The organism is Celeribacter sp., from assembly GCF_048266405.1.
Classification (GTDB): domain Bacteria; phylum Pseudomonadota; class Alphaproteobacteria; order Rhodobacterales; family Rhodobacteraceae; genus Celeribacter.
Genome location: NZ_JBLWZO010000009.1, coordinates 57,041 through 112,133, shown reverse-complemented (window position 1 = coordinate 112,133; position 55,093 = coordinate 57,041). Strand labels below are relative to the sequence as shown.

58 protein-coding genes and 1 tRNA gene (1 of these 59 only partly in view) are annotated in these 55,093 nt (G+C 57.2%); 35 read left to right on the top strand and 24 right to left on the bottom strand.

Annotated features, from left to right (window positions below):
- Positions 1-160, bottom strand: partial view of an amidohydrolase family protein gene (locus ACN0TS_RS14940; protein ID WP_417260168.1) — the 5' portion only. The gene continues 677 nt to the left of window position 1, outside the view; 160 of the gene's 837 nt are visible here — the first part of the coding sequence; it begins with the start codon at positions 158-160; its stop codon lies beyond the left edge, outside the window.
- Positions 161-364: 204 nt separating this feature from the next.
- Between ACN0TS_RS14940 and ACN0TS_RS14935 the strand changes: the two genes are divergently transcribed.
- The 12 genes from ACN0TS_RS14935 to ACN0TS_RS14880 all read left to right on the top strand — a co-directional run bounded on the left by ACN0TS_RS14935 (position 365) and on the right by ACN0TS_RS14880 (position 10,693).
- Positions 365-1,669 carry an ABC transporter substrate-binding protein gene (locus tag ACN0TS_RS14935; RefSeq protein WP_417260167.1) on the top strand — a complete coding sequence of 435 codons (1,305 nt, stop codon included), beginning with the start codon at positions 365-367 and terminating at the stop codon, positions 1,667-1,669.
- Positions 1,670-1,763: 94 nt separating this feature from the next.
- Positions 1,764-2,660, top strand: coding sequence for a carbohydrate ABC transporter permease (locus ACN0TS_RS14930; protein WP_417260166.1), 897 nt, complete (start codon positions 1,764-1,766; stop codon positions 2,658-2,660).
- Positions 2,661-2,663: 3 nt separating this feature from the next.
- Positions 2,664-3,530 (top strand): carbohydrate ABC transporter permease, encoded by an 867-nt coding sequence (locus ACN0TS_RS14925; protein WP_417260165.1) that lies wholly within the window; start codon positions 2,664-2,666, stop codon positions 3,528-3,530.
- A 4-nt stretch (positions 3,531-3,534) separates the two neighbouring features.
- Entirely contained in the window at positions 3,535-4,620 is a 1,086-nt protein-coding gene (locus tag ACN0TS_RS14920) for an ABC transporter ATP-binding protein (protein ID WP_417260164.1), read from the top strand.
- A gap of 3 nt (positions 4,621-4,623) precedes the next feature.
- Complete coding sequence (locus ACN0TS_RS14915; RefSeq protein WP_417260163.1) at positions 4,624-5,736, top strand: mandelate racemase/muconate lactonizing enzyme family protein; 1,113 nt, start codon at positions 4,624-4,626, stop codon at positions 5,734-5,736.
- Between the two features lies 1 nt (position 5,737).
- Positions 5,738-6,067, top strand: coding sequence for an L-rhamnose mutarotase (locus ACN0TS_RS14910; protein WP_417260162.1), 330 nt, complete (start codon positions 5,738-5,740; stop codon positions 6,065-6,067).
- Positions 6,060-7,124: a Gfo/Idh/MocA family protein gene (locus tag ACN0TS_RS14905; protein WP_417260161.1), complete on the top strand. Its 1,065-nt coding sequence runs from the start codon at positions 6,060-6,062 to the stop codon at positions 7,122-7,124. The genes ACN0TS_RS14910 and ACN0TS_RS14905 overlap by 8 nt, the downstream gene beginning before the upstream one ends.
- Positions 7,117-7,563: a MaoC family dehydratase gene (locus ACN0TS_RS14900; protein WP_417260160.1), complete on the top strand. Its 447-nt coding sequence runs from the start codon at positions 7,117-7,119 to the stop codon at positions 7,561-7,563. The genes ACN0TS_RS14905 and ACN0TS_RS14900 overlap by 8 nt, the downstream gene beginning before the upstream one ends.
- On the top strand, positions 7,560-7,874 hold the full coding sequence (locus tag ACN0TS_RS14895; RefSeq protein ID WP_417260159.1) for a UxaA family hydrolase: 315 nt from the start codon (positions 7,560-7,562) through the stop codon (positions 7,872-7,874). Before ACN0TS_RS14900 ends, ACN0TS_RS14895 begins: the two co-directional genes overlap by 4 nt.
- The gene (locus ACN0TS_RS14890) at positions 7,871-9,079 is read left to right on the top strand and encodes a UxaA family hydrolase (RefSeq protein WP_417260158.1); all 1,209 of its coding nucleotides are present in this window, start codon (positions 7,871-7,873) and stop codon (positions 9,077-9,079) included. The genes ACN0TS_RS14895 and ACN0TS_RS14890 overlap by 4 nt, the downstream gene beginning before the upstream one ends.
- Before the next feature lie 10 nt (positions 9,080-9,089).
- Positions 9,090-9,827: an SDR family oxidoreductase gene (locus tag ACN0TS_RS14885; protein ID WP_417260157.1), complete on the top strand. Its 738-nt coding sequence runs from the start codon at positions 9,090-9,092 to the stop codon at positions 9,825-9,827.
- Between the two features lie 26 nt (positions 9,828-9,853).
- Positions 9,854-10,693 carry a fumarylacetoacetate hydrolase family protein gene (locus ACN0TS_RS14880; RefSeq protein ID WP_417260156.1) on the top strand — a complete coding sequence of 280 codons (840 nt, stop codon included), beginning with the start codon at positions 9,854-9,856 and terminating at the stop codon, positions 10,691-10,693.
- A gap of 86 nt (positions 10,694-10,779) precedes the next feature.
- Here ACN0TS_RS14880 and ACN0TS_RS14875 read toward each other — a convergent pair whose 3' ends face one another.
- A complete protein-coding gene (locus ACN0TS_RS14875; protein WP_417260155.1) occupies positions 10,780-11,913 on the bottom strand; it encodes a CaiB/BaiF CoA transferase family protein in 1,134 nt (377 codons plus the stop codon).
- Positions 11,910-13,049 carry a carbohydrate ABC transporter substrate-binding protein gene (locus ACN0TS_RS14870; protein WP_417260154.1) on the bottom strand — a complete coding sequence of 380 codons (1,140 nt, stop codon included), beginning with the start codon at positions 13,047-13,049 and terminating at the stop codon, positions 11,910-11,912. The genes ACN0TS_RS14875 and ACN0TS_RS14870 overlap by 4 nt, the downstream gene beginning before the upstream one ends.
- Before the next feature lie 160 nt (positions 13,050-13,209).
- Between ACN0TS_RS14870 and ACN0TS_RS14865 the strand changes: the two genes are divergently transcribed.
- Entirely contained in the window at positions 13,210-13,998 is a 789-nt protein-coding gene (locus ACN0TS_RS14865; RefSeq protein ID WP_417260153.1) for an IclR family transcriptional regulator, read from the top strand.
- 115 nt (positions 13,999-14,113) lie between these two features.
- Here ACN0TS_RS14865 and ACN0TS_RS14860 read toward each other — a convergent pair.
- Together ACN0TS_RS14860 and ACN0TS_RS14855 are read right to left on the bottom strand one after the other, a co-directional pair.
- Positions 14,114-14,189, bottom strand: a tRNA-Ala gene (locus tag ACN0TS_RS14860).
- A gap of 115 nt (positions 14,190-14,304) precedes the next feature.
- Positions 14,305-14,613 carry a TIGR02300 family protein gene (locus ACN0TS_RS14855; protein ID WP_417260152.1) on the bottom strand — a complete coding sequence of 103 codons (309 nt, stop codon included), beginning with the start codon at positions 14,611-14,613 and terminating at the stop codon, positions 14,305-14,307.
- Between the two features lie 170 nt (positions 14,614-14,783).
- Here ACN0TS_RS14855 and ACN0TS_RS14850 point away from each other — a divergent pair, with 170 nt between their 5' ends.
- Genes ACN0TS_RS14850 through ACN0TS_RS14840 form a run of 3 tightly spaced genes read left to right on the top strand, consistent with a single transcriptional unit; the run spans position 14,784 to position 16,651 of the window.
- Entirely contained in the window at positions 14,784-15,476 is a 693-nt protein-coding gene (locus tag ACN0TS_RS14850; protein WP_417260151.1) for a M48 family metallopeptidase, read from the top strand.
- A gap of 31 nt (positions 15,477-15,507) precedes the next feature.
- On the top strand, positions 15,508-16,161 hold the full coding sequence (locus tag ACN0TS_RS14845) for a GntR family transcriptional regulator (protein WP_417260150.1): 654 nt from the start codon (positions 15,508-15,510) through the stop codon (positions 16,159-16,161).
- Between the two features lie 10 nt (positions 16,162-16,171).
- Positions 16,172-16,651 (top strand): acyl-CoA thioesterase, encoded by a 480-nt coding sequence (locus ACN0TS_RS14840; protein WP_417260149.1) that lies wholly within the window; start codon positions 16,172-16,174, stop codon positions 16,649-16,651.
- Between the two features lie 72 nt (positions 16,652-16,723).
- Here the strand turns inward: ACN0TS_RS14840 and lpdA are convergent, their stop codons facing one another.
- The 8 genes from lpdA to mdh form a co-directional block, all read right to left on the bottom strand.
- A complete protein-coding gene (gene lpdA, locus ACN0TS_RS14835) occupies positions 16,724-18,118 on the bottom strand; it encodes a dihydrolipoyl dehydrogenase (protein WP_417260148.1) in 1,395 nt (464 codons plus the stop codon).
- A 118-nt stretch (positions 18,119-18,236) separates the two neighbouring features.
- Positions 18,237-18,632 carry an MAPEG family protein gene (locus tag ACN0TS_RS14830; RefSeq protein WP_417260147.1) on the bottom strand — a complete coding sequence of 132 codons (396 nt, stop codon included), beginning with the start codon at positions 18,630-18,632 and terminating at the stop codon, positions 18,237-18,239.
- On the bottom strand, positions 18,629-19,351 hold the full coding sequence (locus ACN0TS_RS14825) for a hypothetical protein (protein WP_417260146.1): 723 nt from the start codon (positions 19,349-19,351) through the stop codon (positions 18,629-18,631). The genes ACN0TS_RS14830 and ACN0TS_RS14825 overlap by 4 nt, the downstream gene beginning before the upstream one ends.
- 6 nt (positions 19,352-19,357) lie before the next feature.
- On the bottom strand, positions 19,358-20,851 hold the full coding sequence (gene odhB, locus ACN0TS_RS14820) for a 2-oxoglutarate dehydrogenase complex dihydrolipoyllysine-residue succinyltransferase (RefSeq protein WP_417260145.1): 1,494 nt from the start codon (positions 20,849-20,851) through the stop codon (positions 19,358-19,360).
- 4 nt (positions 20,852-20,855) lie between these two features.
- Entirely contained in the window at positions 20,856-23,816 is a 2,961-nt protein-coding gene (locus tag ACN0TS_RS14815; RefSeq protein ID WP_417260144.1) for a 2-oxoglutarate dehydrogenase E1 component, read from the bottom strand.
- Positions 23,817-23,957: 141 nt separating this feature from the next.
- Complete coding sequence (gene sucD, locus ACN0TS_RS14810; RefSeq protein ID WP_417260143.1) at positions 23,958-24,845, bottom strand: succinate--CoA ligase subunit alpha; 888 nt, start codon at positions 24,843-24,845, stop codon at positions 23,958-23,960.
- Between the two features lie 5 nt (positions 24,846-24,850).
- Positions 24,851-26,044, bottom strand: coding sequence for an ADP-forming succinate--CoA ligase subunit beta (gene sucC / locus ACN0TS_RS14805; RefSeq protein ID WP_417260142.1), 1,194 nt, complete (start codon positions 26,042-26,044; stop codon positions 24,851-24,853).
- A gap of 285 nt (positions 26,045-26,329) precedes the next feature.
- Positions 26,330-27,292 carry a malate dehydrogenase gene (gene mdh / locus ACN0TS_RS14800; protein WP_417260141.1) on the bottom strand — a complete coding sequence of 321 codons (963 nt, stop codon included), beginning with the start codon at positions 27,290-27,292 and terminating at the stop codon, positions 26,330-26,332.
- 176 nt (positions 27,293-27,468) lie between these two features.
- Between mdh and ACN0TS_RS14795 the strand changes: the two genes are divergently transcribed.
- From ACN0TS_RS14795 to ACN0TS_RS14730, 14 genes are all read left to right on the top strand, one after another.
- Positions 27,469-28,221: a sulfite exporter TauE/SafE family protein gene (locus tag ACN0TS_RS14795; RefSeq protein ID WP_417260140.1), complete on the top strand. Its 753-nt coding sequence runs from the start codon at positions 27,469-27,471 to the stop codon at positions 28,219-28,221.
- Between the two features lie 126 nt (positions 28,222-28,347).
- Entirely contained in the window at positions 28,348-29,196 is an 849-nt protein-coding gene (locus ACN0TS_RS14790) for an HpcH/HpaI aldolase/citrate lyase family protein (protein WP_417260139.1), read from the top strand.
- A gap of 27 nt (positions 29,197-29,223) precedes the next feature.
- Positions 29,224-29,778 carry an NnrU family protein gene (locus tag ACN0TS_RS14785; protein WP_417260138.1) on the top strand — a complete coding sequence of 185 codons (555 nt, stop codon included), beginning with the start codon at positions 29,224-29,226 and terminating at the stop codon, positions 29,776-29,778.
- Position 29,779: 1 nt separating this feature from the next.
- Positions 29,780-29,983 carry a DUF1737 domain-containing protein gene (locus tag ACN0TS_RS14780; RefSeq protein WP_417260137.1) on the top strand — a complete coding sequence of 68 codons (204 nt, stop codon included), beginning with the start codon at positions 29,780-29,782 and terminating at the stop codon, positions 29,981-29,983.
- Between the two features lie 69 nt (positions 29,984-30,052).
- Entirely contained in the window at positions 30,053-31,084 is a 1,032-nt protein-coding gene (locus ACN0TS_RS14775; RefSeq protein WP_417260136.1) for a MaoC family dehydratase, read from the top strand.
- Between the two features lie 75 nt (positions 31,085-31,159).
- Positions 31,160-31,570, top strand: a complete 411-nt coding sequence (locus tag ACN0TS_RS14770) for a hypothetical protein (RefSeq protein ID WP_417260135.1) — start codon at positions 31,160-31,162, stop codon at positions 31,568-31,570.
- Positions 31,571-31,847: 277 nt separating this feature from the next.
- The gene (gene sdhC / locus ACN0TS_RS14765; protein ID WP_417260134.1) at positions 31,848-32,237 is read left to right on the top strand and encodes a succinate dehydrogenase, cytochrome b556 subunit; all 390 of its coding nucleotides are present in this window, start codon (positions 31,848-31,850) and stop codon (positions 32,235-32,237) included.
- Positions 32,238-32,247: 10 nt separating this feature from the next.
- The gene (gene sdhD / locus ACN0TS_RS14760; protein ID WP_417260133.1) at positions 32,248-32,619 is read left to right on the top strand and encodes a succinate dehydrogenase, hydrophobic membrane anchor protein; all 372 of its coding nucleotides are present in this window, start codon (positions 32,248-32,250) and stop codon (positions 32,617-32,619) included.
- 12 nt (positions 32,620-32,631) lie between these two features.
- The gene (gene sdhA / locus ACN0TS_RS14755) at positions 32,632-34,440 is read left to right on the top strand and encodes a succinate dehydrogenase flavoprotein subunit (RefSeq protein ID WP_417260132.1); all 1,809 of its coding nucleotides are present in this window, start codon (positions 32,632-32,634) and stop codon (positions 34,438-34,440) included.
- On the top strand, positions 34,440-35,063 hold the full coding sequence (locus ACN0TS_RS14750; protein ID WP_417260131.1) for a hypothetical protein: 624 nt from the start codon (positions 34,440-34,442) through the stop codon (positions 35,061-35,063). Before sdhA ends, ACN0TS_RS14750 begins: the two co-directional genes overlap by 1 nt.
- Positions 35,064-35,065: 2 nt before the next feature.
- Positions 35,066-35,404, top strand: coding sequence for a succinate dehydrogenase (locus tag ACN0TS_RS14745; RefSeq protein ID WP_417260130.1), 339 nt, complete (start codon positions 35,066-35,068; stop codon positions 35,402-35,404).
- A gap of 123 nt (positions 35,405-35,527) precedes the next feature.
- Entirely contained in the window at positions 35,528-36,307 is a 780-nt protein-coding gene (locus ACN0TS_RS14740; RefSeq protein WP_417260129.1) for a succinate dehydrogenase iron-sulfur subunit, read from the top strand.
- Positions 36,308-36,375: 68 nt separating this feature from the next.
- On the top strand, positions 36,376-37,374 hold the full coding sequence (locus ACN0TS_RS14735) for a glycosyltransferase family 32 protein (protein ID WP_417260128.1): 999 nt from the start codon (positions 36,376-36,378) through the stop codon (positions 37,372-37,374).
- 153 nt (positions 37,375-37,527) lie between these two features.
- Positions 37,528-37,689 (top strand): hypothetical protein, encoded by a 162-nt coding sequence (locus ACN0TS_RS14730; RefSeq protein ID WP_417260127.1) that lies wholly within the window; start codon positions 37,528-37,530, stop codon positions 37,687-37,689.
- 66 nt (positions 37,690-37,755) lie between these two features.
- Here the strand turns inward: ACN0TS_RS14730 and ACN0TS_RS14725 are convergent, their stop codons facing one another.
- The gene (locus tag ACN0TS_RS14725; RefSeq protein WP_417260126.1) at positions 37,756-38,751 is read right to left on the bottom strand and encodes an aldo/keto reductase; all 996 of its coding nucleotides are present in this window, start codon (positions 38,749-38,751) and stop codon (positions 37,756-37,758) included.
- On the bottom strand, positions 38,751-39,458 hold the full coding sequence (gene deoD, locus ACN0TS_RS14720; protein ID WP_417249599.1) for a purine-nucleoside phosphorylase: 708 nt from the start codon (positions 39,456-39,458) through the stop codon (positions 38,751-38,753). The genes ACN0TS_RS14725 and deoD overlap by 1 nt, the downstream gene beginning before the upstream one ends.
- A 57-nt stretch (positions 39,459-39,515) precedes the next feature.
- Here deoD and ACN0TS_RS14715 point away from each other — a divergent pair, with 57 nt between their 5' ends.
- Positions 39,516-40,052 (top strand): DUF4329 domain-containing protein, encoded by a 537-nt coding sequence (locus ACN0TS_RS14715; RefSeq protein WP_417260125.1) that lies wholly within the window; start codon positions 39,516-39,518, stop codon positions 40,050-40,052.
- 71 nt (positions 40,053-40,123) lie between these two features.
- Here the strand turns inward: ACN0TS_RS14715 and ACN0TS_RS14710 are convergent, their stop codons facing one another.
- Positions 40,124-42,178, bottom strand: coding sequence for a methylmalonyl-CoA mutase family protein (locus tag ACN0TS_RS14710; protein WP_417260124.1), 2,055 nt, complete (start codon positions 42,176-42,178; stop codon positions 40,124-40,126).
- Between the two features lie 343 nt (positions 42,179-42,521).
- Here ACN0TS_RS14710 and ccrA point away from each other — a divergent pair, with 343 nt between their 5' ends.
- The 4 genes from ccrA to ACN0TS_RS14690 all read left to right on the top strand — a co-directional run bounded on the left by ccrA (position 42,522) and on the right by ACN0TS_RS14690 (position 47,323).
- On the top strand, positions 42,522-43,796 hold the full coding sequence (gene ccrA / locus ACN0TS_RS14705; RefSeq protein WP_417260123.1) for a crotonyl-CoA carboxylase/reductase: 1,275 nt from the start codon (positions 42,522-42,524) through the stop codon (positions 43,794-43,796).
- Positions 43,797-44,240: 444 nt separating this feature from the next.
- Positions 44,241-44,954, top strand: coding sequence for a helix-turn-helix transcriptional regulator (locus tag ACN0TS_RS14700; protein WP_417260122.1), 714 nt, complete (start codon positions 44,241-44,243; stop codon positions 44,952-44,954).
- Positions 44,955-45,090: 136 nt separating this feature from the next.
- Complete coding sequence (locus ACN0TS_RS14695) at positions 45,091-45,729, top strand: acyl-homoserine-lactone synthase (protein WP_417260121.1); 639 nt, start codon at positions 45,091-45,093, stop codon at positions 45,727-45,729.
- Between the two features lie 52 nt (positions 45,730-45,781).
- Positions 45,782-47,323: an ATP-dependent DNA helicase gene (locus ACN0TS_RS14690; RefSeq protein ID WP_417260120.1), complete on the top strand. Its 1,542-nt coding sequence runs from the start codon at positions 45,782-45,784 to the stop codon at positions 47,321-47,323.
- A gap of 9 nt (positions 47,324-47,332) precedes the next feature.
- On the opposite strand, the gene ACN0TS_RS14685 is transcribed toward ACN0TS_RS14690, so the two are convergent.
- From ACN0TS_RS14685 to ACN0TS_RS14650, 8 genes are all read right to left on the bottom strand, one after another.
- Positions 47,333-48,082 (bottom strand): TIGR02186 family protein, encoded by a 750-nt coding sequence (locus tag ACN0TS_RS14685; RefSeq protein ID WP_417260119.1) that lies wholly within the window; start codon positions 48,080-48,082, stop codon positions 47,333-47,335.
- 1 nt (position 48,083) lies between these two features.
- Positions 48,084-48,992 carry a sulfite exporter TauE/SafE family protein gene (locus ACN0TS_RS14680; RefSeq protein WP_417260118.1) on the bottom strand — a complete coding sequence of 303 codons (909 nt, stop codon included), beginning with the start codon at positions 48,990-48,992 and terminating at the stop codon, positions 48,084-48,086.
- Positions 48,993-49,118: 126 nt separating this feature from the next.
- Positions 49,119-50,081 (bottom strand): ABC transporter permease, encoded by a 963-nt coding sequence (locus ACN0TS_RS14675; RefSeq protein ID WP_417260117.1) that lies wholly within the window; start codon positions 50,079-50,081, stop codon positions 49,119-49,121.
- A gap of 1 nt (position 50,082) precedes the next feature.
- Positions 50,083-51,183 carry an ABC transporter permease gene (locus ACN0TS_RS14670; protein WP_417260116.1) on the bottom strand — a complete coding sequence of 367 codons (1,101 nt, stop codon included), beginning with the start codon at positions 51,181-51,183 and terminating at the stop codon, positions 50,083-50,085.
- Complete coding sequence (locus tag ACN0TS_RS14665; RefSeq protein WP_417260115.1) at positions 51,183-52,766, bottom strand: ABC transporter ATP-binding protein; 1,584 nt, start codon at positions 52,764-52,766, stop codon at positions 51,183-51,185. The genes ACN0TS_RS14670 and ACN0TS_RS14665 overlap by 1 nt, the downstream gene beginning before the upstream one ends.
- 13 nt (positions 52,767-52,779) lie before the next feature.
- Complete coding sequence (locus tag ACN0TS_RS14660; RefSeq protein WP_417260114.1) at positions 52,780-53,772, bottom strand: BMP family lipoprotein; 993 nt, start codon at positions 53,770-53,772, stop codon at positions 52,780-52,782.
- Positions 53,773-53,967: 195 nt separating this feature from the next.
- Positions 53,968-54,402, bottom strand: coding sequence for a GNAT family N-acetyltransferase (locus ACN0TS_RS14655; protein WP_417260113.1), 435 nt, complete (start codon positions 54,400-54,402; stop codon positions 53,968-53,970).
- A 15-nt stretch (positions 54,403-54,417) separates the two neighbouring features.
- Positions 54,418-54,981, bottom strand: a complete 564-nt coding sequence (locus tag ACN0TS_RS14650; RefSeq protein ID WP_417260112.1) for a NifU family protein — start codon at positions 54,979-54,981, stop codon at positions 54,418-54,420.
- Positions 54,982-55,093: the final 112 nt, after the last annotated feature.

Here is a 55,093-nt window from a genome sequence, read left to right as displayed (position 1 = left end):
CATCCACTTCCATATGTAATGCGCCCGTTATCCCGAGGCGTTTGGCCGCTTCGGCGTAAGTCTCATAAGGCCAATCGGCATTCAGGGCAGGTGCCTGTTCCAGCCACGGGTAGGATAGGCGGGTGCGATCTACGAGGTGGAGGTGGGTGTCGATAAGCATGGGGTGCTCCTTGTCCGAATGGCGTCTTTGCGGTGCAGGTTAACTGAATTCTTTTCCGAGATCACCTTGACACAATTTCAGAGTCAAGTTTAGATATGAAATAGGCTTCCGAATATAAAATTCACCAAATGGGAGGGTGAATGGATTTGGGAGATGAGAACGGGTCGTCAAAAAAGACGGCTCAGCATAACCGGGAGGACTAAAATGAAATCTTTTGTAGGTGGCGTATCGGCTGCTGCACTTATGCTCGGCGTCGCCGTTTCGGCGCAGGCGGGCGAATTTGACGGCGTCACGATTGAAGCCAAGCTGATCGGTGGTCAGCAATATGAAGCACTTTATGCGCGCATTCCCGAGTGGGAAGCGGCGACCGGTGCCACCGTAAAAATCATCTCGAAAAAGAATCACTTCGAGCTGGATAAGGAATTTAAATCCGACATCGCTGCGGGTACGACCAACTGGTGCGTTGGGTCCAACCACTCGTCCTTCGCTTCGCAATACCCCGTTCTTTATACGGATCTCACAGGGTTGATCCCTGCGGAGACTGTGGCTGAATTCGTTCAGGCCAATATTTCTGCGGCGACGCTAGACGGCAAGCTCGTCATGTTGCCACGTGCGCAATTCGACGTCTCTGCGCTCTATTACCAGAAAGATCTCTATGAGGATGCGGACAAAGCGGCCGCGTTTGAGGCGGAGTACGGTTATGCACTTGCTGTGCCGGAAACGTGGGAACAGTTGAAAGATCAGGCGATTTTCTTTGCTGATCCCCCCAATTTCTATGGCACGCAATATGCGGGTAAAGATGAGGCCATTGTGGGTCGCTATTATGAGATGATCGTTGCGGACGGCGGCAAGCTGTTCAACGATGACTTCTCTCCCGCGTTCAACTCGGACGCTGGCAAAGAGGCGCTCCAATGGTTCGTTGATCTGTACGAAGCGAGCGCTGTTCCTGCGGGCACCACGAACTACCTGTGGGACGATTTGGGTAACGGTTTTGCATCTGGCACCATCGCGCTCAACCTTGATTGGCCAGGCTGGGCGGGGTTCTTTAACGATCCTGAGGCGTCCAAAGTTGCAGGCAACGTCGGTGTTGCTCCAGCGCCCAAAGGCTCGGCTGGCGTGCGCACAGGGTGGTCTGGCTTCCACGGCTTCTCTGTCACTGAGGATTGCGCCCATAAAGAAGCGGCTGCATCGCTTGTCGACTTCCTGACCAACGAAGACAGTCAGAAGCTCGAAAGCGCCGCAGGCCCGCTGCCGTCACGCACAGCTGTTTGGGACTATATCTCTGAGCAGGCTGCTGATGATCCGTATCGTTCGGAAGTTCTTGCGGCATTCAAAGAGACCGCAGCAACAGCCTTTGCCGTGCCGCCAACCTCGCTGTGGATTGAAGCGACCAACCTCATCTATCCAGAGCTGCAAGCGGCTATTCTTGGCGACAAGACTGTGGACGAGGCTTTGGCTGATGCCGAAGAGGCCGTCGATGATCTGATGCGCGAAGAAGGTGTTTACTAAGCCTTTCGCACTTCTTGGTGGCGCGGCGGATCATCTCCGCGCCACCTCTTACTGACATGGCATGTCGCATCATGCCAATCCTCGGGATGTTCCAATGAAGCGTAAAAAACTACCCCCGTGGTTGGTCCTTTTGATGCCAGCCATCATCATTCTATCAGCCGTTGTCTTGATCCCTTTGGTGCTGTCGCTCTATTCGAGTTTCACGGCATATAAGTTGACGAGGCCCGAAACTCTCTATCGGTGGATCGGCACGTTTAACTACGAAAAGGCCATCGGAGACGCGAAGTTCTGGGCGGCATTCGGTCGTACTGTGTTGCTTTTGACTATCGCGCTGAACCTCGAAATGCTGTTGGGTCTCGGCCTTGCGCTTATGGTCTCAAAGGTCACGCGGGGACAGCGGATGCTGCGCACCGCCATGATGTTTCCGATGATGTTCTCCCCTATCCTTGTAGGGTTCCAATTCAAATTCATCTTCAACGATAACGTCGGTCTGGTGAACAATGCGCTGCAATCCCTAGGCTTGACCGAACGGGCTATTCCATGGCTTGTTGACGGAAAGTTGGCGATGTTCTCAATCATCTTTGCCGAGGTCTGGACCGCGACATCGGTCTTTGCGATCCTCATTCTCGCGGGGCTGTTTGCCATTCCACAAGACCCGCTTGAGGCTGCAAAGGTTGACGGGTGTACGCCGTTCCAAACTTTCAAATACGTCACTTTGCCGTTCTTGATGCCATTCATCTATATCGCAATGGCGATCCGGTCACTCGACGTGGCGCGCGCGTATGACATTGTGCAGATCATGACCAACGGCGGTCCTGCGCGACGTACAGAACTCATTTGGACCTTAATAGGGCGAACGGGATATGTGGACGCGAAAATGGGCTACGCCAATGCGATGGGTTATATCTCCATTTTCCTCGCGATTTTCTTCACCGTCTACTTTTTCAAGAAACTGACGTCGGCGCGAGCCGAACTTGGGATGGGGGTGTAAATCATGGCGAGCAACGTGACCCACCGTAATCGCAAGCGCATGCTCAAGGCGCTTCACTTCTTTGGACTGTTTATGGCGATGATGGTGCTGTGTGTGCCTGGCCTATGGATCGTGCTGAACTCGTTCCGCCCGACGGTCGAAATCATGGCTAAACCGCCGGTCTGGATTCCCAATGACCTCAACCTTGACCACTACCGTGCGATGTTCGGCGGTGCGGGTGAAGGTGGGGTGCCTGTGCTGACCTACTTCCGTAACTCGCTCATTATCTCCGTGACCTCGACGGTGATCGCGCTTCTTGTTGGGATGAGCGGTGGCTATGCCTTTGCGCGCTTCAAGTTCAAATTTAAAGGCGCCATTTTTGTCGGTCTGATGGTAACGCGTGCTGTTCCGGGTGTGGCCTTGTCGCTGCCGCTGTTTATCATTTTTGCCCGCGTTGGCATAATAGATACGCACTTTGGCATGATCCTTGCCTATGTCGCGATGAACGTACCGTTCACAATCTGGCTGATTGACGGCTTCTTTCGCCAGGTGCCGCCTGAATTGGCCGAAGCCGCCGAGATTGATGGTTGTACGCGGTGGCAGGCCTTCTGGCGCGTCGAGTTCCCCGTGGCCAAATCGGGCATCGCATCGGCGGGTATTTTTGCCTTTTTGACCTCATGGAACGAATACGCACTGGCCTCACAGCTCACGCGGTCCACGACGTCGAAAACCATGCCCGTCGGCCTTTTGGATTTCACATCCGAATTTACACTTAATTGGGGCGGCATGTGTGCGCTTGCGGTTTTGATGATCATTCCTGCGCTCATCCTCACGTTCCTCGTCCAAAAACACCTCATTGCCGGCCTCACTTTTGGCGGCGTGAAAGGATAAAACTATGGCTCAAGTTCATCTGCGTGATGTGGTCAAAAAATACGGCAATCTCGAAGTCGTCCATTCTATCAATCTCGACATTGAAGATAACGAATTCGTTGTTCTGGTCGGCCCGTCTGGTTGCGGGAAATCCACAACGCTGCGCATGATTGCAGGGTTGGAAGACATTTCGGGTGGGGAAATTCTGATCGGGGATCAGGTCGTCAATGATCTGCCGCCGCGCGACCGAAACATCTCGATGGTGTTCCAGAACTATGCGCTCTACCCGCATATGACGGTGCGCGAAAACCTTGGTTTCTCGCTCAAAATCGCCAAGCGACCTCAGGACGAAATTTCAGTGGCGGTCGATGAGGCCGCGGAAATTCTGTCGCTGACGCCCCTGTTGGATCGCAAGCCCGGTGCGCTGTCGGGTGGGCAACGCCAACGGGTCGCTATGGGGCGTGCAATTGTGCGCCATCCGGAGGTCTTTCTCTTTGATGAGCCGCTGTCGAATCTGGATGCCAAGCTGCGCACCCAGATGCGGGTGGAGATCAAAAAGCTGCACCACAAAGTATCTTCTACCATCGTTTATGTGACCCACGATCAGGTCGAGGCCATGACGCTTGCCGACCGTATTGTCATCATGCGCGATGGCTATATTGAACAAATCGGCACGCCTTTGGATGTTTTCGAAAATCCAAGAAACACCTTCGTGGCAACGTTCATTGGTTCGCCGCCTATGAACCTGCTCGACGGTGTAGTGAAGGGCGGGAATGTTGTCCTGACTGACGGCACCGAAGTTCCCGTTCCTCCTCTGTGTTCGGCATCCGAAGGGCAGGCCGTGCAATTTGGTGTGCGTGCAGACAACATTATGCCTGTTGGCCATTCCCTCCCTCCGACGGAGCACATGTGCGAGATCGAAATGACGGTGAACCTTACCGAGCCTCTTGGCACCGAGACCGTTTTGTTTGCAGAGATTGCAGGCAAAGAAGTGCAGGCCAAGATGCTGAACCCGCGTCCTGTCTCTCTTGGCGAACGGATGATGTTCCAGATCACCCTCGACAAATGCCACCTCTTTGACGCCGGAACAGGCGCTGCGCTGAAAGGCTAGACGATGGCGAAAATCACCCATGCGCGCGCCTTTATGGTGGACCTTAAGCCTAAGGTTCTGCGCACAGATGCAATTCAGTCGTTCAAATCCCAAGAGACGATTTTTGTCGAGCTTTGGGATCGTGATGGTGCACGAGGTATGGGATATTCCTATACCATCGGCGACGGCGGTCCGTCGGTTTTGGCGTTGCTAAAGCAAACGCTTCTGCCGCGATTGATGGGGCAGGAAGCTGCTTGCATCGAGGCGATCTGGCGCGACTTGTTGTTTTGTTCGCACGCCACCGCAGTGGGGCCGATCATGTCGCTGGCGCTGGCCGCGATTGACACAGCACTATGGGATATGCGCGGATTGAAATCAGGGTTGCCGTTGCACCAACTGGCGGGAGGGGCGAAGGCGTCGGTGCCCATGTATACGACCGAGGGCGGGTGGTTGCATATCTCGCCAGAGGCGCTTGTGGAGGACGCTCTTGCCGCTCGTGAGCAGGGTTTCAAAGGCTCGAAAGTCAAAATCGGCACTCCGACGGTAGCGGGAGATGAGGCGCGTCTAGGCGCAGTGCGTGACGCGCTTGGTCCCGATTATGAAATTATGACGGACGCCAATCAGTCGATGACGGCTGCGGAGGCTCTGCGCCGTGTGCCGATGATGGAAACACTGAATATCGCGTGGTTCGAAGAGCCTTTGCCCTCGGACGACATTGCGGGACATGCCCGATTGCAAGAGGGATCCCGGGTGCCTGTTGCTGTGGGTGAAAGCCTGTATTCCGCCGGCCAGTTTGCCGACTACATCGCGCAGGGGGCCTGCGGGATCGTTCAGGCTGATGTGGCGCGGGTGGGCGGCATCACACCGTGGCTCAAAATCGCGCATATGGCCGAAGCGCATAACATCGCGATCTGCCCGCATTTCTTGATGGAATTGCACGTCAGTCTGGTGTGCGCGGTTCCCAATGCGCCGTGGTTGGAATTTATCCCTCAGCTTGATGATGTGGCCGCTCCTATGGGGCGCGACGGCGGCATGGCGCTCGCCCCTACACGTGCGGGGATCGGCATTGATTGGGACCATGACAAGCTTACGGCGCTCACCAGTGCGGGCAGCGCATTCGAGATCAAGGAGAGCTGACATGCAACGCCACGGACAGGTGATTGGCATCGGCGCAGAGGCCGTCGCGGAATACAAAAAACTTCATGCGGAGGTCTGGCCTCAGGTGCTCGAGATGATCACCGCCTGCAACATCCGTAACTATTCGATCTTTTTGCGCGAGCCTGAAAACGTGATGTTCGCCTATTTCGAATATGTCGGGACAGACTTCGACGCGGATATGGCGAAAATGGCCGCTGATCCTGTGACGCAGAAATGGTGGGATGTCTGTATGCCGCTCCAACGTCCCTTGGAGACGCGCGCCGAGGGTGAATGGTGGGCCGAGATGGAAGAGGTCTTTCACCATGGCTGACCTCACCACTTTGCGTCAAACCGTCGACATGCCCGATACGCCGATCCCTGTGGTGATCTTCGGCGCGGGGTCGATTGTAACCGATGCACATCTGCCCGCGTATCGCGATCTCGGCGTGCCTATCGCGGGGATTTACGATCCTGATTTGGCAAAGGCCCGCGCAGTGGCCGAGGCGTGGGGCACAACAGCTTTTGCGACCCTTGAGGACGCGGTGGATGTGGGTGGTGTGGTCTATGACCTGGCCGTTCCACCTGCTGCGATTGCCACTCTGCTTGAGGCACTGCCCGATGGCGCGACTGCGATCATTCAAAAACCCCTTGGGTCGGATCTTGCGCAGGCCGATGCGATTATGCGGATCGTGAAGCGCAAAGGGCTACATGCGGCGGTGAATTTCCAATTGCGGTTCGCGCCTATGTCGCTCGCGCTCAAGGATGCGATTGACCAAGGGCTGCTTGGCGATGTGGTCGATTTCGATGCGTGGCTGGCCCTTGATACACCGTGGCACTTATGGGCGTTTCTTGCCGACCTGCCTAGGGTGGAAATCCTGCTGCACTCGATCCACTACCTCGATTTTGTGCGCGACATTCTGGGCAATCCTGTGGGCATTCATGCCAAGACGATGGGGCATCCGTCCTCAACCGTTTCAAATACCCGCACGTCGATGATGCTCGACTACGGTGATGCCGTGCGCTGTGTCTTGTCGATCAACCATAATCACGCGTTCGGGCGTAAATTCCAGGCCTGTGAATTCCGCATCTGCGGGACCAAGGGCGCGGCCTATATGAAGCTCGGCGTGAACCTCGATTACCCCAATGGTGAACCCGATGAGCTTTGGCTCAACACCGACGGAGAATGGCGGCAGGTGTCGCTCGTGGGGGACTGGTTTATCGCTGCTTTTCACGGGCGGTTTGCACAGGTGCAACGGTTCGCGGCGGGGCTTGATCCGCAACTGGAAGGTGCCGCGGATGATGCGTGGCATACGATGGCGCTCGTGGAGGCGGCCTATGAAAGCTCGGAACAACCAATGCACCCAATCAAGGAGGCGCCTGATGCTTGAGCAGGTCAAATACTATGAAGATTACGAGATCGGTGAGGCCCGCGACACAGTCGGGCGCACGATCACAGAGACCGATTTTGTGGTGCATGCGGGTCATTCGGGGGACTTCTTTCCACACCACCTTGATGCGGAGTTTTGCAAAACGCTGCCGTTCGGCCAACGCATTGCGCATGGCACAATGGTGTTCACTATTGGCGTCGGTTTGACCGCGACGATGATCAATCCTGTGGCCTTTTCTTATGGCTATGACCGTCTGCGATTTGTGAAGCCCGTGTTCATTGGTGACACGATCAAAAGCCGCGTTGAGATCACCGCCAAAGAGGTGATGGAAAAACGTCCCGGATATGGTCGCGTGATCGAGCGTTTGACGGTGACAAAGCAAACGGGTGAGACGGCTTTGGTTGCAGATCATATTTACATGGTGGAGATGAAATCGTGACGGGTCCGTTTCTTTTACTCCATGAGAGCGACAATGTTTTGGTGGCACGACAGGCCGCCCCTGAGGGGATGCGCGTGATGCTTGAGACTGCCGAGGTGCAGCTCGCGCGACCAATCCCGTTGGCGCATAAGATTGCACGTCACGAGATCTCGAAGGGGGCGAAAATCCTGAAATACGGTATGCCCATCGGCATCGCCACTCGCGACATCGCAGCGGGCGAGCATGTTCACATCCACAATATCCGTTCGGCCTATACACCGACCCATGCGCTTCAAGACGGCGATGGTCTTAGCGCGGGGGTATCGCAATGACCGCTCCACTCCTTCAAGGCTACCCACGCGCCGATGGGCGTAAAGGTATTCGCAACACGGTGCTTGTGGCCTATCTTGTGGAATGCGCACATTTTGTCGCCTCCAAAGTGGTCGCAGGCTTCCCCGATGATGATGTTCAACTGATCGGATTTCCGGGGTGTTATCCAAACGAATACGCCGCACAGATGATGGAGAAACTGTGCACTCACCCTAATGTCGGCGCAGTGTTGTTTGTGTCTTTGGGCTGTGAAAGTTTCGACAAGGTTCGCGCTTCTGATGCGGTTGCGGCCTCGGGACGGCCAGTCAAAACACTGGTGATCCAAAAGGCGGGCGGCACAGCGTCGACAGTTGCTGCGGCCCGCGACTGGGTGCGCGGTGCTTTGGACGAAGTCGGTCAGATCAAGCGTGTTCCGATGGGTGTCGACGAGTTGGTGATTGGCACAATTTGTGGCGGCTCTGATGGCACCTCTGGCATTTCTGGCAACCCTGCGGCGGGCAAGGCGTTTGACTTGCTTGTGGGTGAGGGCGCTGCCTGTATCTTCGAGGAAACGGGCGAGTTGATCGGCTGCGAGGAGATCATGGCCGAGCGGGCCGTGACGCCTGAATTGGGCCAACAGTTGCGCGAAAGCGTGCATAAGGCAGAGCGCTATTACGCCACGCTTGGCTACGGCTCATTTGCGGCAGGTAACGCAGCAGGCGGGTTGTCGACCATCGAGGAAAAATCACTTGGCGCCTATGTCAAATCAGGTGACAGCCCCATTGCGGGTCTGATCAAGCCGGGTGATGTGCCGCCCACGGGGGGGCTCTATCTGATGGATGTTGTGCCCGATGGTGAGGTGCGGTTCGGCTTTCCCAACATTTCCGACAATGCCGAAATTGTCGAGATGATCGCAAGCGGGGCGCATTTGAGCCTGTTCGTGACAGGGCGTGGCTCTGTTGTGGGCTCTGCCATCTCCCCCGTGATCAAGATTTGCGCCAATCCAGACACCTACCGCGCCCTTGCGGGGGATATGGATGTGAACGCAGGCGACATCATCGAAGGACGGCGCACAATTGAACAGGTGGGTCGCGAAATTCGTGATCTGGTCATTTCAATTTCAAATGGTATACCATCTGCGTCGGAGGCACTTGGACACCGTGAGTTCATTTTGACGTATAAGACTTTTGAGCCCATCGGTCCGGCATGTTTGCCGAGCCGAGTATGAGGAGAGAACAATGAAAAGACTGGCAAATAAGACCTGCGTCGTGACGGCAGCAGGACAAGGGATCGGGCGCGCCTCAGCGGAGCGCATGGCCTCTGAGGGTGCTCGGGTGATCGCGACCGATATAAATGAGGCCGCTTTGGCCGAATTGGCGCAGATCGACGGGATCGAGGCGCATCACCTCAACGTTCTGGATGGCGATGCAATTACCGCCTTTGCTGCAAAGGTTGGCACCGCCGATGTGTTGTTCAACTGTGCGGGCATCGTGCATGGGGGCACCATTTTGGAGGCCACCGAAGAGGAATGGGATCTGGCGTTCGATCTGAATGCCAAGGCACAGTTTCGCATGATCCGCGCCTTCTTGCCCGCGATGTTGGAACAGGGCAAAGGCTCTATCATCAATATGTCGTCTGTGGCGGGCCCCATCACCGGCCCCGTTAATCGCCTGATCTATTCGGCGTCCAAGGCGGCCGTGGCAGGTATGACGCTCGCCGTTGCCAATGACTATGTGACCAAGGGTGTACGCTGTAACGCCATTGCCCCCGGCACGGTTGACAGCCCGTCATTGCATCAGCGTTTGCGCGACACGGGCGACTATGAGGGCGCCATGGCGGCCTTCATTGCGCGTCAGCCTATGGGCCGTATTGGTCAACCCGACGAAATCGCGGCCCTCGTTGCTTATCTCGCTTCTGACGAGAGCAGCTTCACCACGGGACAAGTGCATGTTATCGACGGCGGGTGGACCGCTTAAGTCGTCAAGAAAAAGGAAATACAGATATGAAACTCGCACGTTACGGCGAACGCGGCGCAGAGAAGCCCGCTCTGGTCGATAATGATGGAAACCTGCGCGACCTGTCGGCACATGTAGCTGATATCGCGGGTGATGTTCTCGTTAACCTATCGGCACTCAAGGACATCGACCCTGAGTCTCTGCCTCTCGTTGAGGGCAATCCACGCTTGGGCGCTTGCGTTGGCGGCACTCGAAAATTCATTTGCATCGGCTTGAACTACGCCGATCACGCCGCTGAATCGGGTCTCGAAGTTCCGCCAGAACCCGTCATGTTCGCGAAATTCACGTCGGCGATCTGTGGTCCTAACGATCCGATCATTATCCCGCGCGGGTCCGAGAAAACCGACTGGGAAGTCGAGCTTGGCTTCGTCATCGGTAAAGCCGCGAAATACGTTTCCGAAGAGGATGCGATGGATCACGTTGCGGGCTTTTGCCTGATCAACGATGTGTCCGAGCGGGCGTTCCAGATCGAGCGCTCTGGCCAGTGGGTCAAGGGCAAGTCGTCGGACAACTTCGGCCCAACAGGTCCGTGGCTTGTGACGCCTGATGAGGTTGGCGATTTTAACAACTTGGGCATGTGGCTAGAGGTCAATGGCGAGCGCGTTCAGGATGGCTCGTCTGCCACGATGGTCTATCGCGTTCCGTTCCTCGTCTCCTACCTGTCGCAGTTCTTTACGCTTGAGCCAGGTGACATCATTTCCACCGGCACACCTCCCGGTGTGGGTCTTGGCTTCAACCCGCCACGCTATCTGAAAGTGGGCGATAAGGTTGAGCTTGGCATTGAGAAACTTGGTACGCAAAGCCAAGTCTGTGTCGCAGACGTCTAAGTCGCAAAGCTGACATTAGAATTGAAAAAGCCCGCAGGTGACTGCGGGCTTTTTGTTTGGGGTGGTGAGGCTCTGGGGGAGGACGCCTACCATCCCGTTTCGAGCAGGTCATTGGCATCACCTAGCTCGGGGGCCGCGCGCGCGGATGTGGGTCGCGTCCCGTCAATGCGCAGCGGCAGTTTAGTGGTTTTCATCGCCATATCGCCGCGCGAAATATCTTGGACCATATCGAGTGTGTCCAATACGCCGCTTTGCATCACGCCGTCCCAATCCATCACAGGAGCAGCCCAAATGTCGGCGTCGACAAATTTGGTCATCCACGTTTCGGTGGGCGCGGTTTTGAGGCGGGTGGCCAAACCTGCCTTGATCGCATCGCGCTCTGTAAAGGCGTCGAGATTGGCAGTGGCGGTGTCCAGTCCTGTGATTTGCGCCAGAAGGTCGAGCTTGCCCATTGCGATAGCCACATGCCCGTCAGAGGTGGCGTAGACCCCGTAGGGGGCCGCGAGATAGGCGTGAGCGGGGTTGTTGGCGGACCGCTTTGGCGTGCGGCCTCCGTCATTGAACCATGTGGTGAGTAGCTCGAATTGCAGGTCGGCCAGAGCTTCGATGAGGGAGGTTTCCACCTGTCCGCCGATCCCTTGCGTGGCGCGACGGTACAAGAGCGCGAGAATGCCGTGGGTGAGGGAAGCCCCCGCGAGAACGTCTGCGATAGGTAACCCCATTGCCACGGGACCGTCGTCGCAGCCGCCCGAAAGCCACATGACACCAGAGCGGGCCTGTGCGAGCAGGTCTTGCCCCGGCAGGTCGACCCACGGACCGTTTGAGCCGTAGCCTGTGACAGTGCCGTAAACCACGGTCGGGTTGAGGGCTTTTACCGCCTCGTAACCGAACCCCAATCGCTCCATCACGCCGGGGCGAAAATTTTGTAACACCACATCGGCGTCCTTGATGAGAGCCCGCAATGCCTCCTTGTCGGCTTCGGATTTTAGGTTGACCGCAACCGAGCGTTTGTTGCGATTGATCGCGTGAAAAATGGTGCTTTCGCCCGCGATTTTTGTGTCGGTCAAATAGAGGTAGCGTGACAGATCGCCCGTCCCCGACCGTTCCACTTTGACCACCTCCGCGCCTAGGTCCGCGAGTTTGAGGGCGCAATACGGCCCTGCGAGGAATTGCGAAAAGTCGAGGACTTTGAGGCCTTTGAGAGGGAGGGTGTCGGTCATGTCGCGAAGCTTTCATCAAAGCGGGTTTGGAGGGCGTCGAGGGCGGAGATGTGAGATGTTTTGCCTGAAAGCGCATCTAGCAGGATGTGAGATCCTTCCTCTTGAAATCCCATGTATCCCGCGTGGCGCGGCCGCAGCCATGCGGCCTCATGGGTCATGCGGGTGTTGGCATAGGCGTTTCCGACAGCGGCGTTTGTTTTCGGGTCTCCCCACGCTGCCGCATTCCCCGGCTGGCCGTTGTTTTGCGCATAAAGCCCGCTCTGAACCGTGTCCGAGGCGACCCAGAGGGCAAACTCGGTACACAGGTCGGGATGGGCTGTTCGGGCCGAAATGGCGATGCCCGTGCCGCCTAATGCCGAGCCAAGAGGCCCAGAGGTGCCGAGGCTTGGCATGTCGTGGAACGCGACGGTGTGGGCGCGGTATCCTTCGGCTGAGTAGGGGGCATAGAGATAGGTGAGCGGGCAAAGAGCAAAGCGGTCGCCATCGGCCAAGGCGTCCAATGCGGCGATAGGGTCCATATTGCGGCACGCTGGATCAACAGCCTCGTAGAGCGCGTGCATTGTGACCAAGGCGGTAAGTCCCGCCGAGCGATCGATTGGCGTGCCACGTGTCACGGGAAAGGCTGCGCCAAGATTGGCGACGAGTGTGAAGAATGACATGAGGACATGGGGTGGGCGCAGGGGCCAGACAACACCCCCCGCTTGCGCCATTTCGATGACCTGCGCATAGGTTGTCAGCGGGCGCGGAATGAGGTCTCTGCGAATGGCCTGCACCTGACAGGCGGCATCAACGGGCAGTGCCCATTGGTGTCCTGAATAAAAATAGCTGTGAAAACTCTTTCCGACGGTTTGTGCTTCCAAGCGTTTCAAAGCGTCTTGGTTGCCGTGCAGGTCGATCGGCAACAGGCACCCTTCGTCGACGATCGCACCAACATGTGGGTGGTCGATAATCATGAGGTCGTAGTCGCGTGCAAGGCTGTCGACGGGTGTGCTTTCAAAGCCTTGGAGTGACCGCTTGTCCCATGTGATGTTCACGTCAGGGTGGCTTTGCGCGAAGGCCGCACTGGCCGCTACGAGCGGATCATATCCGCGCGGATCAGACCATGTCATGCCTCGAAGTGTCCGTTTCTCGCCCACGTTTTCCTCCTGTTTAAAGGTAAACTAGCGCAAGATATTTATAAGTAAAAGAGTGTTTTATATTTAAATAAGCGGGGCTACAATGTGCCGTGTTGCCACTGTTTTGCGGGTGGGGCATATATTCTATAGATGAAACGGCCAGAATGGCGCGTGAGGGTACATGGACAAGAAACTGGAAGAGCAGATCGACGCCGAAAAGTATCGCGCTCCAGCGCTGTCCAAAGGGTTGGACATTCTGGAGTTGTTGGCCTCTGATGCCGAGGGGTTGTCACAGGTCGAGATTGCCAAGCAACTCGGACGGACCACGTCAGAAATTTTTCGGATGCTGATGGTCCTGGTGCAGCGTGGATATGTCGAACAGCGTGCTGAAGATGAGCGTTATGCTCTCACCACGAAGATGTTTGAAGTGGCCCACCGTCATCCGCCGATTAAGCGTCTCACGTCTATTGCGGGCGAGGCGATGCAACGGCTTGCTGATCACGTGAATCAGTCGATGCACTTGAGCATCATTCATTCGGGGCGTGTTTTGGTGATTGCGCAGGTGGATTGTCCCGACAACAATGTCACCTCAGTGCGTTTGGGGGCGCATATCCCGCTCTATGACACGGCGTCAGGTCGGGTGCTGGCGGCGTGGATGGAGCCTGCTGCACAGGAGCGATTGCTTGCGGAGGCGGGGCAAGAGCCGAAAGATAAATACGAGGCCTTTGTTACGGATTTGGAAAATGTGCGGGAGGTGGGATACTGTGAAAGCCCGTCTTTGACCATTGCGGGCGTTCAGAATATTTCGGCGCCAGTGTTTGATTTTTCTGGTCAGGTTGTCGCCGCTGTTACCATCCCATTTATTAAACGAATCTCCGGCACTTCGATATTCTCGGCTCGGGAGTGTCGCGCGGCCTTGGTCGCGATGGCCAAAGACATTTCGCGGCAACTGGGCGCAGGGGCGCGCTAGGGGCGGTCTGCGCTTGTGGGAAATCCAACAAACGTGAGGTGAAGCCTGCGGCTCGGACGCGCGCAAAGATGTGGCGCGGTGCGGCTATACTCTAAATATCGGGATTGGGCGGTTTTGGTGGAGCCTAGCGGGATCGAACCGCTGACCTCCTGCATGCCATGCAGGCGCTCTCCCAGCTGAGCTAAGGCCCCAAAAACCAAATGGGTAACAACCTTTTGGGCTGTTGTGCGGGGGGCGTTGTCCGCCCGCCCGCGCTATCTATTTTGACTCGCAAATGAGTGCAAGTACAAAAATCACATGGACGGCCTATTCGTCGTCGTCCGCGGCCACGTCGGCGATTTCGTCGAGCGACACGCTGTCGTCATCGTCGTCATCCAACAAATCGTCATCGATATCGATGTCGTCACCGTCGTCAACCAACAGATCATCTTCGTCGTTTTCGACGTCGTCCGGCTCGGGTTTCGCTTTTTCAACGGCAACATGTGTTTTGTTGTTGGCGTCAAAAGTCACGGTTTCGCCGGTGTAGGGCGACACGATCGGGTCTTTGTTCAGGTCGTAAAACCGTTTACCCGTGGTCGGGCAGACGCGCTTTACACCCCATTCCTCTTTGGGCATTGCAATCCCTTTCGTAAATTCATGTCCATTATTGGAGATTTCACGGGCCATGCCATATCGCGGGCAGGGTGTCAAAGGCTTTTGGATTGATATTGCGTGAACGTGGTAGCTCTTAGGCATCACACAGGCTATTCCTGCGGGCCAATGGGGCGTTATTGCGGACCGATCTTATGGCTGATTTCATTTTGGAAGGTGACACTCCTGTGCGGGTTGCGCTGCGCCGTTCGGCCCAAGCGCGGCGGCTGTCCTTGCGTGTCTCGCGTCTGGACGGGCGAGTGACGTTGACCATGCCGCGCCATGTTCCTGAACGCGAGGCGGTGGCTTTCGTGCGCGAGAAAGAGGTTTGGCTGCGGCGACAATTGGATCGCCAAGTCGAAGTGCGTCGCCCCGCATTTGGTGCGGCGATTCCCGTTTTGGGTGTCCCATTAGAAATCACCCAAGGCACAGGGCGTGCCGCACGTGTGGAGGGGGACTATCTCGTGGTGCCTGGCGGAGAGAATATGCTGATGGCGCGGGTGATTGCCTTTCTCAAGCTACAGGCCCGTACCCGTCTTAGGGAGGCGTCGGATCGTTATGCGCAGGCGCTTGGCGTGTCGTTTGGCAAGATATCCATCCGCGATACACGGTCGCGGTGGGGATCGTGTACCTCGGACGGCAATCTGATGTACTCGTGGCGGCTTGTGATGGCCCCTGAGGCGGTGTTGGACTATGTGGCGGCCCATGAGGTGGCGCACCTGTTGGAAATGAACCACAGCCCCGCATATTGGGCCAACGTGGCGCGTGTGTGCCCCGACTACCGCCGTCACCGCGATTGGTTGCGTGTTCATGGCCAAGAATTGCACGCATGGGATTTCTCGCGTTGACCCTCTCGCTGTTTGTGATCACAGTGCGCCTATGATTACGCCCATCCCACGTCCCTCGGATACAAGCAGCGCCGCGCATGATCGCGTCTATCGCGCATTGCGCACTAAAATCATGCATGGCGAGTTTAAACCCGGTGCGTCGCTGACCCTGCGCGGGATCGGGAAGATGTACGACGTGTCGATGACCCCCGCGCGGGAGGCCGTGCGTCGCTTGGTGGCGGATGGCGGGTTGCAATTGTCGGCATCGGGCCGTGTAACGACCCCTGCACTAACCAATGAGCGGATCGAAGAACTTGCGGCGATTCGCGCCCTGATCGAACCCGAATTGGCGTCGCGAGCGCTGCCCCGCGCCCATATGGCGCTGATTGAGCGGTTGCAAAGCGCCAATGCCGTGATTGCCGAAGCGGTGGCCAAGCACGATGATGTTGGCTACCTGCGTGCCAATCTCGATTTTCACCGAACGTTGTATTTGCGTGCTCAGGCCCCTGCGATGCTTGCCTTGACCGAGACGGTTTGGCTGCAACTCGGGCCCACCATGCGAGCGCTTTATGCGCGGCTGAACCGCACGGAAGTCCCGCATAATCACCGTTTGATCGTCGCGGCGCTCAAGGCGGGAGATGAGCCGGGATTGCGTTTGGCCGTGCGTTCGGACGTCACGCAAGGCTTGCGGATGCTGACTGTTTAGGGAGAGGCTTATGCCCCAACACCGTTTTCTGGAAATGACCGAATTGATGACGCCTGATATGGCGAATTTTTCGGGTAAGGTGCATGGCGGCGCGTTGCTCAAGCTGCTTGATCTCGTCGCCTTTTCCTGCGCCTCACGCTATTCGGGCGAATATGCCGTGACGCTCTCGGTCGATCAGGTGGTGTTCAAAGAGCCCATTCACGTGGGCGAGTTGGTGCATTTTCGCGCGTCGGTAAACTTTGTCGGGCGCACGTCGATGGAGATCGGAATACGCGTCGAGGCGGAGAACATCCGCACCCAAACCGTGCGCCATACCAACTCGTGTTACTTCACGATGGTGGCGGTTGATGATGACGGTAAATCCGTTCAGGCACCACAATTCCAACCGGAAACCACACTCGACCGAAAGCGGTGGCGGGCTGCGGATATGCGCCGCACATTGCGCCGCGAACACGCCGAACGGATGGCTGAAATTTCTCAGGCCGAGTAAACCTGTCCGCGACGCGCACGACAAAAAGGGCAGCCCGAAGGCCGCCCTTTGATCTTGATATGCTTTTGAAACTTAAGCGTGAATCGCGCCGTCGCCGCAGGCAAGGGCGGCTTCGCGCACGGCCTCGGAGAAAGTCGGGTGGGCGTGGCAGGTGAGCGCGATGTCCTGCGCCGAGCCGCCGTATTCCATCGTCACACAGACCTCGTGGATCAAATCGCCCGCGCCCGGTCCGATGATGTGACAGCCCAGAACGCGGTCTGTTTCCTTGTCCACGATCATCTTCACAAAGCCGTCGCCCTGTTGCACCGCTTTGGCACGGGCGTTGGCCATGAAGGAGAATTTGCCGACCTTGTAGGCGCGGCCTTCTTCTTTGAGCTGCTGCTCGGTTTTACCGACCGAGGCGACTTCGGGTGTGGTGTAGATCACGCCGGGGATCACGTCGTAATTCACGTGGCCATGTTTGCCCGCGAGCACCTCTGCGACGGCCATGCCCTCGTCCTCGGCCTTGTGGGCCAACATGGGGCCAACGATGGCGTCACCGATGGCGTAGATGCCTTTGACGGAGGTGGCCCATTGGGCGTCGGTCTTGATCTGGCCGCGTTCGGTCATCTCGACGCCAAGCGCCTCAAGACCCAGTCCGTCAGTGTAGGGTTTGCGGCCTGTGGCGACGAGAACGACGTCCGCATCAATGGTGTGTTCACTGTCGTCCTTGCGCAGTTTGTAGGTCACTTTGGCCTTGGTTTTGGATGCGTCAACGGATTGGACAGCGGCGCCGAGGGTGAATTTAAGGCCTTGTTTAGTAAGGATTTTTTGCAGGTTGCGCTGCACTTCTGCGTCCATGCCGGGGGTGATGGCGTCCAAGAATTCCACCACGGTCACATCTGCCCCCAGACGGGCGTAGACGGAGCCAAGCTCCAGACCGATGACGCCCGCGCCGATGACGACCATTTTCTTGGGTACTTTCGGCAGGTCGAGCGCGCCTGTGCTGTCCACGACGATGCCCTTGTCATTGTCGACCTCAACGCCGGGAAGGGAGGTCGGAACGGAGCCGGATGCGACGACGATATTCTTGGCCTCATGGACCTCATCGCCCACTTGGACTTTGCCCACAGCGGGGATAGTGGCCCAGCCTTTGATCCAGTCGATCTTGTTCTTTTTAAAGAGAAATTCGATGCCGCCCGTGTTCTGGCCGACGGTCTCTTCCTTATAGGCTTTCATCTGCGGCCAGTCGACGGAGGGGCTTTTGCCCTTCAGGCCCATCTTGGTGAAATTATGCTCGGCTTCATGCAGCATATGCGAGGCGTGAAGCAGGGCTTTGGAGGGGATGCAGCCCACGTTGAGGCAGGTGCCGCCAAGGGTTTCGCGGCCCTCGACAACGGCGGTTTTGAGACCGAGTTGGGCGCAGCGGATGGCGGAGACGTAGCCGCCCGGACCCGCTCCGATAAAGATTACGTCGTAGGAAGCCATGTGCTGTTCTCCTTGGTCAATTTTCGCTGTCTGATAGCTGTCTGCTATGTGTCGGCTATCTGTATGTCATCTATTTTAGTCAGGTTTATCGCAAACCCGAGGTTGAAGGCGGGGCCGCTTAGAACAAAGCGGCGAGAAAGAGCGCGGCGACGGAGGCCATTGCAACGATCCAAACATAGGAGCGCCACGGTTTCCACCCAAGAGCATAGGCGGGAATATAAATCAGGCGGGCGGCGAGATAGACCCATGAGGCGGCAAGCGTCAGGCTGCTGTTCTGTCCCGTCACATGGAGCGCGAGCAGGGCGGCGGCGAAGAAGGGGAACATCTGCACGTGGTTGTCATAGGCCCGCAGCATCCGCGCCGTCACGGTCCGCATTTCGCGGCTCGGCGCGCGGTCGCGGGGGGAGGTGGTGTAGCCCGTGCCCACGTCCTTGTTCGCCATGACAGAGGCCACCGCAAACTGCGCGATGTGCATGAGGCCTACGAGGGCGAGGGGGATGAGGTCGGGGGTCATGTTTCAGTGGTCCCGAAAGACTCTGGGGAAGGTAACTGTTTCTTGTTTGGAGCAGGAAGCTCAGGGATGGCTGGCTCTGAAGGTGCAGATAGAAGTTTGTTTTTCTCGTCTTCGGCTTGCTGTTGCAGCCCAATAATTTGGTGAATTGTTGTCAAAGCTTCGGGTGCGTCCGCTAGAAATGAAGTTGCGGCGGCAACACCGATCGCGATAGCGCCAAGAATTGAGGTTGTTTTCTTGTAATCTAGGCTTCCAGACTCAATTTCACGAAGAAACGATTCAAGCAAACCAAACAGAACCGTTTTCTTGTCATTGTCCAAGTCAGATTCATCGACAATTCTGCGGAGATTATCGCACTCTTCCTTTAGTCGCTCCACGACGGGCATGGAGAGAGGTAGTCTAGTCTCGCGGGAGCTGTCTTTGGGTTTCTCAAAAAGGATTTTTGAAGCTGCTGCGGCGACCTCGGCACGGAAAAAATCAAAATCATTTTCTAGATCCGCGCGGGATATGTCTGGCAGCATCCCATTTACTGTGTCAGGCGCTGTAGCTCTAACGATTGAGTAGTATTCTTGTTTCAAACTTGGTGGACAACTTTGGTTTTGCTCCACTGCGAAGTCCATTTCGCTATCCAAGCGCTTTTCCAACAGGTCGCGTAATTGCAGCCACCGAGCAACGGGCTCAATGGGGAGATCGTCAAAATCGGTGACTGCTAAAAGTGGCATCGTATCTTACAAATCCATCAGCAAACGACGGGGATCTTCGAGCGCTTCTTTGACGCGCACGAGGAAGGTTACGGCGCCTTTGCCGTCGACGATGCGGTGATCGTAGGAGAGGGCGAGATACATCATCGGACGGATCACAACCTGACCGTTGATCGCCATCGGGCGGTCCTGGATTTTGTGCATACCGAGGATGCCCGACTGTGGCGGGTTGAGGATGGGCGAGGACATCAGCGAGCCGTAGACACCACCGTTGGAGATGGTGAAGGTGCCGCCCTGCATTTCCGCCATCGACAATTTGCCTTCGCGGGCGCGTGCGCCTTTCTCGGCAATTGCTTTCTCGATGTCTGCGAATGACATGGCGTCGGCGTTGCGGATCACGGGAACGACGAGGCCCTGTGGCGTGCCCGCAGCGATGCCCATGTGGACGAAGTTTTTGTAGACCACATCGGTGCCGTCAATCTCGGCGTTTACTTCGGGCACTTCGTTGAGTGCGTGGACGCAGGCCTTGGTGAAGAAGGACATAAAGCCGAGCTTCACGCCGTGTTTCTTCAGGAACAGCTCTTTGTATTCGTTGCGCAGGGCCATCACCTCGGTCATGTCCACCTCGTTGTAGGTGGTGAGCATGGCGGCGGTGTTCTGGCTCTCTTTGAGGCGGCGCGCGATGGTCTGGCGCAGCTTCGTCATTTTCACGCGTTCTTCGCGGGCGGCATCGTCAGGGGCGCTTGGGGCGCGTGGTGCTGCTGCGGGGGCAGGGGCTGCGGCGGCGGGCGTGTTGATCGCTTTCATCACGTCCTCTTTCATGATGCGGCCATCTTTGCCAGTCGCGGTCACAGAGGCGGCGTCGATGCCTTTTTCCGCCATCAGTTTGTTGGCAGACGGCGCGTTTTCGACGTCTTTGGCACCTGTCGCGGCGGGCGCGGCTGCGGCGGGTGCGGGGGCTGCTGCGGCGGCCCCTGCGCCTGAGGAGATCACGGCGAGTTTGGCGGAGGCGTCAACGGTCGCGCCCTCGGCGGCCACGATCTCGGACAACACGCCTGCGGCGGGGGATGGCACTTCGACGGAGACTTTGTCGGTCTCAAGCTCGCAGAGCATTTCGTCTTGGGCCACGGTGTCGCCAACGGCTTTGAACCATGTGGAGACGGTGGCCTCGGTCACGGATTCGCCAAGGGTTGGCACCATCACGTCGACGGCGCTTGCGGCACTGTCGGCGGCAGCGGGGGCTGCTGCTGCGGGTTTGGCGGCGGGGGCAGGGGCTGCGCCTTCGCCCTCAGACAGGGTGGCGAGCAGGGCGTCAACGCCGACAGTTTCGCCCTCGGCGGCGACGATCTCGCCCAAGGTGCCCGCCGCGGGGGAGGGCACTTCGACAGTGACTTTGTCGGTTTCAAGCTCACAGAGCATTTCGTCGACGGCGACGGTATCGCCAGGCTTTTTGTACCATGTGGCAACGGTGGCCTCGGTGACGCTTTCGCCAAGGGTCGGGACGCGGACTTCTACGGACATTGGATTACCCTTCGATGTTGAGCGCGTCGTTCACGAGCGCTGCTTGTTGTGCTTTGTGCTGAGACGCAAGACCCGTTGCGGGTGATGCGGAGGCGTTGCGGCCCGCGTAAACGGGACGGGTGTGTTTGGCTTTGATGCGGGTGAGAACCCATTCGAGGTTTGGCTCGACAAAGGTCCAGCCCCCTTGGTTCTTTGGTTCCTCTTGGCACCAGACGATTTCGGCCTTTTTGAAGCGTTCGAGTTCCTTGACCATGGAGAGGGCAGGGAAGGGGTAGAACTGTTCAAGGCGCAGAATGTAGGTGTCGTCCTTACCCGCGGCGTCGCGGGCCTCAAGCAGGTCATAGTAGACTTTGCCTGAACAGATCACGACGCGTTTGATGTCCTTGTCGGCCTTGAGGGTGATGTCGGATTTCCCTGTTTTATCTTTGGGGTCCGCATCATCCCACAGCACGCGGTGGAAGGACGAGCCTGTGGTGAAATCAGCCGCCACGGAGGTTGCGAGTTTGTGGCGCAGCAGAGACTTCGGTGTCATCAGCACCAAAGGCTTGCGGTAGGAGCGGTGCAACTGGCGACGCAGGATGTGGAAGTAGTTCGCAGGCGTCGTGCAGTTGGCGACGATCCAGTTGTCCTGACCACACATCTGCAAGAAGCGCTCAAGGCGGGCGGAGGAGTGTTCCGGTCCTTGGCCCTCGTAGCCGTGCGGCAAAAGCATCACCAGACCGGACATGCGCAGCCATTTGCTTTCGCCCGAGGAGATGAACTGGTCGAACATGATCTGCGCGCCGTTGGCGAAGTCACCGAACTGGGCTTCCCACAGGGTCAGCGCGTTGGGTTCGGCCAGAGAGTAGCCGTATTCAAAGCCCAGAACCGCATACTCGGAGAGCATGGAGTCGATGACCTCGTAGTTGGCTTGTCCCTCGCGGATCGAGTTGAGCGGGTAGTAGCGATCCTCGGTGCCTTGGTCGATGAGACCCGAATGGCGCTGCGAGAAGGTGCCGCGCGTGGAGTCCTGACCTGCAAGGCGGACGGGGTAGCCTTCGGTGAGCAGGGAGCCAAAGGCAATCGCCTCGCCAGTCGCCCAATCAAAGCCCTTGCCCGTCTCGAACATCTTGGCCTTGGCCTCGAGTTGACGGGCCACGGTTTTGTGGATGTTGAAGTTCTCGGGGTAGGTGGTCAGACCACGGCCCACTTCGGCCATTGTCTCCTCGGAGATGGCGGTTTCGCCGCGCTGATACTCTTTGCCTTCGGCGTTGAGGTGTTTCCACCGCCCGTCGAGCCAGTCGGCCTTGTTCGGTTTGTAATCCTTGCCTGCCTCGAACTCTTCGTTGAGGTGTGCCTGGAACGCCGCTTTCATATCCTCGATCTCGCCCTCGGGGATGAGGCCGTCTTTGACGAGGCGTTCGGTGTAGAGTTGCAGCGTGGTCTTGTGCCGCTTGATGTTGGTATACATCTGCGGGTTGGTGAACATCGGCTCGTCGCCTTCGTTGTGACCGAAGCGGCGGTAGCAGAAGATGTCGATGACCACGTCTTTGTGGAACTTCTGGCGGAACTCGGTGGCCACTTTCGCGGCGTGAACCACGGCCTCCGGATCGTCGCCGTTGACGTGGAAGATCGGGGCTTCCACCACAAGGGCGTTATCCGTGGGATAGGGCGAGGAACGCGAGAAGTGCGGCGCGGTGGTGAAGCCGATCTGGTTGTTCACCACGATATGGATCGTACCACCCGTGCGGTGTCCACGCAGACCTGACAGACCGAAGCATTCGGCCACAACACCTTGGCCCGCAAAGGCCGCATCCCCGTGCAGAAGGATCGGAATGACGGAAGTGCGTTCAGGGTCGTTGTTCTGGTCGGTCTTGGCGCGACATTTGCCAAGCACAACGGGGTTCACCGCCTCAAGGTGCGAGGGGTTCGCGGTCAGCGACAGGTGGACCTTGTTGCCGTCAAACTCACGGTCGGAGGAGGCGCCGAGGTGATATTTCACGTCGCCCGATCCATCGACATCCTCGGGTTTGAACGAGCCGCCTTGGAATTCGTTAAAAATCGCGCGGTAGGGTTTGCTCATCACGTTGGCGAGAACCGACAGGCGACCACGGTGGGGCATCCCGATCACGATCTCTTTCGCGCCGAGGTTGCCGCCGCGTTTGATGATCTGTTCCATCGCGGGGATGAGGCTTTCGCCGCCATCGAGGCCGAAACGTTTCGTGCCCATGTATTTGACGTGCAGGAACTTCTCGAAGCCCTCTGCCTCGACCAGTTTGTTCAAAATGGCGCGGCGGCCATTCTTGGTGAACTGGATTTCCTTGCCGAAGCCTTCGATCCGTTCTTTGAGCCAGCCCGCCTGTTCGGGATCGGAGATGTGCATGTATTGCAGCGCGAATGTGCCGCAATAGGTGCGTTTCACGATCTCCAGAATCTGACGCATGGAGGCGGTTTGCAGGCCCAGCACCTGATCGAGGAAGATCGGGCGATCCATGTCGGCTTCGGTGAAGCCGTAGGATTTGGGGTCGAGTTCGGGGTGCGGGGTGCTGTCGCGCATACCGAGCGGGTCAAGGTCGGCAACGAGGTGGCCGCGGATGCGGTAGGCGCGGATGAGCATCAAGGCGCGCACGGAATCGAGAACGGCGCGTTTCACGGCGTCATCGGAGACTTCGATCTTTTTCTCGGCGGCTTTGTCCTTGATCTTCTTCTCGACCACGGCGGGTTCGGCCCATTGGCCGTCGAGCGCGGCGGTCAGATCGTCGTTGGGGACAGGGGGCCAATCGGCGCGGGCCCAAGAGGGGCCTGCTGCCTCGGCCTGAACGTCGGTCGCGGCATCTCCGAGCGCGTCGAAGAACTCCACCCAAGAGGCGTCCACCGAGGCGGGATCTTGGGTGTATTGCGCGTAAACCTGTTCGAGGTATTCCGCGTTATGGCCCTGCATGAAGGAGGATGCGTGGAAAGTATCGTTCGGGCTTTGGTCGTTCATCGGTGTGACCTTTCTGGGGCGCTGTTGCGCGGGGTTGTTCGGTGCAGTTTCGGCGCGCATCGCCTTATGTACGGAAACCTGCGCCCCGTTTTGTCGGGGCACAGGCTATTGATGAGGGGCAACGTGCGGCCCCGTAGCAGCTTAGCCGTTCTTGATGGCTTCCATCACGGCTTCGCCAAGGGTCGCAGGGCTGTCGGCCACAACGATGCCAGCGGATTTCATCGCTTCGATCTTGCTCTCTGCGTCGCCTTTACCACCCGCGACGATCGCGCCAGCGTGGCCCATGCGACGGCCGGGAGGGGCGGTGCGACCTGCGATGAAACCAGCGGTTGGTTTCCAGCGGCCTTTCTTGCGTTGCTCGGCGAGGAATTCAGCGGCTTCCTCTTCGGCAGAGCCACCGATTTCACCGATCATGATGATGGACTGTGTTTCAGGGTCATCAAGGAACATGTCGAGCACGTCGATATGCTCGGTGCCTTTGATCGGGTCGCCGCCGATGCCCACAGCGGTGGACTGGCCGAGGCCGAGGTCAGACGTCTGTTTCACAGCTTCATAGGTCAGTGTGCCGGAGCGGGAGACAACACCCACGGAGCCACGGTTGTGGATGTGGCCGGGCATGATGCCGATTTTGCAGGCGTCAGGCGTGATGACACCGGGGCAGTTCGGGCCGATGAGGCGCGATTTGCTGTCCATGAGAGCGCGTTTCACTTTCATCATGTCGAGCACGGGGATGCCCTCGGTGATGCAGATGATGAGTTCGATTTCAGCGTCGATGGCCTCAAGGATGGAGTCGGCAGCGAAGGGCGGAGGCACGTAGATCACGGAGGCGTTGGCCTCGGTGACGTGTTTCGCCTCATGCACGGAGTTGAACACAGGCAGGTCAAGGTGGGTCGAGCCGCCTTTGCCAGGTGTCACGCCGCCCACCATTTTGGTGCCATATGCAATGGCTTGTTCGGAGTGGAAGGTGCCCTGCGAGCCAGTGAAGCCCTGACAGATGACCTTGGTGTTTTCGTCTACGAGAATTGCCATGTCTGTTAGCCCTTCACTGCTTTAACGATTTTCTGGGCGCCGTCTTTGAGGTCGTCGGCTGCGATCACGTCAACGTCGGAGTTGTTGATGATCTCTTTGCCAAGCTCCACGTTGGTGCCTTCGAGGCGGACGACGAGCGGAACTTTGAGGCCCACTTCTTTCACGGCAGCGATCACACCCTCTGCGATCACATCGCAGCGCATGATGCCGCCGAAGATGTTCACGAGGATGCCTTTGACGTTCGGATCGGAGGTGATGATCTTGAACGCTTCGGTCACTTTCTCTTTGGTGGCACCGCCGCCTACGTCGAGGAAGTTGGCAGGCTCTGCGCCGTAGAGTTTGATGATGTCCATTGTGGCCATCGCCAGACCTGCACCGTTCACCATACACCCGATCTCGCCATCAAGCGCGATGTAGTTGAGGTCGTGCTGGGATGCGGCCAGTTCTTTGGGGTCTTCTTCGGTTTCGTCACGAAGACCAACAATGTCGGGGTGACGATACAAAGCGTTGCCGTCAAAGCCTGCTTTACAGTCGAGGCATTTCACGTCGCCTTCAGGGGTCACGATCAGCGGGTTGATCTCGAGCATCTCCATGTCTTTGTCGACGAAGAGGCGGTACAGGTTGGCGATCAACTGCGCGCATTGTTTGACCTGCTTGCCCTCAAGGCCGAGCGCGAAGGCAACACGGCGACCGTGGAAGCCTTGATAGCCCGTTGCGGGGTCAATGGAGAAGGACAGGATTTTCTCGGGTGTGTTCGCGGCCACTTCCTCGATGTCCATGCCGCCCTCGGTGGAGGCCACGATGGAGATGCGCGAAGATTGACGATCCACGAGAAGAGCGAGGTAAAGCTCGCGTGCGATGTCGGAGCCGTCTTCGATGTAGATGCGGTTGACCTGTTTGCCTGCCGGGCCGGTCTGGTGCGTCACAAGCGTGTGGCCGAGCATGGCGTTGGCTTCTTGGGCTGCTTCTTCCACGGATTTGGCGAGGCGGACACCGCCTTTTTCACCGGCATTGGCTTCTTTAAAAGAGCCTTTGCCGCGGCCACCTGCGTGGATCTGCGCTTTGACAACCCACAGCGGGCCGTCAAGCTCCCCTGCGGCCGCTTTCGCGTCATTTGCATTCAAAACAACGCGTCCGTCGGAGACGGGGGCGCCATATTCCTTGAGGAGGCTCTTGGCCTGATACTCGTGGATATTCATAAAACTGTCCTATCCTTTTTCGGTTACCCAAGGACATGACACACACGAAGACTCTTAAGAAACGGTTTTTTGCCGTGTTAGCGGTAAAATCGCGATGTTTCGACATTTTGTGATCACAGGCGTAAAAAGTGTGATCACAAAATGGGCAGTGGGGCAATTCGAACGAATCAAATGGGCCCGTGCTGTCCGTTTGGGGGAAGCTTGTTGCCCGTTCCTGCTCACGAAAAAGGCCCGCGCGGGATGCGCAGGCCTTTTCCAATTGCTGTGTCGAGACCTGTGGGCCGATTAGCCCAGATTGGCGTCGATGGCTTTACAGGCTTCAACGAGGCCTTTGACTGCGTCGACCGATTTGTCGAACATGGCTTGCTCGTCTTTGGACAGTTTGATGTCGACAACTTTTTCGATGCCGTTTGCGCCGATGATGGTGGGCACGCCGACGTAGAAGCCGTCAAGGCCAAGCTCACCGTCGCAGTAAGCTGCACAGGGCAGGAGGCGACGTTGGTCTTTGAGGTAGGCTTCGGCCATCTCGATTGCGGAGGTGGCAGGGGCGTAGAAGGCGGAGCCGGTTTTCAGCAGGCCAACGATTTCGGCGCCGCCGTCACGGGTGCGCTGAATGATCGCGTCGAGTTTTTCCTGAGTGGTCCAACCCATTTCCACCAGATCGGGGAGCGGGATGCCGCCAACTGTGGAGTAACGTGTGGAGGGCACCATGGTGTCGCCGTGACCGCCGAGAACGAAGGCTGTGACGTCTTTCATGGAGACGTTGAATTCCACCGAGAGGAAGTGACGGAAGCGGGCGGAGTCGAGAACGCCTGCCATGCCGACCACTTTGTTGGTGGGCAGACCGGAATACTGTTGCAGCGCCCAGACCATTGCGTCGAGCGGGTTGGTGATGCAGATCACGAAGGCGTTTGGAGCATGTTCTTTGATGCCTTCGCCAACGGATTTCATAACCTTGAGGTTGATGCCGAGCAGGTCGTCGCGCGACATGCCGGGTTTGCGGGGGACACCTGCAGTGACGATGCAGACATCTGCGCCTGCGATGTCAGCGTAGTCGGTGGTGCCTTTGAGCGTGGCATCGAAGCCTTCGGAGGGACCGGACTCTGCGATGTCGAGGGCCTTCCCCTGTGGGGTGCCTTCTGCGATGTCGAACAGGACGACGTCGCCGAGTTCTTTGATTGCTGCGAGGTGGGCGAGCGTGCCGCCGATTTGACCTGCGCCGATAAGGGCAATCTTTGGTCTGGCCATTTTCATAACTCCAGTTTGTTGGTCGAAATCACGATGAAATCGGGCGCATGGGTAGCCCGTTCCCTGCATCCGTGCAAGCCCGCTGCGCCGCAGAACACATGCGATTATTATAGCGTTAGCGATAACGAGTCCTTATTCATTAGGGATAGTTGTCTCTGAACACATTGGATTTCCTCATGCTTTTCGACGCATATTTTTTTGCCTTCGCTATTCCCGCCGTTATTTTCGCAGGGATGTCGAAGGGGGGATTTGGCTCGGCGGCGGCTTTTGCGGCCACGCCGTTTTTGGCATTGATTCTCACGCCGGGTCAGGCGGTAGGGCTGATGTTGCCGCTGTTGATGATCATGGATGTGACGGCCATTCGGGTGTTCTGGCGCAAGTGGGATTGGGCCGTGGCGCAACGGTTGATCATCGGTGCCGTTCCGGGGATTGTGCTTGGTGGTGTGCTTTACGGGATCGCCTCGCCCGATGTGTTCCGCTTTCTGATCGGGGTCGTGGCGGTCGGGTTCGTGGCCTACCAAGGCGCGAAAGCCAAAGGGTGGTTGCCGCAGCCGAAGGTTAAGATGGGCACGAAGGGCGGTTTGTTCTGGGGCATGGTGACGGGGTTCACCTCGTTCATCAGCCACGCGGGCGGGCCACCTGCCGCCGTGTATATGCTCAGTCACAAGATGGACAAGACCACCTACCAAGCCACTTCGGTAATCGTGTTCTGGGCGGTGAATCTGCTGAAATTCATTCCCTATTTTTACCTCGGAATTTTTAGCGCGGACACGTTCAAAGCGGATGCGATGCTATTTCCCTTTGCCATCCTTGGCGTTTTGGTCGGGGCGTATCTGCACCATAAAATGTCGGACAAGCTGTTCTTTGCGCTCGCCTATATTTTCCTTGTGATTACAGGTGTGAAGCTGATTTTTGACGCGCTGACGTAAAGACGTTCCGGACGGTAATCGGGTGGATTTTCTGCATTGCGGCAAATTTACCCTTGCATAATGGTGCGCACTTGTGGCCTCTTGCGCAACAATATTGCTCACCGAAAGAATCCCGAGGAAGTCTCCATGTCGCAGGCCCGCCCATACCGTTCCGCTCTCTATATCCCTGGCTCGAAAGAACGCGCTTTGGAAAAAGCCAAGGGACTCGCCTGTGATGCGATCCTGTTCGACCTTGAGGACGCGGTGGCGCCTGAGGAAAAGGTCAACGCGCGCGCCTTGCTCGTCGAGACGTTGAAGGCGGGCGGTTATGGCAATCGAGCCAAGATCGTCCGTGTGAACGGGTTTGACACCCAATGGGGCCGCGATGATGTGGCCGCGTTTGTGGGCGCGGATATCGACGGCATCCTGCTGCCGAAGGTGGAGAGCGCGGCGATGGTCGAAGAGCTAGCGCAGGCCATTCCCGAGGTGCCGCTCTGGGCGATGATGGAAACACCACTTGGCATGATCAACGCCGCCGAGATTGCCGCCCATCCGCGCATGGCGGGCTTCGTGATGGGGACCAATGATCTGGCCAAAGAGCTCAATACGCGTTTTCGCGCTGACCGCCTGCCGATGATGGGCGGGCTGCACCTGTGTCTGATCGCCGCGCGGGCCTACGGGTTGGTGGCGCTCGACGGGGTTTACAATGCCTTCAAGGATGATGAGGGGTTGCAGGCGGAATGCGAGCAGGGGCGTGACATGGGGTTTGACGGCAAAACGCTGATCCACCCTGCGCAGCTTGAGATTGCCAATGCCGCCTTTGCGCCCTCCGAGGCCGAAGTGGACCTTGCCCGCCGTCAGATCGTCGCCTTTGAGGAGGCCGAGGCGAAGGGCGAAGGTGTGGCAGTTGTGGATGGTAAAATCGTGGAAAACCTGCATATCGTGACGGCTCGGGCAACACTTGCCAAATACCAAGCCATTCAATCCGTGGGGTAGTCGCCGCACGAAGTCAGGGAGAATACTATGAGCCTTCTCGTTATCGGGGTGCTGCTATGGAGCGGCGTCCACCTTTTCAAGCGTCTCGCACCTGCCATGCGGGCCAAAATGGGAGCCAAGGGGCGCGGGCCGATTGCGCTGGTTCTGATGGCCTCTGTGGTGTTGATGGTTGTGGGCTATCGCTCTGCCGATTCATACGACCTCTATGCCGCCCCCGAGTTCTTTCGCCACATCAATAACCTGTTGATGCTCTTGTCCGTGGGGCTGTTCGGGTTGGGCAACTCCAAGAGCCGCCTGCGCTCCAAGATGCGCCATCCGATGCTGACGGGCGTGGTGGTCTGGTCTGTGGCGCATATGTTGGTCAATAACGATACGGCCAGTATCATCCTGTTCGGCGGTCTGTTGATCTGGGCGCTGTTGGAAATGGCGCTGATCAACAATCAGGACAAGGATTACCAGCCCTATGAAGGGGGATCGAAAGCGGGCGATGTCCGTTTGGTGATCATCACTTTGGTGGTCTATCTCGTCATTGGTGGCCTGCACATGTGGATCGGCCCGTCACCGTTTCCAATGGGGGGCTGAGATGCGGGCCTATCGTTTACTCACAGAGAATGACACATCCGCCTTTTGTCACAAGGTGACAGAGGCGTTGAGCAAGGGGTGGGAGCTGTATGGCTCCCCCGCCTACGCCTATGACGAAAGCACGGGGCAGATGCGCTGTGCGCAGGCGGTCATAAAGGAGACGGAGGGGGAATATTCTCCCGACGTGAAATTGGGTCAGCTTTAGGCCCCCTGATCGGGCGGAATGCGCAGGCCCACGCGGTATCCGCCCGACAGCCATGGAAAGAGTAGAGAGATGAAGACCAATTCAGGACGATTTTTCGAAGACTACGCCATCGGTCAGGTGATCGAGCATGCGGTGCCGCGCACGGTGTCGGGGGGCGAGCGCGCACTCTATCATGCGCTCTATCCCGCCCGTCACGCGCTCTATTCCTCCGACGTGTTTGCGGCGGCCTGTGGCCTTGAGAAATCGCCTCTGGATGATTTGATCGCTTTTCACGTGGTGTTTGGAAAAACCGTTCCTGATGTGTCGCTGAATGCCGTGGCAAACCTTGGCTATGCCGAGGGGCGGTGGTTGTGTCCCGTATTCGAGGGCGACACGCTGCGTTCGGTGTCCGAGGTGATCGGGCTCAAGCAGAACTCCAACGGCAAGTCGGGGGTGGTCTGGGTGCGCACCACGGGGTTCAATCAGCGCGATGAGGCCGTGCTTGAATATGTGCGCTGGGTGATGGTGCGCAAACGCGACTTTGATGCGCCCGCACCCGAGACGGTGATCCCCGATCTGGCCGATGTGATAGATCCAACGGATCTGGTGATCCCTGAGGGGCTGGATTTCTCGGAATACAATTTCACCCTCGCAGGCGAGCCGCATCGCTTTGGCGATTATGAGGTGGGTGAAAAGATCGACCATGTGGATGGTGTGACGATTGAGGAAGCCGAACATATGGTGGCGACGCGTCTGTGGCAAAACACGGCCAAGGTGCATTTCGACGCGACCAACCGCGAGGATGGCAAGCGCCTGATCTATGGTGGTCACGTGATCTCCATGGCGCGGGCATTGTCGTTTAACGGTTTGGCCAATGCGCAGATGATCGTGGGGCTGAACGGCGGCGCGCATGCCAACCCGTGCTTTGCGGGCGACACGGTGCGGGCCTATTCCGAAGTGTTGGATAAGGCGGAGACATCTGCGCCCGGTGTCGGTGCTGTGCGCCTTCGTCTAGTGGCGTATAAACACGGTGCGCCCGAGTTTGCGCTCAAAACGGACGCGGGCAAATACCACCCCGATGTCCTGCTTGATCTCGACTACTGGGCGTTGATGCCGATCTAACTGCATTCATAGCAACACAATATTAGTCATATTGCGCGACACATCTCTTTGAAGACGTGTTGCGTGGAGGCTCGTGTGAAGCAGTTTAAAGTCGACGAATTGATGGAATGGACCCCGCCGATGCCAGATCGGTATCGGGAGGGGTATCTGTTGGGCGCGTATCCCGAGGAGCGCCTGCGTAAGGTGATGTGGAAATATCTGATGCGTGAGTCGAATATGCGACGGGCTTGGGTGCGCATTAACGCGCACCCGTCCAAGTGGATTGAGATTGCGCGGGAGTTTTGCCGTATCGCGCGCAAAACCGTGGTGATCGGGTTCAACCCGCCTGCGGTGTCGAAATTTGAAGAGGACTTTGACGCCGCACGGGCGGCGTGGCTCGACTTTCAGAGGTTCGATGAAATGGGGTTTCGGGTGGATTTCTTTGAGGTCGGGAATACGCGTCGCGGAGTGCATCCCACGGCATGCAAACTCGTAGCGATTAACTAGATTTCGGGTGGGACGTCGGGGCGCGCGTGGCGGATAGGTACGCGTAAACCTGACGATTCCACACGGTCTTTCCACATCTTTCCTTATGATTTCAAACGCAACGCCGTTTTCGGTATTTTGTGATCACAGCAGATTATTTGTGATCACACAAGCCGATTTTCATTGCTTATGCGTCAATTTTCGCAAGATGTTAGCGCACTCAGGTGGTGACTTGGCGTGTAAAACGCGCAATAGATGGTCCAACCTATGACCGCATCAATCGTGAAAGGACAGTGCCATGGCTGATGCTAAAGGCGACAATCGCCCGCTATCGCCCTTTATGTTCGGACAGTACTATCGACTTCAAATGACGGCGCTCTCGTCGATCATGGTCAGGATTACGGGCAATGCCCTTATCCTCGCCGCGATGTTGATCGTCTGGTGGCTTTTGGCCGCAGCAACCTCGTCGTCCTATTTTGAGGTCGTGGACGGGTTGATCACCTGCTGGCTTGGCGATCTGATTATGATCCTCTCGGTATGGGCGCTTTGGTATCACCTGCTTGGTGGTCTGCGGCACTTGATCTGGGATTTCGGCTACTGCCTTGAAGTCGCGATTTCCGAGAAAATGGGATACGGCATGTTTATCGGTGCCACGATCCTCACCATCTTCACCGCCATCGTGGTTTAAGGAGGCATCAATGTCGTTTATTACCGACCGTAAAAGAGCAGAAGGCTTGGGTGCCGGCGGACATGGCGCAGAGCATCACTGGTTCATGATCGTTTCCTCCATCGGCCTTTTGATCCTCGTGCCGTTGTTTATTTTCACCTTTGGCTCCGTGCTTGGCGGAACCTATGAGGAAGCGGTCGCCTATTACTCGCGTCCTTTCCCCTCGATTGTTGCGGGTCTGACGCTTGTTGTCGGCTTTGTGCATTTCATGCGCGGCGCACAGGTGTTGCTTGAGGACTACGTGGGTGGGCTCAAGCGCAAGCTCTCCATCATTGCGGTGAATATGTTCTCCTATGCGTTGATGGCCACAGGCCTGTTCGCGCTCGTCAAACTCGCGCTGTAAGGAATAAAATCAATGGCAGCTGCATACGAATACGAAACACATGAATATGACGTGGTTGTGGTTGGTGCGGGCGGCTCCGGCCTTCGCGCGACGCTCGGGATGGCCGAACAGGGGTTGCGCACTGCCTGTGTGACCAAAGTGTTCCCGACCCGCTCCCACACTGTTGCCGCACAGGGGGGCATCGCCGCCTCGCTCGGCAACATGGGGCCAGATAGCTGGCAGTGGCACATGTTTGACACGGTCAAAGGCTCCGACTGGCTCGGTGACACGGACGCGATGGAATACCTCGCTCGCGAAGCGCCCAAGGCGGTGTACGAGCTTGAGCATTACGGCGTGCCGTTCTCGCGCACCGAAGAGGGCAAGATTTACCAACGTCCTTTCGGCGGCCACACCACCGAATTTGGCGAAGGCCCACCCGTGCAGCGCACCTGTGCCGCCGCTGACCGCACAGGTCACGCGATCCTGCACACGCTTTACGGTCAGTCTCTCAAAGAGAAAGCCGAATTCTACGTCGAGTATTTCGCTATCGACCTGATCATGTCCGAAGATGGCGTGTGTCAGGGTGTTGTCTGCTGGAAACTCGATGACGGCACTATGCACGTCTTTAAGGCCAAGATGGTCGTTCTGGCCACGGGTGGCTATGGCCGTGCGTTCTTCTCCGCCACGTCTGCGCACACCTGCACGGGTGATGGCGGCGGCATGGTGGCCCGTGCGGGTCTGGCGCTTCAGGATATGGAGTTTGTTCAGTTCCACCCAACGGGTATCTACGGGTCCGGCTGTCTGATCACCGAGGGCGCACGCGGGGAGGGTGGTTATCTCACCAACTCCGAGGGCGAACGTTTCATGGAGCGCTATGCGCCGACCTATAAAGACCTCGCCCCCCGTGACTACGTGTCCCGCTCGATGACGATGGAAATCCGCGAAGGCCGCGGTGTGGGCGAAGAGGGGGATCACATCCACCTTAACCTATCGCACCTGCCTGCCGAAGCACTGGCCGAACGTCTCCCCGGCATTTCCGAGTCCGCGAAGATTTTCGCCGGCGTTGATGTGACCAAGGAGCCGATCCCTGTGCTGCCAACTGTGCACTATAACATGGGCGGTATTCCAACGAACTATCACGGCGAAGTTCTCAACCCGACTGACAAAGATCCGTTGGCCGTTGTGCCGGGTCTGATGGCTGTGGGTGAGGCGGGCTGTGCCTCTGTTCACGGGGCGAACCGTTTGGGCTCCAACTCGTTGATCGACCTCGTGGTCTTTGGTCGCGCTGCTGCGATCCGCGCGGGCGAGATTATCAAAGCCGGTGAGCCGAACCCCGAGCCGAACCAAGCGTCCGTGGATGCGGCGTTTGATCGTTTTGATGGCTTGCGTCATGCAAACGGCAGCATTCCAACGGCGGAACTGCGCCTTGAGATGCAGAAAACCATGCAGTCCGACGCAGCGGTGTTCCGCACCGACAAGACCCTCAAAGAGGGTGTCGAGAAGATGACCAAAGTGGCCGAGAAAATGGGCGACCTCAAAGTGTCCGACCGCTCGCTCATCTGGAACTCTGACCTGATGGAAACACTTGAGCTGTCGAACTTGATGCCCAACGCCCTCGCCACAATCCACGGCGCGGAAGCCCGCAAAGAATCTCGCGGTGCTCACGCGCATGAGGATTACCCTGAGCGCGATGATAAGAAGTGGCGTGTCCACACCGTATCGCGTGTTGACGGCACCAAGGTCACTCTGTCTTACCGCGATGTGATCAAGAAGGGCCTGACCACCGAAAAAGAAGGTGGCATCAGTGCCAAGACGATCGCGCCTAAAGCGAGGACGTTCTGATGTTGCGTCTGGCCGTGTTGGTTGGTCTTGCGGGGCTCGGACTGTCGAGTTGCACGGTTGGTTCTGTTGTCCCTTTGCCGACAACAGCCGCGGCGTGCAAAGCGGAGTTTGATGCGTCGATGAGCCGAGCACGGTCAACGCAAACCTACGGTCAGACAAGCGGCGCATCCTTTGTGGGTGCTGCGATCGGGCGAGGTCTCGGGAAGGGCTTGATTGAAAGCCGTTATAAGACCTGTCTTGCACAGGCGTCTGGTGGCGGTGCTGCAACGCAGCCTCACGCGACCAAGACCACCTTGGTTGCCTCCCAAGATCCGGGAAGCGAGAAGGCCATGCAGGCCTGTGTCGCGGCTGCGGGTGTTGAGAACAGCTACGAGATGCTGCCCCCAGCGGCGGCAGGCGCAAGCTACACGGTCTTGGCCGGAGCGAATGTGAGCGAAAAGCTCGCGAGCGCGATCAATACCTGCATCGCCAAGGGTGCTCCCGTGAAAAAGGTCGAAGCGGTTTATCAAGACCGCGAAGATTACGTTCCCGAATTGTCGGGCGGTTATAGCGGTGACACTTCCTATGACTGTGGCTCCTCCGTCTTTGTCGGTGGGTCAGGCTATTGCATCAAAGGAAATTGAGTATGGCCCGTAATCTCGTTTTGAAAACCGCAGCGGCGGCTTTGCTGCTCACCGGATTATCCGGCTGCTTCGACGGGTCGTCGCTTGTCGAGGACACCACGCGCTCGACCGCTAAAACCGTTGTGAAAGCCGTGATCAACGACAAGTTTCCCGGCGTAGATGCCGATGTCTATGTCGATTGCATCATGGACAATGCGGAAATGGATCAACTGGTCACTTTGGCGAAAGCGGCGGTGACGGGCGTGGACGACGAAACGGTTCAGACCGTGACCGAGATCGCCAGCGAACCAGAGACACTCACATGTATCGCTCAGTCTAGTCTGAGCGGGCTTTTCGGGTAGGAGGGGACATGTACGCCTCCGCCACATATTCCACCGTAGGTTTGAGATCGATGCCAGACCACAGACAGCTACGAAACTCAACTTCCTGCCGGTCAGTCCGGCGACAAACAAGGGGATAAGGCAATGGTACAATTAACCCTTCCCAAAAATTCGAAAATTGTGACGGGTAAAACCTGGCCAAAACCTGAGGGCGCGACCAACGTCCGAAAGTTCCAGATTTATCGCTACAATCCAGATGAGGAAAAGAACCCCTCGGTCGACACCTATTTCCTCGACATGGATAAATGTGGCCCGATGGTTCTCGATGCGCTGATCAAGATCAAGAATGAGATCGACCCAACGCTGACCTTCCGCCGGTCCTGCCGCGAGGGGATCTGCGGATCTTGCGCGATGAACATCGACGGGATCAACACGCTCGCCTGTATTTACGGCTTGGACGAGATCAAGGGCGATGTGAAAATCTACCCGCTGCCGCATATGTCCGTGGTCAAAGACTTGATCCCTGATCTGACCCATTTCTACGCGCAACACGCGTCGATCATGCCGTGGTTGGAGACCAAGACAAACCGCCCTGCCAAAGAATGGCGCCAGTCCATTGAGGATCGCAAGAAACTCGACGGCCTGTATGAATGCGTGATGTGTGCGTCCTGCACCACCTCGTGCCCGTCCTATTGGTGGAATGGCGACAAATACCTCGGACCAGCCGCGCTTTTGCACGCTTACCGTTGGATCATCGACAGCCGCGATGAGGCGACAGGCGAACGTCTCAGCGCTCTCGACGACCCGTTCAAACTCTACCGCTGTCACACCATTATGAACTGTGCGAAAACCTGTCCAAAGGGTCTCAACCCCGCCAAGGCCATCGCCCAGATCAAAAAGTTGATGCTTGAGAGAACGCACTAAGCTTCTGTCTGAGTGTGCGCGGGAGACGGCGCTTGTGTCGGTCTGGCTGCTTTGGAGTGTGAGCAATCATGCGAATTGATTTGAGACAAGGCCGCAAGATCTACAACGCCGTCGCCAAGAGCGGTACGATCGGACCAGAGCAAGAAAGAATCCTCGCGGAGAATGTAGATGCGCGTAAAGGGTTTCTGTATAAGGCCGTCGATTTCTCCAGCCTTCTCTCTGAGGAGCGCCGCTCCACGGTCTTGGATATTTGCCGAACACATGCGGCGCCGAGAACCAGACTTGATAAGGCTGCCCTTGCGTTTGCCGCGGGGGATTTTGAGGGCGCTCGATCCTTGGTCGATCAGGTGCTTTCCAAGGCGGAGTTGAAATTTGCGCGTCGCCGTGCGGCGCGGACACTGTCGTGGATTTTGGGGCGTGCATGGGACGCTGAGCGCCTCACGCCCACGGGGCAGCCTGCGTCGATTATCCAGTTTTGGGACAAAGATATTCCCGAGGATGTGGCGCAACAGGTTGACCGTTGGCGCACATTGGTGGGCGCGGAAAACCATCGCCTTTACAACGAGGAAGAAGCCCGCGATCTGATCGTCGAGACCTCAGGGGCGAAGGCGGGAGACATATTCGATACGGCTCCTAACGCGGCGGTGAAGTCCGATCTGTTCCGCTATTGCGTCCTGTATCAAACCGGCGGGATATATGTGGACGCCGACTTGTCTCCCCTGCCAAATACGCAAGCAGAATTGGCGAAGATGGCCGGTCGGACGGTGTATGTGCCCCGATTGGATGTTGCCCGCATGCGGATTACGAACATGTTTATTTCTGCGCAAAAAGGGTCACAGACGATGGCGCTTTGTCTCGAACAAGGTCTGCACAATCTTGAGTTTGCGACTGACAAGGGCGTCATGAATCTGGCTGGGCCAAATGTCTTAACCGATTGCGTGACCGAAATTAACTTCCCCGAGGACGGAGATCTGGCCGTGTGCTGGTCTTATTTCGGGGCGAATGTGGCAAGCGACTATAATGCCGAATACAAAAAAGGTGAGTTGAATTGGCGCAAGCCACAGTGATGTGAGTCGTGCTCTTTATGGCCTTGTCCCCCTCGCAAAATGACCTTGCTGCGTTGCGGCATTGTCATGGCGACTATGCGCAAAGGTGGGATTGTGCGGACGTGATCGATGCGTAGATTGTGAGCCAAGGGGGGCAGACAATCGGAGCAAGACATGACTGTTCAACCCACTAAAGAGTTCACTCCCGCAACACCCGTTTTGGTTTGGGATGAATACTATGCCCCTGAGCGCAAGATCACTGCGAAAACAGCCGACGCTGACGCGTCCTCTGCGACAAATGCCCTCGACGAGATGTACGAATACTACGCCGCTTAAGGCGTAAATAACGTCAAAGATAAGCCTCGCCGTGATGGCGGGGCTTTCTGTGTTTTTGAAGCGCAGTTAAGCGAAATTCTCGACGCCTTGACGCTGCTCGGGCGCGTAACGGTCGCCATAGGCCCATCCTGCGGGCAAGACTGCGTCGATCTCGGCCATGTCGGCGGGTGAGAGGGCCAATGTTGCCGCTTGGAGCCAGTCGCGCACATGCGTGCCCGTCCGAGATCCGGGGATCGGGATGATGTGGTCGCCTTGGTTCAGCACCCACGCCAGTGCGAGCGCCGAGGTCGGCAGGCCTTTGGAGGCGGCAAGCGTGCGAAAGGCCCGCACCCGCTCCATATTGTCCGACCAGTTCGGCTCTGTGAACCGCGGGTTGGCTTTGCGGAAATCATGTGCCTCGAAGGTGGGCGGATTGAGGTCCACATCGGACAGGACACCGCGCCCCAAGGGCGAAAACGGCACAAAGGTGATGCCAAGGGCGGCACAGGTGCCAAGCACGCCTAGTTCGGGTTGCCGCGACCACAGGGAATATTCGTTTTGCACCGCCATGACGGGGGTCACGTTATGGGCGCGTCTTATTGTGGTGGGGGAGACTTCGGACAGACCCCACCCGCCGATCAACCCCTCGTCGATGAGTTTGCCCATCGTTTCGGCCACCGCCTCCACGGCGATATCGGGATCGCGGCGGTGGATGTAGTAGAGTTCGACATGATCGCGGTTCAGGCGCTTGAGCGAGGCGTCAAGCTCGCCGCGGATGTAGTCCTCCGAGTTGTCAAAACGGCGCGGCGGTCCGGGAATGATGCCCGCCTTGGTGGCCAGAACCACGTCCTTTGAGGCTTGCGGGTTTTGGGCAAAGAACTGTCCGATCAATGTCTCGGACCGTCCCATGCCGTAGATGTTGGACGTGTCCCAGAAGTCGATCCCGACCTCGAGCACATCCGCCATCGTTTGCATCGACACGGCGTCATCCGCAGGGCCGAAAAAGCCCGCGAATGACATTGCGCCGAATCCGATGGCGCTGACGTGATGTGTGCCGATTTTGCGTTTGGGAAGCGATCCCATCAGAACGCGGCCTCAAGCGCAATCTCGACCATATCGCCAAAGCTCTTTTCGCGCTGGTCGGAGGGCAGGGATTCGTGCGTCAGCAGGTGGTCGGACACGGTCATCACACCCAAGGCACGCACGCCATGACGGGCGGCGACGGTGTAAAGCTCGGCCGCTTCCATCTCGACCCCCAGAATGCCGTGGCGGATCATGGCTTCGTCGAGGTCGGGGCGCTCGGCATAGAACACGTCGGACGAGTAGATGTTGCCGACATGGACGCCAACATCACGCCCGCGCGCGGAGGCAACTGCCTTTTCCAAGAGCCCGTAGTCGGCGCAGGGTGCGTAGTTGATTTCCTTGAAGAACCCCACGGACGGAGTTGTGCCCATGGTTGTGGCGGTCATGGCGATGATGACGTCGCGCACCTTGATATAGTCCTGCATCGCGCCACAGGAGCCAATACGGATCAGGGTCTTGGCCCCGTATTCGGTGATCAACTCGTTGGCGTAGATGGAGATCGAGGGCATCCCCATGCCAGAGCCGTGGATGGTGACAGGGTTGCCCTTATAGGTGCCGGTAAAGCCGAACATGCCGCGCACCTCGTTGACCAGTTTGGCCCCGTCGAGAAAATTCTCGGCAGCCCATTTTGCGCGATAGGGATCACCAGGCATCAGAACGGTTTCGGCAATGTCGCCTTTGGCGGCGGAAATATGTGGCGTTGGCATTTGGGTGGCTCCTACGGTTGGACGTGTTAGGCTTTAGTAAGCCAGAGGGAGCATGAAATGTATAGATTGACGTTGGTGTTATTGGGGTTTGCAGTTTTGCCCATGAGTGTTCGTGCGCAAGACAGTGAAGAGACGGCCTTTGTCAAAGCGCTCTTTGCGCAGCTACAGCCCGTGTCGATTGACAAGAATCGTGAGTATTGTGGCTATATCGGTTTGGACGAGGCGGGTGTGCTCACGTCCTCTAAGCCTAAAAAGGGCCGTGCGGACAGCTGTACCCCAAAAGACCCCAAAGAGTTGGTGACGATCCTTGCGTCTTACCATACGCACGGGGCCTATTCGCCGAACTACTATAACGAAGTGCCCTCTGGCGATGACATGGAGGGCGACGAGGCCGAGGGGATCGACGGCTGGGTTGCCACTCCCGGTGGGCGGCTTTGGTACATCGACACCCAAGACATGGTGGCCGCACAGGTTTGCGGTCTTGGCTGTGTCGCCTATGATCCCGAATTTGTTGCGGGCGATATGGGGCCGATCCAAGACAGCTATAGTTATGACGAATTGGTCCAAACCCTCGAAAAACTGGACGAGGAGTAGCGCCCCATAACAGAAGGCTGCGGGGCGCTCTTTTATGGGGCCGGCGATGTGATCCGTGGGTGCGCGTGTGTTTACGGTGTCGGATCAACGAGCGCCACGATGTCGAACATGATGCGGTTCAGCTCGAAATCTTTAGGTGTGTAGACCTGAGCCACGCCCATATCGCGCAGCGTCTTTGCGTCCTCTTCGGGGATGATGCCGCCCACAACGACGGGGGTGTGGCCAAGTCCCGCGTCGCGCATCCGCTCCATCAGTTCCGCGATGAGCGGCAGGTGCGAGCCTGACAGGATCGACAAGCCAACCACATCCGCGCCGTCGCGTTTGGCCGCATTGACGATTTCGGATGGGGTGAGGCGAATGCCCTCGTATTCGATGTCCATGCCCACATCGCGGGCGCGAGCGGCGATTTGTTCGGCGCCGTTGGAGTGACCATCGAGACCAGGTTTTCCGACGAGAAATTTGGGTTTGCGGCCCAGTGCGGTGGCAACGCGGGAGACTTCGGCGCGAATGTCGTCAAGCCCCTCGGTGCGGTTGGACGGGTTGGCCGACACGCCCGTGGGGCCGCGATACTGGCCAAAGACTGCGCGCACAACATCGCCCCATTCGCCTGTGGTCGCGCCCGCTTTGGCTGCCTCAATGGAGGCGGGCATGACGTTTTCGTTTGATTGGCACGCGGCGCGGAGTTTTTTGAGCGCGGTTTGCACGGCCGCTTCATCGCGCTGGGCGCGCCATGCCTCAAGCCGTCCGATTTGGTCGGCCTCTGCGGCGGGGTCGGATTTCATAATGGAGCCGTCGCCTGCGGTGAGGGGGGAGGGCTCGCCCACGGTCCATCGGTTGACGCCAACGACGACGGTTTCGCCGCCTTCGATCTTTGTGATGCGTTCGGCGTTGGCCTCGACCAGACGCGACTTCATGTAATCTATGGCTTCAATCGCGCCGCCCATCCCGTCGAGGGTGGCAAGCTCGGCGCGCGCGCCCTCTTTGAGCGCGGCGACCTTGCGGTCCACGGCGGGGTTCTCGTCAAACAGGTCGTCGTATTCGAGCAGGTCGGTCTCATAGGCGAGGATTTGTTGCATGCGCAGCGACCATTGTTGGTCAAAGGGACGCGGCAGACCGAGCGCCTCGTTCCATGCCGGAAGCTGCACGGCGCGGGCGCGGGCATTCTTGGACAGGGTGACGGCGAGCATCTCGATCAGGATGCGGTATACGTTGTTCTCCGGCTGTTGTTCGGTCAGGCCGAGGGAGTTGACCTGCACCCCGTAGCGGAAACGGCGGAATTTCGGGTCGGTGACGCCGTAGCGGTCGCGGGTGATCTCGTCCCACAGTTCGATGAAGGCGCGCATCTTGCACATCTCGGTGACAAAACGGATGCCCGCATTCACGAAAAAGGAGATGCGACCGACCATCGTGGGGAAGGCCTCGGTCGGGACTTTGGTTTTGAGGTCATCCAGCACAGCGATGGCGGTGGCCAAGGCAAAGGCCAGTTCCTGCTCCGGCGTCGCACCTGCCTCTTGCAGGTGATAGGAACAGACGTTCATCGGGTTCCATTTCGGCAGGTGTTCGCGGGTATAGGCGGCCACATCGGTGATCATGCGCAAGGACGGTTTGGGCGGGCAGACATAGGTGCCGCGTGACAGGTATTCCTTGATGATGTCGTTTTGCACCGTGCCTTGCAGCTTGGTGATGTCCGCGCCTTGTTCTTCGGCTGCGGCGATATAGAGCGCGAGCAACCACGGCGCTGTCGCGTTAATCGTCATCGAGGTGTTCATTTTCTCGAGCGGGATGTCGTCAAAGAGCATCCGCATATCGCCCAAGTGGGAGACAGGTACACCGACCTTTCCAACTTCGCCTTTGGCCAACTCATGATCGCTGTCGTAGCCCGTTTGAGTGGGGAGGTCGAACGCCACCGAAAGACCTGTTTGACCCTTTGCGAGGTTGCCACGGTACAGCTCATTTGAGGCTTTGGCGGTGGAGTGCCCTGCGTAGGTGCGAAAGAGCCACGGACGATCGGCTTGGCGATCGGACAATTGAGCCTGACGATCGGCTTGGCGATCGGACTGAGAAGCCTGACGTGTTGCTGCACTTGGCTTGCTGTCGCGATCAAGGGCGTTTTTAGCGTCACTCATGGCAATCCTCAAATTCGTAAGGCAATAATATTTCCTTTGGATGTTTTTATGTGGAATATTGTGCCCTTGTCAATTCGCCGCGGTGCGGCGGGACTGATTTTCTCAAGCTACGTAAGGTTATTCTGCAACGGGTGGGCGCGAAATGGCCATGAAAAGTGGGGGTTAAAGGAACTTTTTCTGCATTTGCTCGGTTATAAAATTACCAATATGTGCAAATTAAAGTTGCAATATTACTTTGCTGATCCTATTTCTGCTTACAGAGAGCCCGCGATTCTGCATTGCGGCGCAGGACAGGGTGCCTTCCCACGGGCGCCCACCGAAACTTAGCAAGGAGGGCACCCCAATGGCGCTCGATACCGATCAGCCAGTTTACACTGCCGAAAAAAAGGATCTCTACGAGATTGGCGAAATCCCCCCGATGGGACACGTGCCGGACAAAATGTACGCATGGGCGATCCGACGCGAACGTCATGGCGAGCCGGATAAGTCCTTTGTCCAAGAGGTCGTCGAGACACCCAAGCTTGATAGCCACGAGGTGCTTGTCCTCGTGATGGCCGCTGGCGTGAACTATAATGGTGTTTGGGCAGGCCTCGGCGTGCCGATCTCCCCGTTCGACGGGCACGGCGCTGACTATCATATCGCGGGGTCGGATGCGTCAGGTGTCGTTTGGGCTGTGGGCGACAAAGTCAAAAACTGGAAGGTTGGCGATGAAGTTGTCATCCACTGTAACCAAGATGATGGTGACGATGAGGAGTGCAACGGCGGCGATCCGATGTTCTCGCCCTCGCAACGCATTTGGGGCTACGAGACGCCTGATGGCTCATTCGCGCAGTTCACCCGCGTTCAGGCGCAGCAACTTCTGCCGCGCCCCCAACATCTGACGTGGGAAGAAAGTGCCTGCTACACGCTGACACTCGCCACCGCCTATCGCATGTTGTTCGGTCACCATCCGCATGAATTGAAACCCGGTCAGAATGTTCTGGTCTGGGGCGCGTCGGGGGGGCTTGGCTCTTTTGCGATCCAGTTGGCCGTGGCCGCAGGGGCCAATGCCATTGGCGTCGTCTCTGGCGAGGATAAACGTGATTTCGTGATGGGGCTCGGGGCCAAGGGCGTGATCAATCGGAAGGACTTCGACTGTTGGGGGCAACTGCCAACGGTGAACACGCCTGAATATGCCAAGTGGTTCAAAGAGGCGCGTAAGTTTGGCGCGGCGATTTGGGAGATCACGGGCAAAGGCAACAACGTCGATATCGTGTTTGAGCATCCGGGTGAGGCGACTTTCCCAGTGTCCACGCTCGTTTGCAAAAAGGGCGGGATGGTTGTGATCTGTGCGGGGACGTCTGGTTTTAACTGTACCTTTGATGTGCGTTACATGTGGATGCACCAAAAGCGTCTTCAGGGATCGCACTTCGCCCATCTCAAGCAGGCCGCCGCGGCCAACCGCCTGATGATTGAGAAGCGGATTGATCCTTGTATGTCGGAAGTCTTCTCGTGGGACGACATTCCCGCCGCGCACCTTAAAATGCTGCGCAATCAACATAAGCCTGGAAATATGGCGGTGTTGGTACAGTCTCCCAAGGCGGGACTTCGAACGCTGTCAGATGTTTTGGGGATGTAACTCCCAACGCGGATTTGTGTTATTGTGCGCGTGCCGCCTCCTGAAAAAGGGGGGCGGCCTTTTTGATTCGGATTGTGTCTACTTTTCTGCACGTTTAGGTTGAATAAAATTTGATTAAAACTTCCTAATAAGTATGCTAAAAGTGTCCTAGTTAATGTTAACAATTACTTAAAAATACTCCCCTCGCTATTTCTGGGGAGTGTGAATTTGCGAATTCCGTCGAGTTCCCTTCGTGTAGTAAGGTTAAAGTCCAGCCAGCTTATCGAGGCGAGAGATTTGACATGCGAGACGATTGGATACTTGATGTTCTAGCAGATCTGCGTTCATTCGCAGAGCAAAAGGGGATGGACGCTACGGCGGACATTCTCACAGACGCATGCCTCTTGGCCGCAGCGGACCTCAAACGGGACACTGCGCGTCGGCAGCAGGAACTGATGGATCTAAATGACTACGGAGCTGGAAAAATTTCTGGAATCAATACAGGAAGTTGACTCATTTGAAGAGTTTCAAGGTGCGTCGCTTATTCTACGGGACTTGTTGGGCGTAAAACATGTTATTTATCATTGGGTGAGCAGCACAGGTGAGCAATTTGGTGTCGGAACTTATTCATCGGAATGGGTGGACCGATATCTCGAACGCGAATATTTGCGGATAGATCCAGTTATTTTTGGTTGTTTCCAAAGGTTTACGCCTGTGAATTGGAAGCAGCTCGACTGGTCGTCGCGGGCCGCACGTGCATTCTTCATTGATGCATTGGCCTATGGTGTGGGCAATCAAGGGTTTACTGTCCCTGTTCGTGGCCCCAACGGGCAATTTGCGTTGTTCACGTTGAATGAGGACACTAGCGATGCGAACTGGGAAAGTTTCATCAAACGCAGTGAGCGGGATTTGGTTATCCTCGCCCACGAATTCAATAAAAAGGCATTGGCGTTCGAAAAAGATGCGGTTGGTGTTTATGCGCAGCCTCTGTCGCCAAGGGAGGTAACAGCCATGACCTACCTCGCAAATGGCTTGAGCCGAGCCCAGGCCGCACAGAAAATGGAGATCTCGGAACACACTCTGAGAGTCTATATTGAAGCCGCTCGTCACAAATTGGGTGCACTTAATACCACCCATGCCGTTGCACGTGCGCTTTCGTCGGGGGCAATTGTGATTTAACTCGGTTATGCGCGGGATCTAACCGCACAGCCCTTGCGCGACTCAACCTAAAAGAGAATCCTGCGACTCCATGAAGTGTGAGGCGCCCAGTCGGGTTGCCCATATTTCCAAATTCTACCTGATAGGAGTCTTCATTATGCTGCACTACATTTATGCCGACGAACTTCATATGTACCCAACACTGCGTGATACAATGTTCCGTGACCGCGCGGATCAGTTTAAGCGCCGTCTTGGATGGGAAGTGAGCGTTAACGATAATGGGGAGGAGCGAGACGAGTATGACGATCTCAATCCCCTCTACGTGATCTGGAAAAACGCCAATGGAACCCACGGTGGTTCAATGCGGCTTTTGCCGACCACGGGGAACACGATGGTGAATGACCACTTCATTGACTTGATGGATGGCGTTCGGATCGAAAGCCCGCTTATTTGGGAATGCACACGTTTCTGTCTCGGGGCAAGCGCGGATAGTCGCGTCGCTGCTGCGTTGATGCTTGGTGGGGGCGAGGTGATGCGCCAATTCAATGTTGAGCATTACGTTGGTGTGTTCGATGCGCGCATGGTGCGTATCTACCGTGCGATCGGCTCATCTCCCGAAATCCTCGGCTCCCAAGGCGAAGGACGCGATATGATCAGCGTTGGCCTTTGGGAGTTTACCGAGGAAGCACGCGCCAAAATTGGCAATCGGGCCAAGGTATCTCCTGCGTTGTCAGAATTTTGGTTTAACCAATCTTTTGGCCGTGTGATCGACGACAAGATGCGTGCGACAGCGTAAATCTCACGCTTCGTGACTGGCACCTGATGCGGCGGCCCTGTAGGGTCGTCGCATGTCTGAAACACCTGTTATTTACTCCGAAGATCAAGCCGAAGCCTTCGACGCTGTTAGTGCGTTGCTCAAAGCTGCGGGGGTTGATCTGGACGATGGTATTCTCACCCCGCGCGAGGATGAGCGCAGCGCTGTGCGTGCTGTGATTGGGAAGGCGGGATCGGGCAAAACGCTTTTGCTCGCGCAGCTGTATAAGGCGGTTGAGGACGCGGGCGTTGATGTCGTGTCGGGTGACTGGGAAGGGCGCAAGCGTCGTGACAGGCGCACCTTGGCCATTCTCGCCCCCACCAACAAAGCGGCCTCGGTGTTGCGCAATCGCGGTGTACCTGCGACGACAATCCACCGCATTCTCTATACGCCCGTCTATGACCCCGAATATGAGAAACTTGCCGAGTGGCTTGCGGGGCAGGGGGATCGGCCTGTCGATGTTGAGGGGCTGAGCGAAGAGGCACTTGATCGTGCCTGCGCGTTTTACCAGAACAACAAATCCATTCCGGGGGCCTTGGCGGCTGCGGGCCTGCGTGGATCTGATTTTATTACGGGGTGGAAACGGCGCGAAGAGCCGCTTGATATCGGATTTGTCGATGAATCCTCGATGTTGGACAAAAAGCAGTTCGAAGACCTGCAAGAGATTTTTCCGACCCTTGTCTTGTTCGGTGATCCGGCGCAACTTGCCCCTGTCAATCAGGCGGGGGAAATGGTGTTCGAGCGGTTGCCCGAGACCCAGATCAACGCTTTGTCGCGTATTCACCGCCAAGAAAGTGATAGTCCCATTCTCGATCTGGCGCACGCGCTGGCCGATCCCGATTTGAGCTACGATCGGTTCGACCGGATGATCGAAGAGGCCGCGAAAACGGATGACCGTGTGGTCTATGCGCAGCGGGTGGAGAGCGATCTGATGTCGCGTTCGCCGACGCTTGTTTGGCGTAATGCCACGCGCATTCGATTGATCCAAGCATTTCGTGGGGCGTTCGATGCACCCACCGATGCGCTTCTCCCCGGTGAGCCGCTGATTTGTGACGGGATCGAATTGCCCGCCAAACATCGCAAGAAACGTCTCGACCTTGAGGCACGCGGTCTCATCAAAGGCGCGCAGGTTGTCTATTTGGGACCAGGACGAAAGCCTGGATTTTCGCGGCTGCATGTGATGGGTGCGGAAGATCCCAATATCTCAGCTGCCTCAATTGTGAAAATCGAGTTTCCCGACGAAGAAGAGCCGTTCATTCCCTTTGCCGCGCGGATGGGCGCGACGTTCCTGCATGGTGCCGCTGTCACCATTCACAAGGCGCAGGGCTCGCAATGGGAGAATGTGCAGGTCTTCGCGCCTGACCTCTACGCCGCAGCACGGGCGGGGCGGATGGAGGCGGGTATTCCACTGTGGAAACGTCTGGCCTATGTGGCGATCACGCGGGCGGAAAAGCGGCTGTTTTGGGTAACACGAGCGCGCCTGGCCAAGCCAACCGATCCGTTGGATGTCTCTGATTTGACGCAGCAACAAGCGGCTGGCTTTGCTTTGGAAATGCAGGACGATAACGGGTTGTGAGACGCGGGGTTAGCGTCTGAGTAGGCGGAACCCCTCGGAGGCAATCCATCCCGATAGCGCCGCGATCACCAGTGCCAGTATGCCATACAGGTAGGCGTGGTCCTGGGCGAGTCGGTAGAACCAACGCTCGATGCCAACCTTTTGCACGTTGATCGAGGTGGTGTAGCTGTCGATCACCTCTCCACCGCGTAACAAGAAAATGCGCGTGGTGTATTTTCCCTCAACAAGGTTCGACGGTAGCGTAACCGAGGTCGAGAACAAGGTGTCTTGTTCCACTTCAATCGCGCCTTCGCGCACGTGATAGAGATCGGCGGCCTTGCGCAGACGCAAGAGCGCCTCACGCGATGGTGCGCCGCGCATTCCGGGTAGGATGTGTGTGTCGGGGGTGATCTTCCACAGACTATCTGTCAGCGGGGTCATGGACATGCTGAGCGGACGTGATGAGGCCACTTCGTAAAAGGTTGGGGCGTGGCCGATGATGGTGTTTTCGACGTTGACCCAGATGCCAAAGCGGCGGTCTTTGCGGCGGATGGTTTCGACCTGCTGTGGCCCTGCAACAGTGATGATGACGTCTAGAGGGGTTTCATCGGGGACAGGGGCTTCGCGCTTTACTGCTCCAAAAATAAGGATTTCCGACCCGTCGAAATTTGCGGTGATCGAGATCCGGTTCTGGCTAAGGGCGGCGACAACCTCTTCGGCCTGTGCCGCAAGGGGCGCCAATAGGGCCGCGAGAAAGACAAGGGGAGCGAGGCGCATCATATCATTGCCCCAACGAGAAGAGTTCGGAGGGCGTGAGGAGCAAGTCGATGCCTAGTTTGAGACAGACAATCAGAACCAAGAGCGCCAAGAGAATGCGCAACTGTTCGGCTTTAAGTTTCAGGCCGATCTGGGTGCCGAACTGTGCGCCGATCACACCGCCGATGAGCAGCAGCACCGCAAGCATGATGTCGACCGTCTGGTTGGTGACGGCATGCAACATGGTGGTAAAGGCGGTGACGAAAATGATCTGGAAGAGAGACGTGCCGATCACGACCTTTGTCGGCATCCCGATGAGGTAGATCATTGCGGGCACCATAATGAAGCCGCCGCCCACGCCCATGATCGCGGCGAGCATCCCCACCAATACGCCCACGCCGAGCGGAGGGATGACGGAGATATAGAGACCGGAGGTGCGGAACTTCATCTTGAGGGGGAGGTTGTGAACCCATGTGTGTTTGGTCCGCTCTCGACGCGCTCCGGGGCGTCCCTTGGCACGTTTGAGCGCGCGTAGGGATTCTACCAACATCAGCGCGCCGATGATCCCGAGAAAGACGACGTAGCATAGGGTGACAAGCAAATCGACTTGGCCGATCGCCTTGAGCATGTTGAAAATCTGCATCCCGATGGCGGAGCCAACTAGGCCTCCGATCAACAGCACCATTCCCATACGCAGGTCGACGGTTTTCCGTTTGAGGTGTGCAAGCACGGCTGAGACGGAGGAGGCGACGATCTGGTTGGCGGAGGTGGCCACGGCGACTGCGGGAGGAATGCCGACGAAAAACAGAAGTGGCGTGATGAGGAAACCGCCCCCCACTCCGAACATACCCGATAGAATGCCGACGAGACCACCAAGTCCCAAGAGGACAAAAGCGTTTATGGAGACTTCGGCGATGGGCAGGAAAATCTGCATGTGGGCTACTTTCCGCGTGCGTTTATTCAGGAATGCAATGAATCGCGCGCCGCGTCAAACCCAAGCCTGCCATTAAACGAGAAAAGCGGAGCCGAAGCCCCGCTTTTCGTGTGTTGTGACCTGTTGTCAGCGTTCTTTGACGTAAGGCTGGCCGCCAGCGCGTGGCGGGATCGCCTTGCCGACGAATCCTGCGAGGATGATCACGGTCAGGATATAGGGCAGGGCTTGCATGAACTGCACAGGGATCGTGACATCGCCCAGTGAGATTGACTGGTAGCGGTTGCCCAGAGCTTCCAACAGGCCGAACAGAAGCGTGGCAGATAGTGCATACCATGGCCGCCATTTCGCAAAGATCAGTGCCGCAAGGGCGATGTAGCCGCGTCCTGCCGACATATCTTTGACGAAGCCGGCGGCGAGCGAGGCCAGATAGGTGCCTGCCATACCGCACAGGATGCCCGCGATCACCAAAGCGGCGAAGCGCAGTTTGACCACCGAGATGCCCGCGGTGTCTACGGCTGAGGGGTTTTCGCCCACTGCGCGTAGACGCAGACCAAAGCGCGTGCGGTAGAGGACCCACCACGACAGTGGAACCGCAAGAATGGCCAGATAGGTCAGCGCCGTGTGGCCCGAGATCAGGTCATCATAGAGCGGCCCGAGGAAGGGCACATCGGCCAGTTGATCCGAGAATGGCAGGTTCCATTCCTGAAAACGTCCGTTGCCCGTCAATGGTGGGGTGCGTCCGCCGAGATGGAACCACGATTGCCCTACCACGACTGTCAAGCCCGCAGCGAGAAAGTTCAGCGCCACGCCCGAAATGAGCTGATCGCCCTTAAAGGTGATGGAGGCCAGACCATGGAGCATTGAAAAGGCGAGAGAGCCGCCGATACCCGCCAAGAGGCCGATCCAGATGGAGCCTGTTACGTAGGAGGCCGCCCCCGCGAGGAAGGCCGCCGCGAGCAATTTGCCCTCTAGGCCGATGTCCACGACCCCTGCGCGTTCTGAAAACAGCCCCGCAAGACAGGTGAGCAACAGCGGTGTAGCAAGGCGCACGGTGCTGTCGAGGATTTGGATGAGCGTCAGATAATCCATATCACGCCTCCTCTTTCTTGCGTCCGAAGACGAGGAAGAGTTTTTCGAGCGGACGGCGCACCATGTTATCAAGCGCTCCCGTGAACATGATGACGAGTGCTTGGATCACAATGACCAACTCGCGCGGGATTGCTTCCCACATCGAAAGCTCTGCACCGCCTTGATACAAGAAACCGAACAGAATGGCGGCGAGGACGATCCCAACGGGGTGATTGCGACCCATGAGTGCCACGGCGATACCGATAAAGCCTGCGCCTTCAACGGCGTTATCAATCAGGCGTTCGGCCTCACCCATTACGTTATTGATGGCCATCAGACCTGCAAGGCCGCCCGAGATCAACATGGCAACCACAGTGATCTTTGTCGGGTTGATCCCTGCGTATTTTGCCGCAGTTTCCGAGTTGCCATAGGCACGGATTTCATAGCCCAAGCGCGAGCGCCAGATCAGAAGCCAGAACAGGAAGGCACAGACCAACGCCACAAGGAACGAGATGTTCGCAGGCGCGTGTTGGTTGAAATTGATGCCAAATGGCGCAAGCATTTCATGGAAGGTTGGCAGATGTGCCCCTTCAGGGAAGCTCGCGGATTCCGACGCCATGCCACCCGGTTTTTTTAGCACTTTGGTGAGCAAATAGCCGAGCAAGGCCGCTGCGATAAAGTTGAACATGATCGTGGTGATCACGATATGCGAGCCGCGTTTGGCCTGTAGATAGGCGGGGATAAAGGCCCACGCCGCGCCGAACACCGCGCCACCGACCATCGCGGCAGGCAGTGCAAGCGTCCAATGGGGCCACGGCACAGCGAGGCAAACGAGCGCGACACCCAATCCGCCGAGCATCGCTTGACCTTCGCCACCGATGTTGAAGATTTTGGTGTGCGAGGCGACAGCAAAGGACAGCCCAGTGAAGATAAAGTTGGTGGTGTAATAGAGCGTATAGCCCAAACCACTCGTACTCCCGAAGGCCCCCTTGACCATGGTTTGAATGGCCACAATCGGGTCTTTTCCGATGGCCCAGATCACGATGCCCGAAAAGAAAAACGCGATCAGAATGGAAAACAGGGGAATGAGGACCGCATCGGCCCACTTTGGCATTTTCTGCATTATGTATCCTCTCCCGTCATACCCGCCATCATCATGCCCAACTCACCCTCGTTCGTTTCCGAGGGGAGTTTTTCGCCCATGATATGTCCGTCGAACATCACTGCGATGCGGTCAGAGAGCGACAGGATTTCGTCCAATTCAACCGAAACAAGCAAGATGGCTTTGCCCTCGTCGCGCAGGGCCACAATTTGTTGGTGGATGAATTCGATTGCACCAATATCAACGCCGCGTGTGGGTTGTCCGACGAGCAGCAAATCGGGGCTGCGATCAATCTCGCGTGCGAGGACGATTTTTTGCTGGTTTCCGCCCGAGAAACTTTTCGCCTCAAGGCGTGGATTCGGCGGGCGCACATCAAACTTCGCCATTTCCTCAGCGGTCTTTTCGCGGATTTTGGCGTTGTCCATGAGGAAGCGGTTCTTTTGGTATTCCGGCGCATGGTGATAGCCGAACACCATGTTTTCCCACGCTTGGAAATCTAGGATCAGACCCTCGTCGTGGCGATCTTCGGGCACATGCGCGATGGAGCGTTTGCGGCGCGATTGCCCGTCGGAATGTTTGCCCGTGAGGTCCAATTCCTGTCCGTTCATGCGCACAATGCCTGTGCCGTCCTGATAACCGCCTAAGACTTCTAGCAACTCGGTCTGGCCGTTGCCCGCAACGCCTGCGATGCCAACGATTTCGCCCGCCCGTACGGTGAGGTTGATCCCTTTGACGCGTTCGACGCCCTGATCATCAACCACGCGCAGGTTCTCGATTTCCAACACGGGTTGTTTGGGCGTCGCGGGCTTTTTGTCGATTTGCAGCAGCACCTTACGCCCGACCATCAGCTCGGCCAGTTGTTCGGGCGAGGTCTCCGCGGTTTTTACGGTGGCGGTCATCTCCCCGCGGCGCATCACGGACACGGTATCCGTGACCTCCATGATCTCGCGCAGCTTGTGGGTGATGAGGATGATGGTTTTGCCCTGTTTCTTGAGCCCGTCAAGAATACGGAACAGGTGGTCCGCTTCGGCAGGAGTCAAAACGCCTGTGGGTTCATCCAAAATCAGAATGTTTGCTTGGCGATAGAGCGCTTTCAGGATCTCGACCCGTTGTTGGTGGCCAACGGAGAGATCCTCGATCAAGGCATCCGGATCGACAGAAAGTTGATATTCATCAGAGAGTTGCTTGAGCAGCTTGCGCGCTTTGGCCAGTGAGGGCCGCAACAGGCCACCGTCTTCGGCGCCTAATACGACGTTTTCAAGAACGGTGAAATTTTCAACCAGTTTAAAGTGTTGGAACACCATGCCAATGCCAGCGGAAATCGCCTCTTGGCTGTCGGTGATCGTGACCTCTTTGCCGTCGATCAAAACCGTGCCCGCGTCGGCTTTGTAAAATCCGTAGAGAATGGACATGAGCGTGGATTTCCCCGCCCCGTTTTCGCCAATGATCCCGTGAATGGTCCCTTTGGCAACGGAGATGGAGATGTCCTTATTGGCCTGAACGGGGCCAAACGCCTTCGAAATCCCACGCAGCTCGATCGCGAGCGGGGTGGAAGAGGTCGGGGCGGCAGTCTCCTGCCGCCCCTCTGTGTTGGTTGCACACATACGAGCGTTGCCCTTAGTACGCTGGGCAGGATTCGTCGGACATGTAATCGTGGACGATGATTTCGCCCGCGATGATTTTGGCTTTTGCGTCTTCGACAGCCGCTTTCATTTCGTCAGAAACCAACTCGGCATTGAACTCGTCGAGGCTGTAGCCAACGCCCTCATTGTCGAGGCCCATCACAGAAATTGTGCCGGTCTCAAGCTCGGTGCCTGCCATGAAGCTTTCATACACGGCGTTGTCGACGCGTTTGACCATGGAGGTCAGAACAGAACCTGGTTGAAGGTAGTTTTGGTTGCTGTCCACACCGATGGACAAGATGCCCTCGTCGGCTGCGGTTTGCAGCACACCAAGACCCGTGCCACCTGCCGCTGCGAAGACAACTTCGGAGCCTTGGCTGATCTGTGCTTTGGTCAACTCGCCGCCTTTTACAGGGTCGTTCCATGCCGATGGCGTAGTGCCGGTCATGTTTACGATCACGTTGGCGTCAGGTTTGACGTATTTCACGCCTTGGGCATAGCCGCAGGCGAATTTGGAGATGAGGGGGATATCCATGCCGCCCACAAAGGAGACGGTGTCGCCTTCAGCTGCCATCGCGGCCAGAACGCCTACAAGGAACGATCCTTCATGCTCGTTGAAAACGATAGAGCGGACGTTTGGCCCCTCTACGACCATGTCGATGATCGCAAATTGCGTGTCGGGGAAATCGGGAGCGACAGAACCCAAAGCAGAGCCCCAAGAGAAACCTGTCATGACAACAGGGTTATAGCCGCTTTCGGCAAAACGGCGCAGGGCCTGTTCGCGCTGCGCGTCGGATTGCAATTCGAGATCGCGGTAAGAGCCGCCTGTTTCTTCTTTCCAACGTTCAGCTCCGTTGAAGGCGGCTTCGTTGAAGGATTTGTCAAATTTGCCACCGAGGTCGAAGATGATCGCCGGATCAGCCAATGCTGCGCCAGAGGTGACGGCGAGGGCCGCAGCCGCGCCGAGGAATGTCTTCATTAAGCTCATGGTAGTCTCCCGTTTGGTACTTTTGTATTGGAGCAACTCCTTCGCGTATTGCGGAGGCATTTGCCCAAACTGCGAGCAGATCGCGTCTGTTCATTGACAGATTAGGGCGTGTCAATGCGAGAGGGTCAACCGAAATTTTACCATTTGGTCCTGTAACGGGGGTGTTTGACCGCTAACAAGCAAAGTGACGCCCCGTTATGCACCTTTGAGGCGCTTTGTGAGGACGATTGCGTCGATTTTCGAGCCGTTGGGGCGGGTGTAATAGGCCCGTCTTCGACCAGATTCGCTGTAACAGTCTGAATGGTAGAGCGAAATGGCGGCCTGATTGTCGGCGGCGACCTCAAGAAAAGAGGTGCGTGCGCCCCTGTCCCACGCCTGTGCTTCATAGGCACGAAGGGCGGCGCGGCCAAATCCACGGCCTCGGGCCTGAGAGGCGACGGCCAAGGTCAACAGTTCCGCTTCATCGGCAATGACGCGGCCCATTGCCATCGACGGGCCATCGGCTTCAATCAAAAAGACACCATAAGAGCTAAGAAGCCCCGCCAATTCGGTCTGTGACCATGGGCGAGGCGTCTCGAAAGCATCGGCGTGAAGTGCCGCCAAGGCTTCTAGGTTAGGATCGTGTGGCACATCAGGTCGCCGCGGTTAAACCGCGACGGGGCGCACTTCAAGCACCTCGGGGATGTAGTGGCGCAACAGGTTTTCGATGCCCATTTTCAACGTCAATGTTGAGGAGGGGCAGCCCGCGCATGCGCCTTGCATATGCAGAAAAACGACGCCTTTGTCGAACCCGTGGAAAGTAATGTCGCCACCATCTTGTGCCACGGCGGGGCGCACACGGGTGTCGAGCAATTCTTTGATCTGCTCGACGATCTCGTTATCGGGGCCGTCATGCGCGGCGTGCCCTGCGGCTTCCGTTGCTTCGCCTTCCATAACGGGCGCGCCCGATTGGAAATGTTCCATAATCGCCCCGAGCAATGCAGGCTTGATGTGGTCCCAATCGGTAGCGTCATCTTTGGTGACGGTTACAAAGTCATGACCGAAAAAAACGCCCGTGACGTTTCCCACCGCGAAAATGCGGGCCGCCAAAGGCGAAGCCGCTGCCGCTTCGGGTGTTGTGAAATCCGCTGTTCCTGCGTCAAGCACAGTCTGTCCAGGGAGAAATTTCAATGTTGCGGGGTTCGGTGTGGATTCGGTCTGGATGAACATGGGGCTTATTCCTTACTTGTCAGGTCGGATATGCGCTTTTGGAGAGGGAAAGTCAATATTTAGAACGGTTCTAAATGAAACGGGGCGCCTGCGACTGTGCGCGGGCGCCCCG

What these genes read in the sequence shown, in the direction of transcription:
- ACN0TS_RS14715 (WP_417260125.1), top strand. Translation starts at nt 39,516, where the DNA reads ATGTATAGATTGACGTTGGTGTTATTGGGGTTTGCAGTTTTGCCCATG.
- ACN0TS_RS14845 (WP_417260150.1), top strand. Translation starts at nt 15,508, where the DNA reads ATGATTACGCCCATCCCACGTCCCTCGGATACAAGCAGCGCCGCGCAT.
- mdh (WP_417260141.1), bottom strand. Translation starts at nt 27,292, where the DNA reads ATGGCCAGACCAAAGATTGCCCTTATCGGCGCAGGTCAAATCGGCGGC.
- ACN0TS_RS14775 (WP_417260136.1), top strand. Translation starts at nt 30,053, where the DNA reads ATGAAGACCAATTCAGGACGATTTTTCGAAGACTACGCCATCGGTCAG.
- ACN0TS_RS14670 (WP_417260116.1), bottom strand. Translation starts at nt 51,183, where the DNA reads ATGCAGAAAATGCCAAAGTGGGCCGATGCGGTCCTCATTCCCCTGTTT.
- ACN0TS_RS14855 (WP_417260152.1), bottom strand. Translation starts at nt 14,613, where the DNA reads ATGCCCAAAGAGGAATGGGGTGTAAAGCGCGTCTGCCCGACCACGGGT.
- ACN0TS_RS14900 (WP_417260160.1), top strand. Translation starts at nt 7,117, where the DNA reads ATGCTTGAGCAGGTCAAATACTATGAAGATTACGAGATCGGTGAGGCC.
- ACN0TS_RS14930 (WP_417260166.1), top strand. Translation starts at nt 1,764, where the DNA reads ATGAAGCGTAAAAAACTACCCCCGTGGTTGGTCCTTTTGATGCCAGCC.
- ACN0TS_RS14935 (WP_417260167.1), top strand. Translation starts at nt 365, where the DNA reads ATGAAATCTTTTGTAGGTGGCGTATCGGCTGCTGCACTTATGCTCGGC.
- ACN0TS_RS14730 (WP_417260127.1), top strand. Translation starts at nt 37,528, where the DNA reads ATGACTGTTCAACCCACTAAAGAGTTCACTCCCGCAACACCCGTTTTG.
- ACN0TS_RS14880 (WP_417260156.1), top strand. Translation starts at nt 9,854, where the DNA reads ATGAAACTCGCACGTTACGGCGAACGCGGCGCAGAGAAGCCCGCTCTG.
- ACN0TS_RS14685 (WP_417260119.1), bottom strand. Translation starts at nt 48,082, where the DNA reads ATGATGCGCCTCGCTCCCCTTGTCTTTCTCGCGGCCCTATTGGCGCCC.
- ACN0TS_RS14660 (WP_417260114.1), bottom strand. Translation starts at nt 53,772, where the DNA reads ATGAGCTTAATGAAGACATTCCTCGGCGCGGCTGCGGCCCTCGCCGTC.
- ACN0TS_RS14815 (WP_417260144.1), bottom strand. Translation starts at nt 23,816, where the DNA reads ATGAACGACCAAAGCCCGAACGATACTTTCCACGCATCCTCCTTCATG.
- ccrA (WP_417260123.1), top strand. Translation starts at nt 42,522, where the DNA reads ATGGCGCTCGATACCGATCAGCCAGTTTACACTGCCGAAAAAAAGGAT.
- ACN0TS_RS14830 (WP_417260147.1), bottom strand. Translation starts at nt 18,632, where the DNA reads ATGACCCCCGACCTCATCCCCCTCGCCCTCGTAGGCCTCATGCACATC.
- deoD (WP_417249599.1), bottom strand. Translation starts at nt 39,458, where the DNA reads ATGCCAACGCCACATATTTCCGCCGCCAAAGGCGACATTGCCGAAACC.
- sucD (WP_417260143.1), bottom strand. Translation starts at nt 24,845, where the DNA reads ATGGCAATTCTCGTAGACGAAAACACCAAGGTCATCTGTCAGGGCTTC.
- ACN0TS_RS14710 (WP_417260124.1), bottom strand. Translation starts at nt 42,178, where the DNA reads ATGAGTGACGCTAAAAACGCCCTTGATCGCGACAGCAAGCCAAGTGCA.
- ACN0TS_RS14785 (WP_417260138.1), top strand. Translation starts at nt 29,224, where the DNA reads ATGAGCCTTCTCGTTATCGGGGTGCTGCTATGGAGCGGCGTCCACCTT.
- lpdA (WP_417260148.1), bottom strand. Translation starts at nt 18,118, where the DNA reads ATGGCTTCCTACGACGTAATCTTTATCGGAGCGGGTCCGGGCGGCTAC.
- ACN0TS_RS14725 (WP_417260126.1), bottom strand. Translation starts at nt 38,751, where the DNA reads ATGGGATCGCTTCCCAAACGCAAAATCGGCACACATCACGTCAGCGCC.
- ACN0TS_RS14740 (WP_417260129.1), top strand. Translation starts at nt 35,528, where the DNA reads ATGGTACAATTAACCCTTCCCAAAAATTCGAAAATTGTGACGGGTAAA.
- ACN0TS_RS14915 (WP_417260163.1), top strand. Translation starts at nt 4,624, where the DNA reads ATGGCGAAAATCACCCATGCGCGCGCCTTTATGGTGGACCTTAAGCCT.
- ACN0TS_RS14865 (WP_417260153.1), top strand. Translation starts at nt 13,210, where the DNA reads ATGGACAAGAAACTGGAAGAGCAGATCGACGCCGAAAAGTATCGCGCT.
- ACN0TS_RS14825 (WP_417260146.1), bottom strand. Translation starts at nt 19,351, where the DNA reads ATGCCACTTTTAGCAGTCACCGATTTTGACGATCTCCCCATTGAGCCC.
- ACN0TS_RS14780 (WP_417260137.1), top strand. Translation starts at nt 29,780, where the DNA reads ATGCGGGCCTATCGTTTACTCACAGAGAATGACACATCCGCCTTTTGT.
- ACN0TS_RS14795 (WP_417260140.1), top strand. Translation starts at nt 27,469, where the DNA reads ATGCTTTTCGACGCATATTTTTTTGCCTTCGCTATTCCCGCCGTTATT.
- ACN0TS_RS14735 (WP_417260128.1), top strand. Translation starts at nt 36,376, where the DNA reads ATGCGAATTGATTTGAGACAAGGCCGCAAGATCTACAACGCCGTCGCC.
- ACN0TS_RS14885 (WP_417260157.1), top strand. Translation starts at nt 9,090, where the DNA reads ATGAAAAGACTGGCAAATAAGACCTGCGTCGTGACGGCAGCAGGACAA.
- ACN0TS_RS14675 (WP_417260117.1), bottom strand. Translation starts at nt 50,081, where the DNA reads ATGGATTATCTGACGCTCATCCAAATCCTCGACAGCACCGTGCGCCTT.
- ACN0TS_RS14680 (WP_417260118.1), bottom strand. Translation starts at nt 48,992, where the DNA reads ATGCAGATTTTCCTGCCCATCGCCGAAGTCTCCATAAACGCTTTTGTC.
- ACN0TS_RS14650 (WP_417260112.1), bottom strand. Translation starts at nt 54,981, where the DNA reads ATGTTCATCCAGACCGAATCCACACCGAACCCCGCAACATTGAAATTT.
- ACN0TS_RS14750 (WP_417260131.1), top strand. Translation starts at nt 34,440, where the DNA reads ATGTTGCGTCTGGCCGTGTTGGTTGGTCTTGCGGGGCTCGGACTGTCG.
- ACN0TS_RS14695 (WP_417260121.1), top strand. Translation starts at nt 45,091, where the DNA reads ATGCTGCACTACATTTATGCCGACGAACTTCATATGTACCCAACACTG.
- sdhC (WP_417260134.1), top strand. Translation starts at nt 31,848, where the DNA reads ATGGCTGATGCTAAAGGCGACAATCGCCCGCTATCGCCCTTTATGTTC.
- sucC (WP_417260142.1), bottom strand. Translation starts at nt 26,044, where the DNA reads ATGAATATCCACGAGTATCAGGCCAAGAGCCTCCTCAAGGAATATGGC.
- sdhD (WP_417260133.1), top strand. Translation starts at nt 32,248, where the DNA reads ATGTCGTTTATTACCGACCGTAAAAGAGCAGAAGGCTTGGGTGCCGGC.
- ACN0TS_RS14920 (WP_417260164.1), top strand. Translation starts at nt 3,535, where the DNA reads ATGGCTCAAGTTCATCTGCGTGATGTGGTCAAAAAATACGGCAATCTC.
- ACN0TS_RS14850 (WP_417260151.1), top strand. Translation starts at nt 14,784, where the DNA reads ATGGCTGATTTCATTTTGGAAGGTGACACTCCTGTGCGGGTTGCGCTG.
- ACN0TS_RS14840 (WP_417260149.1), top strand. Translation starts at nt 16,172, where the DNA reads ATGCCCCAACACCGTTTTCTGGAAATGACCGAATTGATGACGCCTGAT.
- ACN0TS_RS14890 (WP_417260158.1), top strand. Translation starts at nt 7,871, where the DNA reads ATGACCGCTCCACTCCTTCAAGGCTACCCACGCGCCGATGGGCGTAAA.
- ACN0TS_RS14665 (WP_417260115.1), bottom strand. Translation starts at nt 52,766, where the DNA reads ATGTGTGCAACCAACACAGAGGGGCGGCAGGAGACTGCCGCCCCGACC.
- ACN0TS_RS14700 (WP_417260122.1), top strand. Translation starts at nt 44,241, where the DNA reads ATGACTACGGAGCTGGAAAAATTTCTGGAATCAATACAGGAAGTTGAC.
- ACN0TS_RS14690 (WP_417260120.1), top strand. Translation starts at nt 45,782, where the DNA reads ATGTCTGAAACACCTGTTATTTACTCCGAAGATCAAGCCGAAGCCTTC.
- ACN0TS_RS14875 (WP_417260155.1), bottom strand. Translation starts at nt 11,913, where the DNA reads ATGACCGACACCCTCCCTCTCAAAGGCCTCAAAGTCCTCGACTTTTCG.
- sdhA (WP_417260132.1), top strand. Translation starts at nt 32,632, where the DNA reads ATGGCAGCTGCATACGAATACGAAACACATGAATATGACGTGGTTGTG.
- ACN0TS_RS14925 (WP_417260165.1), top strand. Translation starts at nt 2,664, where the DNA reads ATGGCGAGCAACGTGACCCACCGTAATCGCAAGCGCATGCTCAAGGCG.
- ACN0TS_RS14745 (WP_417260130.1), top strand. Translation starts at nt 35,066, where the DNA reads ATGGCCCGTAATCTCGTTTTGAAAACCGCAGCGGCGGCTTTGCTGCTC.
- ACN0TS_RS14790 (WP_417260139.1), top strand. Translation starts at nt 28,348, where the DNA reads ATGTCGCAGGCCCGCCCATACCGTTCCGCTCTCTATATCCCTGGCTCG.
- ACN0TS_RS14910 (WP_417260162.1), top strand. Translation starts at nt 5,738, where the DNA reads ATGCAACGCCACGGACAGGTGATTGGCATCGGCGCAGAGGCCGTCGCG.
- ACN0TS_RS14905 (WP_417260161.1), top strand. Translation starts at nt 6,060, where the DNA reads ATGGCTGACCTCACCACTTTGCGTCAAACCGTCGACATGCCCGATACG.
- odhB (WP_417260145.1), bottom strand. Translation starts at nt 20,851, where the DNA reads ATGTCCGTAGAAGTCCGCGTCCCGACCCTTGGCGAAAGCGTCACCGAG.